The 46,871-nt window shown below is 65.5% G+C and carries 38 protein-coding genes, 1 tRNA gene and 1 pseudogene; 11 read left to right on the forward strand and 29 right to left on the reverse strand.

What is annotated here, in order from left to right; all coding sequences use genetic code 11:
• The 3 genes from lpdA to ACYP5B_RS35735 all read right to left on the reverse strand — a co-directional run.
• The coding region (gene lpdA, locus ACYP5B_RS35725) for a dihydrolipoyl dehydrogenase (RefSeq protein ID WP_459572800.1) at positions 1 to 1,398 on the reverse strand (1,398 nt) is incomplete at its 3' end.
• 142 nt (positions 1,399 to 1,540) lie between these two features.
• A complete protein-coding gene (odhB, locus tag ACYP5B_RS35730) occupies positions 1,541 to 2,797 on the reverse strand; it encodes a 2-oxoglutarate dehydrogenase complex dihydrolipoyllysine-residue succinyltransferase (protein WP_318231069.1) in 1,257 nt (418 codons plus the stop codon).
• Positions 2,798 to 2,894: 97 nt separating this feature from the next.
• A complete protein-coding gene (locus ACYP5B_RS35735; RefSeq protein WP_318231070.1) occupies positions 2,895 to 5,750 on the reverse strand; it encodes a 2-oxoglutarate dehydrogenase E1 component in 2,856 nt (951 codons plus the stop codon).
• A gap of 422 nt (positions 5,751 to 6,172) precedes the next feature.
• Here ACYP5B_RS35735 and ACYP5B_RS35740 point away from each other — a divergent pair, with 422 nt between their 5' ends.
• Positions 6,173 to 7,834 carry a SulP family inorganic anion transporter gene (locus ACYP5B_RS35740; protein ID WP_459572801.1) on the forward strand — a complete coding sequence of 554 codons (1,662 nt, stop codon included), beginning with the start codon at positions 6,173 to 6,175 and terminating at the stop codon, positions 7,832 to 7,834.
• A gap of 77 nt (positions 7,835 to 7,911) precedes the next feature.
• On the opposite strand, the gene ugpQ is transcribed toward ACYP5B_RS35740, so the two are convergent.
• The 5 genes from ugpQ to ugpB all read right to left on the reverse strand — a co-directional run bounded on the left by ugpQ (position 7,912) and on the right by ugpB (position 13,008).
• Positions 7,912 to 8,658, reverse strand: coding sequence for a glycerophosphodiester phosphodiesterase (gene ugpQ / locus ACYP5B_RS35745; protein WP_318231072.1), 747 nt, complete (start codon positions 8,656 to 8,658; stop codon positions 7,912 to 7,914).
• A gap of 1 nt (position 8,659) precedes the next feature.
• Positions 8,660 to 9,763 carry a sn-glycerol-3-phosphate import ATP-binding protein UgpC gene (locus ACYP5B_RS35750; protein ID WP_459572802.1) on the reverse strand — a complete coding sequence of 368 codons (1,104 nt, stop codon included), beginning with the start codon at positions 9,761 to 9,763 and terminating at the stop codon, positions 8,660 to 8,662.
• 60 nt (positions 9,764 to 9,823) lie between these two features.
• Positions 9,824 to 10,672 (reverse strand): sn-glycerol-3-phosphate ABC transporter permease UgpE, encoded by an 849-nt coding sequence (gene ugpE / locus ACYP5B_RS35755; protein ID WP_400100899.1) that lies wholly within the window; start codon positions 10,670 to 10,672, stop codon positions 9,824 to 9,826.
• 12 nt (positions 10,673 to 10,684) lie between these two features.
• Positions 10,685 to 11,566 carry a sn-glycerol-3-phosphate ABC transporter permease UgpA gene (gene ugpA / locus ACYP5B_RS35760; RefSeq protein WP_267603584.1) on the reverse strand — a complete coding sequence of 294 codons (882 nt, stop codon included), beginning with the start codon at positions 11,564 to 11,566 and terminating at the stop codon, positions 10,685 to 10,687.
• A gap of 125 nt (positions 11,567 to 11,691) precedes the next feature.
• Positions 11,692 to 13,008, reverse strand: a complete 1,317-nt coding sequence (gene ugpB / locus ACYP5B_RS35765; protein ID WP_267603585.1) for a sn-glycerol-3-phosphate ABC transporter substrate-binding protein UgpB — start codon at positions 13,006 to 13,008, stop codon at positions 11,692 to 11,694.
• A 179-nt stretch (positions 13,009 to 13,187) separates the two neighbouring features.
• On the opposite strand from ugpB, the gene ACYP5B_RS35770 reads away from it, so the two are divergent.
• Positions 13,188 to 13,979: an HAD-IIB family hydrolase gene (locus ACYP5B_RS35770; protein WP_459572803.1), complete on the forward strand. Its 792-nt coding sequence runs from the start codon at positions 13,188 to 13,190 to the stop codon at positions 13,977 to 13,979.
• An 86-nt stretch (positions 13,980 to 14,065) separates the two neighbouring features.
• Here the strand turns inward: ACYP5B_RS35770 and ntrC are convergent, their stop codons facing one another.
• The 4 genes from ntrC to ACYP5B_RS35790 all read right to left on the reverse strand — a co-directional run bounded on the left by ntrC (position 14,066) and on the right by ACYP5B_RS35790 (position 18,994).
• Entirely contained in the window at positions 14,066 to 15,610 is a 1,545-nt protein-coding gene (ntrC, locus tag ACYP5B_RS35775; protein WP_400100905.1) for a nitrogen regulation protein NR(I), read from the reverse strand.
• A 115-nt stretch (positions 15,611 to 15,725) separates the two neighbouring features.
• A complete protein-coding gene (gene glnL / locus ACYP5B_RS35780) occupies positions 15,726 to 16,877 on the reverse strand; it encodes a nitrogen regulation protein NR(II) (protein WP_400100907.1) in 1,152 nt (383 codons plus the stop codon).
• A 4-nt stretch (positions 16,878 to 16,881) separates the two neighbouring features.
• Positions 16,882 to 17,358 (reverse strand): DUF4124 domain-containing protein, encoded by a 477-nt coding sequence (locus ACYP5B_RS35785; RefSeq protein WP_459572901.1) that lies wholly within the window; start codon positions 17,356 to 17,358, stop codon positions 16,882 to 16,884.
• Between the two features lie 220 nt (positions 17,359 to 17,578).
• On the reverse strand, positions 17,579 to 18,994 hold the full coding sequence (locus ACYP5B_RS35790) for a 3-hydroxylaminophenol mutase (protein ID WP_035867014.1): 1,416 nt from the start codon (positions 18,992 to 18,994) through the stop codon (positions 17,579 to 17,581).
• Between the two features lie 575 nt (positions 18,995 to 19,569).
• On the opposite strand from ACYP5B_RS35790, the gene ACYP5B_RS35795 reads away from it, so the two are divergent.
• Positions 19,570 to 20,034, forward strand: coding sequence for a rhodanese-like domain-containing protein (locus ACYP5B_RS35795; protein WP_400100910.1), 465 nt, complete (start codon positions 19,570 to 19,572; stop codon positions 20,032 to 20,034).
• Positions 20,035 to 20,119: 85 nt separating this feature from the next.
• On the opposite strand, the gene ACYP5B_RS35800 is transcribed toward ACYP5B_RS35795, so the two are convergent.
• From ACYP5B_RS35800 to hrpA, 6 genes are all read right to left on the reverse strand, one after another.
• Positions 20,120 to 20,953: a competence/damage-inducible protein A gene (locus tag ACYP5B_RS35800; protein WP_400100911.1), complete on the reverse strand. Its 834-nt coding sequence runs from the start codon at positions 20,951 to 20,953 to the stop codon at positions 20,120 to 20,122.
• A 12-nt stretch (positions 20,954 to 20,965) separates the two neighbouring features.
• On the reverse strand, positions 20,966 to 21,841 hold the full coding sequence (locus ACYP5B_RS35805) for an EI24 domain-containing protein (RefSeq protein WP_459572804.1): 876 nt from the start codon (positions 21,839 to 21,841) through the stop codon (positions 20,966 to 20,968).
• A gap of 124 nt (positions 21,842 to 21,965) precedes the next feature.
• A complete protein-coding gene (locus ACYP5B_RS35810; RefSeq protein WP_400100914.1) occupies positions 21,966 to 22,940 on the reverse strand; it encodes a sterol desaturase family protein in 975 nt (324 codons plus the stop codon).
• Positions 22,940 to 23,809, reverse strand: coding sequence for a polysaccharide deacetylase family protein (locus tag ACYP5B_RS35815; RefSeq protein WP_459572805.1), 870 nt, complete (start codon positions 23,807 to 23,809; stop codon positions 22,940 to 22,942). The genes ACYP5B_RS35810 and ACYP5B_RS35815 overlap by 1 nt, the downstream gene beginning before the upstream one ends.
• A 106-nt stretch (positions 23,810 to 23,915) precedes the next feature.
• Entirely contained in the window at positions 23,916 to 24,842 is a 927-nt protein-coding gene (locus ACYP5B_RS35820) for a YVTN family beta-propeller repeat protein (protein ID WP_459572902.1), read from the reverse strand.
• Between the two features lie 197 nt (positions 24,843 to 25,039).
• A complete protein-coding gene (hrpA, locus tag ACYP5B_RS35825; RefSeq protein ID WP_459572806.1) occupies positions 25,040 to 29,296 on the reverse strand; it encodes an ATP-dependent RNA helicase HrpA in 4,257 nt (1,418 codons plus the stop codon).
• A 23-nt stretch (positions 29,297 to 29,319) separates the two neighbouring features.
• On the opposite strand from hrpA, the gene argA reads away from it, so the two are divergent.
• Both argA and ACYP5B_RS35835 read left to right on the forward strand, forming a co-directional pair.
• Entirely contained in the window at positions 29,320 to 30,756 is a 1,437-nt protein-coding gene (gene argA / locus ACYP5B_RS35830; protein ID WP_400097553.1) for an amino-acid N-acetyltransferase, read from the forward strand.
• A gap of 110 nt (positions 30,757 to 30,866) precedes the next feature.
• Positions 30,867 to 31,142 (forward strand): oxidative damage protection protein, encoded by a 276-nt coding sequence (locus ACYP5B_RS35835; protein ID WP_006157784.1) that lies wholly within the window; start codon positions 30,867 to 30,869, stop codon positions 31,140 to 31,142.
• Between the two features lie 105 nt (positions 31,143 to 31,247).
• Here the strand turns inward: ACYP5B_RS35835 and rpiA are convergent, their stop codons facing one another.
• A complete protein-coding gene (gene rpiA, locus ACYP5B_RS35840; protein ID WP_267603601.1) occupies positions 31,248 to 31,934 on the reverse strand; it encodes a ribose-5-phosphate isomerase RpiA in 687 nt (228 codons plus the stop codon).
• A 174-nt stretch (positions 31,935 to 32,108) separates the two neighbouring features.
• Between rpiA and tal the strand changes: the two genes are divergently transcribed.
• From tal to ACYP5B_RS35855, 3 genes are read left to right on the forward strand one after another with little or no spacing between them, the layout of a single operon-like run.
• On the forward strand, positions 32,109 to 33,047 hold the full coding sequence (tal, locus tag ACYP5B_RS35845) for a transaldolase (RefSeq protein WP_459572807.1): 939 nt from the start codon (positions 32,109 to 32,111) through the stop codon (positions 33,045 to 33,047).
• A gap of 18 nt (positions 33,048 to 33,065) precedes the next feature.
• Positions 33,066 to 33,353 carry a FitA-like ribbon-helix-helix domain-containing protein gene (locus ACYP5B_RS35850; RefSeq protein ID WP_459572808.1) on the forward strand — a complete coding sequence of 96 codons (288 nt, stop codon included), beginning with the start codon at positions 33,066 to 33,068 and terminating at the stop codon, positions 33,351 to 33,353.
• Complete coding sequence (locus ACYP5B_RS35855) at positions 33,350 to 33,784, forward strand: PIN domain-containing protein (RefSeq protein ID WP_459572809.1); 435 nt, start codon at positions 33,350 to 33,352, stop codon at positions 33,782 to 33,784. Before ACYP5B_RS35850 ends, ACYP5B_RS35855 begins: the two co-directional genes overlap by 4 nt.
• A gap of 93 nt (positions 33,785 to 33,877) precedes the next feature.
• Here the strand turns inward: ACYP5B_RS35855 and ACYP5B_RS35860 are convergent, their stop codons facing one another.
• The 3 genes from ACYP5B_RS35860 to rnr form a co-directional block, all read right to left on the reverse strand.
• Positions 33,878 to 34,636: an SIR2 family NAD-dependent protein deacylase gene (locus ACYP5B_RS35860; protein ID WP_459572810.1), complete on the reverse strand. Its 759-nt coding sequence runs from the start codon at positions 34,634 to 34,636 to the stop codon at positions 33,878 to 33,880.
• A gap of 17 nt (positions 34,637 to 34,653) precedes the next feature.
• Positions 34,654 to 35,397 (reverse strand): 23S rRNA (guanosine(2251)-2'-O)-methyltransferase RlmB, encoded by a 744-nt coding sequence (gene rlmB, locus ACYP5B_RS35865; RefSeq protein WP_459572811.1) that lies wholly within the window; start codon positions 35,395 to 35,397, stop codon positions 34,654 to 34,656.
• A gap of 88 nt (positions 35,398 to 35,485) precedes the next feature.
• Positions 35,486 to 38,077 carry a ribonuclease R gene (gene rnr, locus ACYP5B_RS35870; RefSeq protein ID WP_267603607.1) on the reverse strand — a complete coding sequence of 864 codons (2,592 nt, stop codon included), beginning with the start codon at positions 38,075 to 38,077 and terminating at the stop codon, positions 35,486 to 35,488.
• A 69-nt stretch (positions 38,078 to 38,146) separates the two neighbouring features.
• Here rnr and ACYP5B_RS35875 point away from each other — a divergent pair.
• The 3 genes from ACYP5B_RS35875 (at position 38,147) to ACYP5B_RS35885 (ending at position 39,833) form a co-directional block, all read left to right on the forward strand.
• Positions 38,147 to 38,233, forward strand: a tRNA-Leu gene (locus tag ACYP5B_RS35875).
• Between the two features lie 482 nt (positions 38,234 to 38,715).
• Positions 38,716 to 39,150 carry an Rrf2 family transcriptional regulator gene (locus ACYP5B_RS35880; protein ID WP_459572812.1) on the forward strand — a complete coding sequence of 145 codons (435 nt, stop codon included), beginning with the start codon at positions 38,716 to 38,718 and terminating at the stop codon, positions 39,148 to 39,150.
• A gap of 71 nt (positions 39,151 to 39,221) precedes the next feature.
• A complete protein-coding gene (locus ACYP5B_RS35885; protein ID WP_400097540.1) occupies positions 39,222 to 39,833 on the forward strand; it encodes an NAD(P)-dependent oxidoreductase in 612 nt (203 codons plus the stop codon).
• A gap of 139 nt (positions 39,834 to 39,972) precedes the next feature.
• Here ACYP5B_RS35885 and ACYP5B_RS35890 read toward each other — a convergent pair.
• From ACYP5B_RS35890 to hflX, 7 genes and pseudogenes are all read right to left on the reverse strand, one after another.
• Positions 39,973 to 40,176, reverse strand: a pseudogene (locus ACYP5B_RS35890) (GntR family transcriptional regulator); the annotation flags it as partial.
• A gap of 20 nt (positions 40,177 to 40,196) precedes the next feature.
• Entirely contained in the window at positions 40,197 to 40,757 is a 561-nt protein-coding gene (locus ACYP5B_RS35895) for a phosphoribosyltransferase (protein ID WP_400097538.1), read from the reverse strand.
• A 152-nt stretch (positions 40,758 to 40,909) separates the two neighbouring features.
• The gene (locus ACYP5B_RS35900; protein WP_400097536.1) at positions 40,910 to 42,250 is read right to left on the reverse strand and encodes an adenylosuccinate synthase; all 1,341 of its coding nucleotides are present in this window, start codon (positions 42,248 to 42,250) and stop codon (positions 40,910 to 40,912) included.
• A 114-nt stretch (positions 42,251 to 42,364) separates the two neighbouring features.
• A complete protein-coding gene (locus ACYP5B_RS35905) occupies positions 42,365 to 43,528 on the reverse strand; it encodes an ATP phosphoribosyltransferase regulatory subunit (RefSeq protein ID WP_267603614.1) in 1,164 nt (387 codons plus the stop codon).
• A 236-nt stretch (positions 43,529 to 43,764) separates the two neighbouring features.
• On the reverse strand, positions 43,765 to 44,673 hold the full coding sequence (gene hflC, locus ACYP5B_RS35910) for a protease modulator HflC (RefSeq protein ID WP_267603615.1): 909 nt from the start codon (positions 44,671 to 44,673) through the stop codon (positions 43,765 to 43,767).
• Between the two features lie 11 nt (positions 44,674 to 44,684).
• Positions 44,685 to 46,091, reverse strand: coding sequence for an FtsH protease activity modulator HflK (gene hflK, locus ACYP5B_RS35915; protein WP_459572813.1), 1,407 nt, complete (start codon positions 46,089 to 46,091; stop codon positions 44,685 to 44,687).
• Positions 46,092 to 46,195: 104 nt separating this feature from the next.
• Positions 46,196 to 46,871, reverse strand: a 676-nt coding sequence (gene hflX / locus ACYP5B_RS35920) for a GTPase HflX (protein ID WP_459572815.1), incomplete at its 5' end; no start/stop codon positions are given.

Here is a 46,871-nt window from a genome sequence, read left to right on the forward strand (position 1 = left end):
TTCGCGCATGACTTCCGACATCGACGGATGCGGATGGCAGGTGCGGCCGATGTCTTCGCTGGCGGCCTTGAACTCCATCGCCACCACGGCTTCGGCGATCAGGTCGGACGCATTCGCAGCAACCACGTGCACGCCCAGGATCTCATCGGTCTTGGCATCGGCCAGCATCTTGACGAAGCCGTCCGAATGCCCCATGCCCAGCGCGCGGCCGTTGGCCATGAACGGGAACTGGCCGGACTTGTACTCGCGGCCTTCGGCCTTGAGCTGCTGCTCGGTCTTGCCCACCCATGCGATTTCCGGGAAGGTGTAGATCACCCACGGAATGCAGTTGTAGTCGATGTGCGGCTTCTGGCCGGCGATGCGCTCGGCAACGGCCACGCCTTCGTCCTCGGCCTTGTGGGCCAGCATCGGGCCACGCACCACATCGCCGATGGCCCACAGGCCCGGCACCTTGGTGGCGCAGTGATCGTCCACCTCGATAAAGCCGCGCTGGTCGGCAGCCATGCCGATGGCGTCGAGGCCGAGGTTGTCGGTGTTGGGCACGCGGCCAACCGACACGATCAGGCGATCCACTTCCAGGGTCTGGGCAGCGCCGTCCTTGTCGGTGTAGCTGACCGTGACGTTGTCCTTGCCGGTCTTGACTTCGTTGACCGTCACGCCCAGGCTGAACTTCAGGCCTTGCTTGGTCAGCAGCTTCTGCGCTTCCTTGGCCACGCCTTCGTCGGCGGCGCCCAGGAACGCGGGCAGCGCTTCCAGCACGGTCACTTCGGCGCCCAGGCGGCGCCACACGGAGCCCAGCTCGAGGCCGATCACGCCGGCGCCGATCACGCCCAGCTTCTTCGGCACGCTGGCGAACTTGAGCGCGCCTTCGTTATCGCTGACCAGCACGTTATCGACGGGAACGCCCGGCAGGTGACGCGCCTTGGAGCCGGTGGCGATGATGACCTGCTTGGCCGTCACGACTTCGGTGCCGGCCTTGCCGGCGACTTCGACCTGGAAGCCCTCGGCGGTCTTGCCGACGAACTTGCCGTAGCCCTTGAGCAGCGTGACCTTGTTCTTGCGGAACAGGAACTCGATGCCCTTGGTCATCTTGCCGACGATATCGTCCTTGCGCTTGAGCATCTTGGCCACGTCGACCTTGACGTCGCCAACGGTGATGCCGTGGTCAGCGATGTGATGCTGCACGTTCTCGAACTCTTCCGAGGAGGCCAGCATTGCCTTGGAGGGGATGCAACCCACGTTCAGGCAGGTGCCGCCCAGGCGCGGTTCGTCCTTGGGATCGTCGTAGGCATTGCCTTCGCAGCAGGCCACGTTCAGGCCGAGCTGGCCGGCACGGATGGCGGCGATGTAGCCGCCGGGGCCGGCACCGATCACCAGCACGTCGAATTGTTTACTCATGGAGATTCCTTTTGCAGCCACGGCGGGGCAACGTCGCCCGCCAGGCCGCTTTCAACTCTTCGGTCCGTCATGCCCGAGCGCGCCGCGCCCGTTGACGGGCATGGCGGGAAAACGCGGGCAAGACCTCAGGCTTTGCAGATGATTACAGGTCCAGCAGCAGGCGTGCCGGATCTTCCAGCGCGTCCTTCATGGCAACCAGGCCCAGGACGGCTTCGCGGCCGTCGATGATGCGGTGGTCGTAGGACATGGCGAGGTAGTTCATCGGACGGATCACGATCTGGCCGTCTTCCACCACCGGGCGGTCCTTGGTGGCGTGCACGCCCAGGATCGCGGATTGCGGCGGGTTGATGATCGGGGTCGACAGCATCGAGCCGAAGGTGCCGCCGTTGGAGATCGAGAACGTACCGCCGGTCAGCTCTTCCAGCGACAGCTTGCCGTCGCGGGCCTTGGCGCCGAACTCAGCGATCTTCTTCTCGATCTCGGCCAGGCTCATCTGGTCGGCGTTGCGCAGGATAGGCACCACCAGGCCACGCGGCGAGCCCACCGCGATACCGATGTCGAAGTAGCCGTGGTAGACGATGTCGTTGCCGTCGATCGATGCGTTGATCAGCGGGAACTTCTTCAGCGCGTGGACCGCGGCCTTGACGAAGAAGGACATGAAGCCCAGCTTCACGCCGTGTTCCTTCTCGAAGCGGTCCTTGTACTTGCTGCGCAGGTCCATCACCGGCTTCATGTTCACTTCATTGAAGGTGGTGAGGATGGCATTGGTGCTTTGCGATTGCAGCAGGCGCTCGGCGATACGGGCGCGCAGGCGGCTCATCGGCACGCGTTCTTCCGGGCGGTCGCCCAGGGCGGCGAAATCCACCGGGGCGGAAACCTGCTGCAGCGCCGGCTTGGCGGCGGCCGGAGCCGGAGCTGCCTTGGCGGCCGGTGCGGGAGCGGGAGCAGCGGTCGCGGCCAGCACGTCGCCCTTGGTGATGCGGCCATCCTTGCCCGTGCCAGCAACCTGGCCGGCGGACAGGCCGCCTTCGGCCATCAGCTTGGCGGCCGAAGGCATGGCCACGGCGCCGGCTGCTGCCGGTGCGGCGGCGGCGGCCGGAGCGGCGGCAGCGGCAGGCGCCGGTGCGGCGGCGGCAGGAGCGACGGCGCCAGCAGTGGCTTCGGTGTCGATCTTGGCGATCACTTCGTCGGCAACCACGGTGTCGCCGTCGTTGCGGATGATCTGCGACAGCACGCCAGCCGACGGGGCCGGCACTTCGAGCACGACTTTGTCGGTCTCGATTTCAATCAGGATTTCGTCTTGGGCAACAGCTTCGCCCGGCTTCTTCTTCCAGTTCAGCATGGTTGCTTCGGCAACCGATTCAGAGAGTTGCGGAACCTTGACGTCAACAATAGCCATGGTTAGGTATTTCCTCGATGTATTCGTATGTGCTTCAGGCAGCGGCAAAAAGCATGGCGGTGCGCGCTCTTCGCGCGCGCCGCCATGCTGGCCACGATCATTTGGTCAGGACAAAGCCCTTGAGCTTGGAGAACGCCGCATCCAGCAGCGCCTTTTGTTGCTCGTTGTGCTTGGCGTAGTAGCCCACCGCCGGCGATGCCGAGGCGGGACGACCCGCGTAACCGAGCTTCTGGCCTTCCGCCATGTTCTCCATGATGAAGTGCTGGACGAAGAACCAGGCACCCTGGTTCTGCGGCTCGTCCTGGCACCACACGATTTCGTTGGCGTTCGGGTACTTCTTCAGCTCGGCTGCCACTGCCTTGTGCGGGAACGGATACAGCTGTTCCATGCGGATGACGGCCGTGTCGGTAGCGCCGCGTTCCTTGCGGGTGTTGACCAGGTCGTAGTAGACCTTGCCCGAGCACATGATCACGCGCTTGACCTTGCTGGCGTTCAGTTCTTCGTGATCGGGGATGACCGTCTCGAAGTGACCCTTGGCCAGGTCGGACAGCGGCGAGACCGCGTCCTTGTTACGCAGCAGCGACTTCGGCGTCATGATCACCAGCGGCTTGCGGAACAGACGGATCATCTGGCGACGCAGCAGGTGGAAGATCTGGGCCGGGGTGGTCGGCTGGCAGACTTGCATGTTGTGGTCCGCGCACAGCTGCAGGAAGCGCTCGATGCGCGCCGAGCTGTGTTCCGGACCCTGGCCTTCATAGCCGTGCGGCAGCATCAGGGTCAGGCCCGAGGCGCGGCCCCACTTCACTTCGCCGGAGGAGATGAACTGGTCGATCACCACCTGGGCGCCGTTGACGAAGTCGCCGAACTGGGCTTCCCAGATCACGAGTGCGTTCGGCTCAGCGGTGGAGAAGCCGTATTCGAAGCCGAGCACGGCCTCTTCCGACAGCACCGAGTCGATCACCGTGAACGGTGCCTGGTTCTCGGACACGTTCTGCAGGGGCACGTAGCTGCCTGCATCCCAGCGCTCGCGGTTCTGGTCGTGCAGCACCGAGTGGCGGTGGGTAAACGTGCCACGCCCGGCGTCCTGGCCGGTGATGCGCACCGGGTAGCCCGAAGCCACCAGCGAGGCGAAGGCCAGATGCTCGCCCATGCCCCAGTCCAGCGGCTGGTCGCCGCGGCCCATGTTGGCGCGATCCTTCACCACCTTCTCGACCAGCGGGTGCAGCTTGAGGTGTTCGGGGATGGTGGTGATGCGTTCGGCCAGGCGCTTGAGCTCGGTCACCGGCACGGCGGTGTCGGCGGCGTCGGTCCACTTGCGGTTCAGGAACGGCATCCAGTCCACGGCGAACTTGTTCTTGAAGTTCGACAGGACGGGGTCGACCGTGTGCTTGCCCGCGTCCATCGCGGCACGGTACTCCTTGACCAGCTGGTCGCCGAAGTCGGCCGGCACCAGGTTCTGCGCGACCAGCTTGTCAACGTACAGCTTGCGCGTGCCCGGGTGCTGGGCGATCTTCTTGTACATCAGCGGCTGGGTAACGGCCGGCGTGTCCTGCTCGTTGTGGCCCAGCTTGCGGAAGCAGATGATGTCGACCACGACATCCTTCTTGAACTCCATGCGGAAGTCCACAGCCAGCTGCATGGCGAACACCACGGCTTCGGGATCGTCGCCGTTCACGTGCAGCACCGGTGCCTCGATCATCTTGACGACGTCGGTGCAATACAGCGTGGAGCGCGAGTCGCGCGGGTCCGAGGTGGTGAAGCCGATCTGGTTGTTGATCACGATGTGCATCGTGCCGCCCGTGCCGTAGCCGCGGGTCTGTGCCAGGTTCAGCGTTTCCATCACCACGCCCTGGCCTGCGAATGCCGCGTCGCCGTGCACTTGCACGGGCAGCACTTCCGCATGGCCCGCGGGCTCGCCGCGGCGTTCCTGGCGGGCCTTGACCGAGCCTTCGACGACCGGGTTGACGATTTCCAGGTGGGACGGGTTGAAGGCGAGCGACAGGTGGACCGGGCCGCCTTCGGTGGAGACGTCGCTAGAGAAGCCCTTGTGGTACTTCACGTCGCCGGCCGGCAGGTCATCGACGTGCTTGCCTTCGAACTCGGCGAACAGGTCCGCCGGCATCTTGCCTAGCGTATTGACCAGCACATTCAGGCGGCCGCGGTGGGCCATGCCGATCACGATTTCCTGCACGCCCTTGCTGCCGCTGTGCTGGATCAGCTCGTCCATGGCGGCGATGAAGCTCTCGCCGCCTTCCAGCGAGAAGCGCTTCTGGCCAACGTACTTGGTGTGGAGGAAGCGCTCCAGGCCTTCAGCCGCGGTCAGGCGGTCGAGGACGTGCTTCTTCTTCTCCAGAGTGAACACCGGCTTGGAACGCGTGGTTTCCAGGCGCTCTTGCCACCAGCGCTTTTGCGCCTGGTCGCTGATGTACATGAACTCGGCGCCGATGCTGCTGCAGTAGGTTTCGCGCAGGTTGTTGAGCAGCTCGCGCAGGCTCATCGATTCCTTGCCGAAATACGTATTGCTGGCGTTGAAGACGATATCGAGATCGCTTTCGGAGAAGCCGTAGAACGCGGGGTCGAGGTCCGGCAGGGGCGGACGCTCCTGGCGCTTGAGCGGATCCAGGTCTGCCCAGTGCGAACCGATGTTGCGGTAAGCGGCGATCAGCTGCGTGGCAGCGACGCGCTTGCGCCCCATATCGGAGTCGGCCGAGGCAACAATGGTCTTGATCGGGCCCGCCTTGGCACGCTCTGCGAACGAGGCGACGATGGGAGCGTGGGCGATATCGCGGGCGTTCGAGCCATCGACAGCCGGCACGTTCTGCATCGCGTCGAAGTACGCGCGCCAGTTATCGGGAACCGAGGAGGGATTTTCGAGGTAGGCCTCGTACAGCTCTTCTACATAGGGGGCATTGCCGCCGAAGAGGTACGAATTGCTCTGATACTGCTGCATCATGGGGCGCTCACTATTATCCGGGAATGCCGGAATAAAGCGGGTTCATCAACCTTCCGCGACACGGCTTGACCGGTTAGCGGATTGCAAACAACTCTTTCTGGACAACAACTGAAACACATTAAATGCATCATTATGCAAACGGCACCGCAACGGGTGCCGATCTGTTCAGTCGCCCTGAAAGGGTCAGTTGTGCGTGGAAGGACCTAAGTCTTCACTCGCATAAGAATAGCACGTTTGCCGCTTGAGCCGAGGGAATTTTGCCGTCAGCCGCGCGGGCCCATTCGCAGTGTTGCGAAGCGGCCAAGCCCCTTGCCGACGGGGATGATGAAGCCAGCCGGTCCGATAGCATGGAGCCGGAAACCAAAGGAGCGATCGGTGCACCTCTTGCCATACCCCCCGCGGGCCAGCGCCCGGCCCCGCCAATGATGCCCGCACCCACCGCCGACGCCACGGCACCAGGAGCTGCTCCCGTCACATGGCGGGCCGACTTGGTGGCCGGGCTTGCCATCGCCGGGCTGTTGCTGCCCGAGGCCGTGGCCTATTCCGGCATTGCCGGGCTGCCGCCGCAAGCCGGCGTGATCGCGCTGTTCGCGGGCCTGCTGGTCTACGGCCTGCTTGGCAGCAGCCGCTTTGCGATCGTTTCGGCCACCTCGTCGTCCGCCGCGGTGCTGCTGGCGGCCACCACGGCTGTCAGCGACGGCGATGCCGGCGTGCGCGCCGCCCTCGGCGCGGCGGTCATGCTCCTCGCGGGAGGGCTGTTCCTGCTGGCCGCGGCGTTGCGCCTGGGGGCGATCTCCAACCTGATCGCCAAGCCCGTGCTACGCGGCTTTGCACTGGGGCTCGCGCTGACTATCGTGCTCAAGCAATGCCCGAAGGTCCTGGACATGCATCCGGCGCATGGCGACTTCCTGCGCCTGGCGTGGGAACTGCTCGCCGGCTGGCGCCAATGGAACCTGGCAGGCGCGGCGGTGGCACTGGTGGCGCTGACGCTGCTGCATCTGTTCGCGCGCTGGCGCGCCATGCCGGGCGCGCTGCTGGTCATCGCCGCCGGCATCGCGCTTGACCTCAGCGGCTGGACCCAGGCACATGGCGTGGCGGCCGTCGGCAATATCGCCTTGCAGTTCTCGGCGCCGCGCGTGCCGAGCCTGGCATCGGCCGACTGGATGCGGATGGGCGGACTGGCTGCCGCGCTGGCGCTGATCCTGTACGCCGAAAGCTACGGCTCGATCCGCACCTTCGCCATGCGCCACGGCGATATCGTCTCGCCCAACCGGGACCTGGCGGCACTAGGACTGGCCAACCTCGCCTCGGGCCTGTTCCAGGGCATGCCGGTAGGCGCGGGCTTTTCCGCTACGTCGGCCAACGAATCGGCCGGCGCGCAAAGCCGCCGCGCCGGGCTGATTGCCGGCGCCGTGGTATTCGCCGCAGTGTGCACCCTGCTCCCCTGGATCTCGCACACGCCTGAGCCGGTGCTCGCAGCTATCGTGATCCGCGCGGTTGGACACAGCCTCAACCCGGGCAGCCTCAAGCCTTATTTCGACTGGCGGCGCGACCGCGTGGTGGCGGTGACCGCCTTTGCCGGCGTGCTGTTGCTTGGCGTGCTGCATGGGCTGCTGCTGGCGATTGGGGTCAGCCTGGCGATGCTGCTGCAGCGCCTGTCCCGCCCGCAGGTGAGCTGGCTGGGGCGCTGGGCCGATAGTCACGACTTCGTCGACACGGCGCGCCATCCCGAGGCCACCGCGCCCGAGGGACTACTGATCGCGCGCCCGGAAGAGCCGTTGTTCTTCGGCAATATCGACAGCGTGCTGGGCACCGTGCGCCAGGCGCTGGCGCGCGAGCACCCCCGGTACGGCCTGGTGCTAAGCCTGGAAGAATCGTCCGACCTCGACGGCACCGTCCTTGAAGCCTTGGGCGAACTGGCGGTGTTCGCGAAGGCCCACGGCATGCCGCTGCGGCTCGCCCGGGTCAAGGACGAGGTGCGCGACCTGCTGACGCATGCGCGCAACCCCGCCCTGCCAGAGGAAATGTGGCGCGGCTGGAGCGTGGACGACGCGGTGCGTGACGCGCTGGCACAACCGGCATGAAACCGCTTGAACCCACTTGCACCCGCTTGAACCCGCTTGAACACGCAACGCCGGGCCTGCCGGGCGTAATGGCCTGATTAATCCTGGCGCGGCGCGATCAGGTCGACCGCATCCGTGATCAGCGCATCCAGCCCCCAGCCGAGCAACTGCGCTGCCCGTGCAGGATCGTTGACGGTATAGCAGGCCACCTTGAAGCCGGCGGCATGCGCGGCCTGGATGATCTCCGCGCTGAGCTCGCGATGATTGGCATCGAGTGCCACGCAGTCCAGCCGGCGCAGCCGCTCCAGCCAGTCGGCCGGCAGCTTGTCCAGCAGCAGCGCCCGCGGCAGGCCCGGCGCAGCCTTGCGGGCCGCCTCCAGCGATTCCTCCGAGAACGACGACAGCAGCGGCGGCACGTCGCAGCCGGCCCACAATGCCTGCGCGTCGAGCGCCACCGCGGCGCCGGTACGCCATTCCGCACCCGGCACCGGCTTGATCTCGATATTCACCATGAAGCCGTTGGCGCGCGTGTAGCGGGCAATGGCCGCCAGCGTGGGCACCGGCTCGCCGGCATAGGCCGGGCTATGCCAGCTGCCCGCGTCCAGCATGGCGATCTCGCCCAGGGTCAGCGCGTCGGCGCGGCCCTGGCCGCTGGTGGTGCGGTCGAGCGTGGCGTCATGCAGCAGCACCGGCCGCCCGTCGCCCGACAGCTTCACATCGAATTCGAACATGCGATAGCCGAACGACGCGCCATGGCGGAATGCTGCCAGCGTGTTCTCGGGTGCCAGCTTGCCTGCGCCCCGATGGGCGATATGGCGCGGATAAGGCCAGGCGGCTTGGGTCATGTCAGGCCTCGATGCGTTTGCCGGAATCGGTGTCGAAGAAATGCAGGTGCTCGGCCGATGTGGTGATCGGCAGACGGTCGCCGCCGCGCACTGGCATATTGCTGTCCAGCCGCACCACGACCGGCTGCCCGCCCAGCGTGCCGTAGGCGAAGGAATCGGCACCGAGCGCCTCGACCAGCCGCACGTCGATCTCGGCGATGGCTTCGTGCGCCGCGCACGGCTCGATATGCTCGGGACGCAGGCCAAGCAGCGCCCGCTCGGGCAAATGCAGGCCCATCGGCAGGTGGCCGAGGGTGGCGGCTTGCCCTTGCGCGCCCTCCTTCTGCTCCACGCGCATCTGCGCTTCGCCCTGCCCGCCATTGGTCCGCGCGACCGGGACCAGGTTCATCGGCGGCGAGCCGATAAAGCTGGCCACGAAGGTACTGGCCGGACGCGCATAGACTTCCAGCGGCGTGCCGATCTGCTCCACGCGCCCGCCGTTGAGCACCATCATGCGGTCCGCCAGCGTCATGGCCTCGACCTGGTCGTGGGTCACGTACATGCTGGTGGTGCGCAGGCGGCGATGCAGCTCCTTCAACTCTAGGCGCATCTGTACGCGCAGCTTGGCGTCCAGGTTGGACAGCGGCTCGTCGAACAGGAACACGGCAGGCTCGCGCACGATCGCGCGGCCCATGGCCACGCGCTGGCGCTGCCCGCCCGACAACGCGCGCGGCTTGCGCTCCAGCAGCGGCGCCAGTTCGAGTATGCCGGCGGCATGCCGCACACGCTGCTCGATCTCGCTCTTGGCCATGCCGCGAATCTTCAACCCGTAGGCCATATTGTCGTACACGCTCATATGCGGATAGAGCGCGTAGTTCTGGAACACCATGGCGATGTCACGCTCGGCGGGTTCGAGGTTGTTGACGATCTTCTCGCCAATATGTACCTCGCCGCCGCTGATGGCCTCGAGCCCGGCCACCATGCGCAGCAGCGTGGATTTGCCGCAGCCCGACGGGCCCACGATGACGACGAACTCGCCGTCGTTGATTTCCATATCGATGCCGTGCACAACCTTGACGTTGCCGGCGTAGGTCTTCTGTACGTTGCGAAGCGACAGTTTTGCCATTGCTATTCTTTCTCGCTGGGCAAGCGTGGCGGGCGCATCGTCGCGCCCCGCCATGCCCGCTTATTTTTCGGTTTCGACCAGGCCCTTGACGAACCACTTCTGCATCAGCACGACCACGATCGCGGGCGGGACCATGGCCAGCATCACCGTGGCCATCACCAGGTTCCAGTCGGTCGCTGCGTCCCCGGAGCGGGAGATCATCTGCGTCACGCCCACCACAACCGGCGTCATCGACTTCTGCGTGGTGATCAGGAGCGGCCAAAGGTACTGGTTCCAGCCGTAGATGAACTGGATCACGAACAATGCCGCGATGCTGGTCTTGGACAGCGGCAGCACCACGTCCCTGAAGAAGCGCAGCGGCCCGGCGCCGTCGATGCGCGCGGCCTCGGCCAGCTCGTCCGGGATGGTCAGGAAAAACTGGCGGAACAGAAAAGTTGCCGTAGCCGAAGCAATGATCGGGATGGTCAGGCCGAAGTAGCTATCCAGCATGCCGAGGTCCGACACCACCTTGTAGGTTGGCAGGATCCGCACTTCCACCGGCAGCATCAGCGTGATGAAGATCATCCAGAAGAAGGTCTTGCGCAGCGGGAACTTGAAGTACACCACCGCGAAGGCCGAGAGGATGGAGATCGTGATCTTGCCCAGCGCAATGCCGAGCGCCATGATCAGGCTGTTCAGCATCATCGTGGACACCGGCGAGGCGGCATTGCCCACCCCCTGCGCCAGCACCGTGCGATAGTTCTCCAGGAAATGGCTGCCCGGCAGCAGCGTCATCGGCGCCTGCAGCACCTCGTCGGCGGTCAGCGTCGAGGCGACAAACGTCACATAGACGGGGAAAGCCACCACCGCCACGCCCAGCACCAGCATCAGGTGCGAGAGAAAATCAAGAAAGGGTCGTCGTTCTACCATGTTGCCTATCCTTCAGTACTGCACCTTGCGTTCCACGTAGCGGAACTGCACCACTGTGAGAACGATCACGATCCCCATCAGCACAACCGACTGCGCAGCCGAGCCGCCGATGTCGAGCCCGCGGAAGCCATCCTGGTAGACCTTGTAGACCAGCGTATTGGTGGCATTGACGGGGCCGCCGTGGGTCACCGCGTCGATAATGGCAAAGGTATCGAAGAAGGCGTACACCACGTTGATCACCATCAGGAAGAAAGTGGTCGGCGACAGCAACGGGAAGATGATCGACCAGAACCGCCGCCATGGCCCTGCGCCATCGATGGCGGCGGCCTCGATCAGCGACTTCGGAATGCTCTGCAGGCCGGCCAGGAAGAACAGGAAGTTGTAGCTGATCTGCTTCCACGCAGCGATCAACACCACGAGCAACATCGCCTGGTTGCTATTGAGCAGGAAGTTCCAGTCCACCCCGAACGCATGCAGCGCATAGGACACCACGCCCAGCGTCGGGTTGAACAGGAACATCCATAGCACGCCGGCCACGGCAGGAGCCACCGCGTACGGCCAGATCAGCAGCATCTTGTAGCCACTGGCGCCGCGCACCACGCGATCGGCGAAATAGGCCAGCAGCAGCGAGATCGAAAGCCCGACCAGCGTCACCCCGACGGCGAACACCGCCGTCACGCGGAACGCATTCAGGTACTGCGCATCGTTGAACAGATCGTGGAAGTTCTCCAGGCCAACGAACTGGAGATCGATGCCGAAGGCATCCTGCCGCAACACAGACTGGTACAGAGCCTGCCCGGCCGGCCAGAAAAAGAAGATCAGCGTCACCGCCATCTGCGGCAGCACCAGCAGATAGGGCAACCATGAAGATCGGAATACGACCCGTTTTTCCATCACGCATCCAAGCCACCGCTACGAGCGGCGCGTCATCAATCATAGCCAGCGCGGGCCAGGCGCCCGCACAAACCAAAGACGGAGGCACAGCCTCCGCCTTCCTCACACGCAAGAACTTGCGGGGCTCACTCGCGGACCGTCTTCTGGAAGCGCTCGAGCAATTCATTGCCGCGCGCCACCGCCGAATCCAGCGCCTCCTTAGGCTGCTTCTTGCCAGTCCACACCGCTTCGAGCTCCTCGTCGATCACGGTACGGATCTGCGGGAAATTGCCCAGGCGGATGCCTCGCGACTTGTCGGTGGTCTTGACGATCATCTGCTTGACCGCCACGTCGGCACCGGGGTTCTTGTCATAGAAGCCCGACTTCTTGGTCAGCTCGTAGGCCGCCATGGTCACTGGCAGGTAGCCGGTCGACTGGTGCCAGTCGGCCTGCACCTCGGGGCGCGACAGGTAGGTGAAGAACTTCGCCACGCCCTTGTATTCCTCGGCCTTCTTGCCGCCCATCACCCACAGCGAAGCGCCGCCGATGATGGTGTTCTGCGGGGCGCCCGGCACGCCTTGCTCGTAGGGCAGCTGCGCCACGGTGAAATCGAACTTGGCGTTCTTGCGGATATTCGCCAACGCCGCCGAAGACCCGGTCAGCATCGCGCACTGGCCGGCGATGAACTTCGCCTTCGGCTCGTCCTTGCGGCCGCCGTAGACGAAGTAGCCCTTCTGCTGCATGTCGAGCAGGTTGGCGATATGCTTGACGTGCAGCGGCGAATTGAACACCAGGCGCGCGCCCGTGCCACCAAAGCCATTGTTCTCGGTGGCGAACAGGACGTTGTGCCAGGCCGAGAAGCTTTCCAGCTGCACCCACGACTGCCAGTCAGTGGTGTAGCCGCAGGAGACACCGGCAGCCTTGAGCTTGGCGGAGTCGGTCGCCACCTCCTGCCAGGTCACGGGTGGCTTGTTCGGATCGAGCCCCGCTTTCTTGAAAGCATCCTTGTTGTAGTACATCACCGTGGTCGAGCTGTTGAACGGGAACGACAGCATTTCGCCCTTGTTCGACGTGTAGTATCCAGCCACCGCCGGGATGTACATCTTGGCGTCGAACTTCTCGCCGGCGTCCTTCATGACCGCCGCCACCGGCTTGATGGCGCCCTTGGCGCTCATCATGGTGGCCGTGCCCACCTCGAATACCTGCAGGATCGCCGGCGCGTTGCCCGAACGGTAGGCCGCGATGCCCGCCGCCAGCGACTCGTCATACTGGCCTTTGTAGATCGGTACGATCTTGTAGTCGGACTGGCTGCTGTTGAACTGCGTGGCGATCGCGTTCACCTTATCGTTGAGCGCACCTTCCATCGAATGCCACCACTGGATCTCGACGGCGGCATTGGCCGATCCTGCGCCGACCAGCATGGCGAAGGCGGCGAGGGTCAAGGCGGTACGTTTAACGGTCATGAGAAACTCTCCTGTTCTTTGTCGCGGCATGGGAGGATAAAAATCGTCCGACTGTATGCAGTTTTTGTGACAGGCGGATGTTACCCCGCCTTGTTGGATTGGAAAACCGGGCCTTTCCACTAAATTACAATAATATGACAACGATTTATCGTCAGCTTGACAGGGTAAGATCTCGCGCTATGCAAGCCATACAAACCCTTCCCGCCCCGGCGCTGCGCCGGATTCGCGGCGTGCTGACCGATATCGACGGCACCATTACCACCGACGGCAGGCTGCCGGCGGCCACCTATCTGGCGCTCGACCGCCTCAAGGCAGCCGGCCTGCACGTGATCCCGGTCACGGGCCGCTGCATCGCCTGGGCCGAGATCCTGACGCGGTTATGGCCGGTGGACGCCATCATCGGCGAGAACGGTGCCTTCTACTCCCACCTGCGCGCGGGCAAGCTGGTGACCCGTTACCTGGACGATGCCGCCACCCGGGCCGACAACCTGGCGCGCATCCACGCCCTTGGCGAGCACATCTTGCAAGAGGTACCGGGCTGCGCGCTGGCCTCGGACCAGGCCTGGCACGCCGCCGACCTCGCCATCGACCACGCTGAGGACGTCGTGCCCCTGCCGCCCGCCGCGGTCGAGCGCATTGCCGGGCTGATGCGGGAAGCCGGCATGACCGCCACGGTCTCGTCCATCCACGTCAACGGCTGGTTCGGGGATCACGACAAGCTCAGCATGAGCCGTTTGTGCGCTGCGGAGTTGCTGGGCGCGGACCTGGATGCCGAGCGGGAGGAATGGTTGTTCATCGGCGACTCGGCGAACGACGCCAGCATGTTTGCCCATTTCCCGCTGTCGGTCGGCGTGGCCAATATCCGCGACATCCTGCCGCAGTTGCCCGCCAAGCCGGCCTATATCACCGAGGCGGCCTGCGGCGAGGGCTTTGCGGAAATGGCTGAGCTGCTGCTGGCCGCGCGCGGCTGACCGGCCACAGGCACGCCGTCAATAAAAAAACAGCCGGGCTTGCCCGGCTGTTTTTTTGTGCGCTGCAACTACGGCAATGACCCGATTCAATCGAAGCCCAGCTCCTGCAGCTTGCGGGTGATGGTATTGCGGCCGATGCCCAGGCGCGTGGCTGCCTCGACGCGGCGCCCGCGGGTGACGCCCAGCGCAGCCTCCAGTACCGCCTTCTCGAAACGCCGCGTAAGCGCGTCCATGACTTCCGGCTGGCCGGACTCCAGCATGGCGCGGGCTTCCCCCGCCAGCAGGTGTTCCCAGCCGGCCAGCGCGCTGGCCGCGGCCGAGCGGCCGGCGTAAGCCAGCGCGGTGTCCGGCTCCCCACCCAGGGTGGAAGGCGCGGCGCCGTAATCGACAGCGTCATGGCCGTCGGCATCGTCCGCCCTGCCCTCTGCCCGGAACTCCGCCTGGCGCGCCGCACCGGCACCGCCGCCCTGCGGCGTGCCGGTGCCGATCATCTCAACCGGCATGTCCTTGACCTCGATGGTCTGCGCGGGCGCCATCACGGTCAGCCAGTTGCACAGGTTCTCCAACTGGCGCACGTTGCCGGGGAACGGCAACGTGCTGACATAGGCCAGGGCCTCGTCCGACATGCGCTTGGGTTCCACGCCCAGTTCCTTGGCACTCTTCTGCAGGAAATGACGCGCCAGCAGCGTGATGTCTTCCGGCCGTTCGCGCAGCGGCGGCAGGCGCAGGCGGATCACGTTGAGGCGGTGGAACAAGTCCTCGCGGAACAGCCCTTCCTTGACGCGCGTTTCCAGGTTCTGGTGGGTGGCGGCAATCACGCGCACATTGGCGCGCAGCGGATTGTGGCCGCCCACGCGGTAGAAGTTGCCATCCGACAGCACGCGCAGCAAGCGCGTTTGCAGGTCGAACGGCATGTCGCCGATTTCGTCAAGGAACAGCGTGCCGCCCTCGGCCTGCTCGAAGCGGCCGCGGCGCATGGTCTGCGCGCCGGTAAAGGCGCCGCGCTCATGGCCGAACAGCTCCGACTCCAGCAAGTCCTTCGGAATAGCCGCGGTATTGAGGGCGATAAAGGGCCCGTTGGCGCGCGGGCTGTGCTTGTGCAGCGCCTGTGCCACCAGCTCCTTGCCGGTACCGGACTCGCCGGTGATCAGCACCGTCACGTTCGATTGCGACAGGCGGCCGATGGCGCGGAACACGTCCTGCATGGCCGGCGCCTGGCCGAGGATTTCGGGCGCGTCGACCAGGCGGTCTTCGAGCTCCTCCTCGCGCAGGCTTTCCTGCAGCGCACGGCGGATCAGCTCGACCGCCTTATCCACGTCGAACGGCTTGGCCAGGTACTCGAAGGCGCCGCCCTGGAAGGCCGCTACCGCGCTATCCAGGTCGGAGTACGCCGTCATCACGATGACAGGCAGCCCCGGGTGGCGCGCCTTGAGCGCTTGCAGCAGGTCCAGGCCCGAGCCACCCGGCATGCGGATATCGGAGATCAGGACTTGCGGTTCGTCGTCTTCCAGCGCGGCCAGTACGTCGCGCACGTTGGTAAAGCTGCGTGAGAGCAGGCTTTCGCGGGCGAGTGCCTTCTCAAGAACCCAGCGGATTGATTGATCGTCGTCGACTATCCAGATCGGCTTCATGTGCGTCGCTTGTCTGCTCGGTGTCATTTGGTCTTCCGTGAACCTGGCCGCACACCGCCGGCAAGCCGGTCGGCAGCAATCATTGGGGCAGTTCCAATTGCTGTCGCCGATGCGATCAATGCAGGGGCAGCAGGATACGGAAGTCGGTACAGCCAGGCCGGCTCTCGCATTCGATCAAGCCCTCGTGCTGCTGCACGAAGGTTTGAGCGAGTGTGAGACCGAGGCCGCTACCGCCGTCCCTGCCCGACACCAGCGGGTAGAAGATGCGTTCGCGAATATCCTCGGGGATGCCCGGACCGTTATCAATGACATGCAAGTCCAATGCCAGCTTGAATAATCGCTTCGCAATGGTTACCTGGCGGGCCACCCGGGTACGCAGGATGATCTGCGCATCGCCCCGCGCCACGCGCTCCGAGAGTGCCTGGGCGGCGTTGTGGACGATGTTGAGCACGGCCTGGATCAACTGCTCCATGTCGCCGCGCAGGTCGGGCAGGCTCGCGTCGTAGTCGCGCACGATATCCAGCCCGGAGGGGAATTCGGCCAGCACCACCGAGCGCACGCGCTCCAGCACCTCGTGGATATTGAGGTCGGACACGATGTGCGGATGGCGATGCGGCTCCAGCAGGCGGTCCACCAGCGTTTGCAGGCGGTCCGACTCCTTGATGATGACCTGGGTGTACTCCCGCAGCGAACGGTCTGGCAACTCGAACTCAAGCAATTGCGCCGCGCCGCGGATGCCGCCCAGCGGATTCTTGATCTCATGCGCAAGATTGCGGATGAGCTCCTTGTTGGCCGAGGTCAGGTCTAGGATGCGCTCCTCGCGCTCGCTGCGGACCTTTTGCTCGTTGGGCAGCACCTCCACCAGCACCGTGTCGGCCGTGGCATCCAGCGCGCCGATCACCACGTGCGCGTGCATCGGCTCCTGCAGGGGCGGGTGCAGCACCACATCCTGCCGGCGCGCATCGAACTGCCGCGAAATCACGGTCTCGATCATGTTGCCGAGTTCATCCGAGGCGCCGAACAGGTCCGCCAGCGACAGCTCCACCATGGCCTTGCGCGACACCGCGAAGCTGGCCTCGGCGGCGGGATTGGCGTAGACGATGCGCAGGCCGGGCTGGCGCACCAGCAGCACGGGGTTGGCGACCACGTCCAGCCCCTGGTGGTAGGACACATCGCCCAATGGCAGCACCACGGCTCCATCCTCGGCCGGCGTGCCAGCCCCGGCCGAAGCTACCTTGCGCGAGACGCTGCGAATCAGGCGACGCATAGTGCTAGTCCTTCAAATTGGAGAGTTCGCGCCGCAGCGAAGCGGCATTGGCCTCGCCACGCGCGATGTCGTCGCGCAGCGTAGCGGTGCGGTCGAGGTACTTCTGGTAGTTACGTTCATTGCCCTGGCGCTCGGGCTGGCCGTTGTTGAACTCGGCGCGCAGCGCGGCCAGCTTGGCCTCCTCGCTTTGCAGCTCCTGCTCAAGCACGGCGCGGCGCTCGCCATCGCGGCTTTTCTGGGTCGCGCTGTCCACGCGCGGAAACGCGGTGGGCGCGACCGCGGGCGCGCCACCCTTGCCTGCCGACGGGGCGCTCACGCGCCCGCCCGGCACCGTCGTGACTTCCGGCAGGCTGAGCCGCTTGCAGCCCTTGCCCCCGTTGCCGTTGCGGTATTCAGGCACGCCGTTGGGGCCAGCGCAGACAAAGATATCCGACTGCGCCGGGGCCGGCCGGCTCCAGCACAGCAGCACAAGCGCCAGCATGGCGCAGGCGGCCGCCGATACGTGCATGGTGGCACCGAACCGGTGCATTGGTCCAAGCGAGGAAAGCGGGAATTCGAGCGCGTCCATTGACATCAGCAGGGATGGTGGGAAAGGAGCCCCATTCTAGCGATCAAACCAGCGATCAAAACAAAAAGGGACAGCCGAAGCCGCCCCTTCCTGGTGCAACTGTTGCCCGGTCACAACCTGGCAACGCCTCGCCTTACAGCGAGTAGTACATGTCGAACTCGATCGGGTGCGTGGTCATGCGGAAGCGGGTGACTTCTTCCATCTTCAGCTCGATGTAGGCATCGATCATGGAGTTGGAGAAGACGCCGCCGCGCGTCAGGAACTCGCGGTCGTTGTCCAGGTATTCCAGGGCCTGGTCGAGGCTGGAGCACACGGTCGGGATCTTTGCATCCTCTTCCGGCGGCAGGTCGTACAGGTTCTTGTCGGCAGCTTCGCCCGGGTGGATCTTGTTCTGCACGCCGTCCAGGCCAGCCATCAGCAGCGCCGAGAAGCCCAGGTACGGGTTCATCAGCGGATCCGGGAAGCGGGTCTCAATGCGGCGGCCCTTCGGGTTGGCAACGTACGGAATACGGATCGAAGCCGAACGGTTGCGAGCCGAGTAGGCCAGCTTGACCGGCGCTTCGAAGCCCGGCACCAGACGCTTGTACGAGTTCGTGCCCGGGTTGGTCAGGGCATTCAGCGCGCGAGCATGCTTGATGATGCCGCCGATGTAGTACAGCGCGAATTCCGACAGGCCAGCGTAGCCGTTGCCTGCGAACAGGTTCTGGCCATCCTTCCATACGGACTGGTGCACGTGCATGCCCGAACCGTTGTCGCCAACGACCGGCTTCGGCATGAAGGTGGCGGTCTTGCCGTAGGTGTGGGCAACGTTCTGGATCACGTACTTTTGCAGTTGCGTCCAGTCGGCGCGCTGCACCAGCGTGCTGAACTTGGTGCCGATTTCGTTCTGGCCCTGGCCGGCCACTTCGTGGTGGTGGACTTCCACGGGGATGCCCAGCGATTCCAGGATCAGGCACATTTCCGAACGGATGTCCTGGAACGTGTCGATCGGGGCGACGGGGAAGTAGCCGCCCTTCTTGCCCGGACGGTGGCCGCTGTTGCCGTGCTCGAATTCCTTGCCCGACGACCACGGTGCTTCTTCCGACTGGATCTTGACGGAGCAACCCTGCATGTCAATGTTCCAGGTCACACCGTCGAAGATGAAGAACTCGGGTTCCGGGCCAAAGAAGGCGGTGTCGCCCAGGCCGGTGCTCTTCAGGTAAGCCTCGGCGCGCTTGGCGATGGAACGCGGGTCGCGGTCGTAGCCCTTGCCATCCGACGGCTCAACCACGTCGCAGGTCAGGATCAGGGTCGGTTCTTCGTAAAACGGATCGACGTTAGCGGTATTCGGATCCGGCATCAGCAGCATGTCCGAAGCCTCGATACCCTTCCAGCCGGCGATCGACGAGCCGTCGAAAGCGTGGCCGCTTTCAAACTTGTCTTCATCGAAGTGCGACACGGGTACCGACACGTGCTGCTCTTTGCCTTTGGTATCGGTGAAACGGAAATCGACGAACTTGACGTCGTTTTCCTTCACAAGCTTCATCACATCTGCAACGCTGTGGGCCATGCCTATCTCCTGGAAATTCGGCTGAATCTAGAAAAGCCATTCTTGCGTCGATCTCTGCGGTGCAACGCCTCAAAGGCATTTGCGACAACACAAAGATCGGCCACGAAAGGGACGAGGAATGTTAGCAGAAAGCATGCCAAGGCAACCCCCTAGTTACCCCTGCGTTCCCGAAAAAAGTGCAGCCATGCGGCGCGATACGGGGGGCCAGGCGCGTTTCGGGTGCCGCATATGGCATACGCATAAATCCGTTCGGCTTGCGCCTCATTCCGGGGACGCCGGCTGCCCTCCCCGCTCACCGGGAAAATCACCAAAATCGTGCATTGGTGCGTCCTATTGCACTATTTTTGTGCTAACGCACCAGATTAGAACATTTTGGCGAGGACCGAGCGGCATTGCCTGCTTGCGGTGCAGGATTTTGCTCTCAGCATGCCCGCGGCGCGGCCAGGCCGGCGCATCCGATGCCGTTCGCTGCCTGCCGCTCGCTGCCAAACGCGCCGGCGAGCACGCCCGGCGCGCTAGAATATCTCTAGCAGGCTCTGCCAGATGCCATTTCACCCACCGATTTTGTCACCCAGATGACCACCCGAGACGATCTACTCCAAGCGGCGCGCGAGCGCCAGCAGCAAAACCAACTGCCGTACTTCGGCGCCCTCTCCCCGCAGGAAGCCTTTGCCCTGCTGCTGGGCGACCCGGCCGCCGTGATGGTGGACGTGCGCACGCAGGCCGAACTCGACTGGATCGGCGGGCCAGACCTGCCGGAAGCGCAATCGGCGCATGTGGAATGGAGCAGCTATCCGGGCGGCGCGCAAAATGCCGCTTTTATCGCGCAGCTCAAGGCGCGCGTACCCGCCGATGTGCCCGTGCTGTTCCTGTGCCGCAGTGCGGCGCGCTCCAAGCATGCTGCCCGCGTTGCCACGGAAGCCGGCTATCAGTTCGCAATGGACGTGCTGGAAGGCTTCGAAGGCGCTCGCGATGAGCAGCACCACCGCAAGACGGTGGAAGGCTGGTGCTTCCGCGGCCTGCCCTGGCACGGCGCCTGAACCTCGGGAACGTGAAAATCAAAACGGGACAGCCATGCTGTCCCGTTTTTCATTGCGCCGGCCACATCGGGCCCGCTCCCCCGGCTCAGTCCCCTGCCGGATCTCCCGGGCGCCGCGCCGCAACCTCCACCAGCTCGAAGCCCATCGCCTGCACGCCTTCGCGCAGCATGGCATAGGCCGGCTCGACCTGGTCGGCCAGGCCCTTCACGCCCAGGTCGATGTGGCGACGCGCATAGAGCTCGCCGCGCTTGGCGTCACCCACCGACGGCAGGCTGAACACGCGGATGCCTTCGAAGACGGCCTCGACCCGCTCCATCAACGGCGTCAGCGTGGATTCCGGCGCCTCGAACACCAGGAACGACCGTTCCACCTGCACCGCCTGATGAAACAGGTCGGGATAGTAGGTATCCAGCACCCACTCCATCATGGGCCATGCCATGACCGGGAAGCCCGGCATGAAATGATGGTCGGCCACGGAAAAGCCCGGTATGCGGTTGTAGCTGTTCGGGATGATGCGCGCCCCGGCGGGGAATTCGCCCATCTTGAAGCGATGCTGGTTTTCCGGCAGGTTCAGGTCGGCCTTGGCCGGATCGCCCGCCGCGGTCTCCGCGATCCGCAAGGCGATCTGTTCGCGGGCATCCGGATGCAGCTCCAGCGGCACGCCGAGCGCGGCCGCGGCGCACTGCCGGGTGTGGTCATCGGGCGTGGCGCCGATGCCGCCGGTGCAGAACACCACATCGTTGCCCGCGAACGTGCGGCGCAGCGTGGCGGTGATGCGCGCGCGCTCATCGCCCACGTACTCCGCCCAGTCCAGCGCCAGCCCGCGCGCCGCCAGCAGCTCGATGGCACGGCGCATATGCTTGTCTTCGCGCCGCCCCGACAGAATCTCGTCACCAATGACGATCAGGCCGAAACCCATGATGCCCTCGCTTCAGGATTGTTCAATGCGCCGCACGTCGGACGGCGCCAGATCGATAACGTCCACCACCGGCGCCGCCGCGGCTGCCGCGGCAGCGCGTTCGGCGCGCAATTGCTCCAGCGCGCGCAGGCAGAAATGGCCGAACCACAGCGCCGAGAAAATAAAGATCAGCACGTACAGCCACAGCGTGCCGGCTAGCACGAACGGGAACAGGAAAATCAGCGCCGCCGAAGCCACCCAGATCAGCGTCGGCGCCGATCCCAGCAGGCCCACCGCCACCCCGATGGAGAGCAAGGCCATGCGATGGCGCTTCATCAGCGTCTTGCGCTCCTCCGGCGTGGCATGCTGCGCCAGCGCGTCGTAGGTCATCACGCGATAGGTCAGCCAGCCCCACAGCAAGGGCGGGATCAAGGCAAAGAAAGGCGGGATCAGCCACAGCGGCAACGTCACCAGCGCCAGCAGCAGGAACACCATGGTGCTGCCCAGCGCCTGGAACACGCTGCCCACCATGCTGCCACCCTTGGCCTTGACCAGGTCCGGATAGCTGCGCTCCAGGTGCCGCACCGCGGCCGGCACCGAGAACAAGCTGATGAACACCAGCATGGAGGCGATCACCAGCGGGATCATCAGCGCGATCACGAACAGCGGCGCCACCACCGTGCGCAGGGACTGCAGGCCGAACCAGTCGAGCGCGCCATAGATCCAGCTGGTCAGCACCGACGTTTCGAGCACGCCGCGCGCCGCCGCCATGATCGGCTCCCATCCCCACAGCAGCAAGCCACCCCACAGCCCGGTAGCGAGCAGGAAAGGAAGGACGGTAAGCATCAGCATGCGCGGATGCAACTGGCTGATCAGGGCACGGCCTAGTGCGCGAAAAATGTCGTTCATGCAGTAAGTTTGGCTTCCACGAAAGCGGGGACGGATAGACTAGCACACGTCACCCGCCGTGGCGGGGGATGCATTCGAGGGAGCGATGACAGGCCTGGCGCCGGCGACCGGCAGCAGGGCCGCCTCAGCCGAGCCGCAGCAAGCGCTTGATCCCGTACCACTGCTGGGACAGGAAGCCGGCGCCATAATCGCGCCCCTTGCCTGCCGGCGGCGGCATCTGGTCGCGCACGCCGGTGGGGGAATAGACGTCGGTGAACACGGCGGTGCGAAACAGCATGTCCCACCAGGGGAAGATCACGCCGTAGTTGCACCCGCCCAGCTTGGCCGGCCGGCCGATCGCCTCGTGCCCGAGCCCCACCGCATGGTGCGTGCGGTGAAAGCGCGGCGAGACCAGCAGCCGCTCGCCCAAGGCGCCGAAGTGCAGGCGCAGGTTGGCATGCTGCAGGCTCTGCAGCAACTGCGACAGCGCCACCAGCAGCACGTACTGGGAAGGCTCCACGCCCACCGCCAGCGCCGCCACCGCGAACACCACGTCGCGCAGCATGTCATCGAGCAGGTGGTTGCGGTTGTCGCTCCACAGCGTCATCTGGCGCTGGCTGTGATGCAGCGAATGCAGGCTCCACCACCAGCGGTAGGTATGCGAGAGCCGGTGGTACCAGTAATCGAGCAGGTCGAACAGCAACAGGTAGATAAAGAAGCTGACCAGCGGGATCGACGTCACAGCCGGCCACCAGTCTTCCACATTGACCCGCTGCCAGCCGAGCAGGCGCAGATGCCCTTCCAGCCCATCCATCAGCGGACCGAGCAGGAAGAACATGGCAAGCCGGAACAGGCCGAGGCGATGCACGACGGTGTAGAGGATGTCGGTGCGAATGGCGGCGCGGTCGGTCACGGCCTCGACCGGGCGCAGCTTTTCCAGCGGCCCGAGAATCAGTACCATCACCACGATCTGCACCAGCCCGACCAGCAGCCATTCGGTACCCGTGAAGGCGTCCTCGGCATAGCCGCCCAGGCCAAGCTGGTAGACCACAGGCAGGATCACGTCCTGGAACAGCGTGGCTTCGATCTGGCCGATCCAGCCGTTGAGCAGGTCGAGCATCAGCGGCTCCCGGCTACGGTGGCTGACTGGCTGCGCAGCCAGTCACGATAGGCAGGATGCTCGCGCAACGTGGCAAAGCAGAAGCCCTTGTGCTCCAGGCCGCTGATCAGCGGCTCCAGCACGCCGGGCGCCCAGGGATCCTTGCGCGACCAGATGCCGAGGTGGGCCATGGCGATGTCGCCATCGCGCAGGTCGCGCAATGCGCGGTCCAGCAGCGCCTTGTTCGAGAACCGCTCGGAGGATAGCTCGTCGCCCAGGAAGCCGGCCGGCGCCCAGGCCACGTGCTTGAATCCGCACTGCTCGGCCCATTGCAGCGTCTGCGGCGCGGTATGGCCTCCCGGCGCCCGCCACAGCGGCGACATGGTTGCGCCGCTGAGGCTCTTCAGTGCCTGCGCGCTGCGGCTCAGCTCGCTGCAAAAGCTTTGCTGGTCCATGACTACGTCCTGGCCCGCATGCGCGCCGAACTGCGGCCGCATGGTGACCTTGCCGTCGCGCACGCCGCGCAGGTAGACGTGGTCGAACGTATGGCTGCCAAAGACATGGCCGTCGGCAGCCAGCGTCTTCCAGTACGCAGCCCAGCCTGGATCGAGCGAGCTGTCCTTGTTGATGGTGGGTTCGTTGGCGAGGAAGAACGTCGCCTTGATATGGTGCCGGCGCAGCGTGTCGGCGATCAGCGCCGCCTGGCTCATGCTGCCGGTATCGAAGGTCAGGTAGAGCGTGCCGGCGCGGCAGGCCTGGGGCGCGGCGGCGGGCAACGGGCCCGCCGAACTGGCCGGCCCGGCGGCTAGCGCCAGTCCGGTGGCTGCAAGCCCGGCAGCCACCGCGCGGACCAAAGCGCGGGGCAACCGGGACTGCGAATGCTTGCTCATGATGCCTGTCCTGATTTCCTGTGACTGCATTGGAGTGGCGGCGGCCCTACTAGTTCGATGCCGCGCCCGCCACAGTGTTCCCGGCCGCGCGGCCGGGCGCCCCCGCTCAATAAAGCGGTGCGCGGGTACGGAAATAAATGCCGTGCGGCGAGCGGCCCACACGGATGGTCTTGACCAGCTTGCGGCTGGCCACGTCGATCAGGCCCACCGCACGCGCCCAGCGGAAGCTCACCCACAAGGTCTTGCCGTCGGCGGTCAGCTCCATGTCGTCCGGGCCGGCCGGCAGGCCGGTGATGTCGCCGACCTTGGTCAGGGTCTGCTGGTCGACGATGCTGATGGTGCCGGAGACCCGGTTGGACAGGAACAGGTGGCGCTTGTCGCCCACCGCGCGGAAATTGTGCGCGCCCTTGCCGGTCTGGATCTGCTTGACCACGGTGCGGGTGTGCCAGTCGATCACGGCCACGTAGTCGGCGCCGGTCATGCCCACCAGCAGGTATTTCTGGTCCGGCGTAACCCACACGCCCGCCGGCGCCGAGCCGGCATTCATGCGCCACATCACGGTCTGCGTGGGCAGGTCGATGGCGACCACCTCGTTGGAATCCTGCAGCGTGACGAAGGCAACGCGGCTGTCGGCGGTAAAGGCGATATGGCTCGGCGTCTTGGCCAGCGGCAGTTGCTTGGCGATCTTGAGCGCCTTGCCGTCCCAACGATACACGTCAACGCGATCAAGGCGGTTGCCCGTGGTCAGGAACCACTTCTGGTCGGGCGAGAAGCCGATCTGGTAGGGATCGTCGATATTGGGCACGCGCTGCTGGACCTTGCCGGTAACCGGGTCGAGGAACACGAGGTCATTGCCGACCGCATTGGCGACGATCAGCGATTTGTCGTCGGGGGTGGCGATCAGGTGGTGCGGCTCCTTCCCGACCGGGAACGTCTCCAGCACCTTCTGGGTGTCCTTATCGATCAAGGTGACGGTAGCATCACCCGAATTGAGCACCACCACCACTTCCGCCAACGCCGGCGCCGCTACCATCCCCAAGGCCAGGGTGCCGATGGCGGCAAACCCGGAAACTACACGACGCAATGCAAGCATAAGACCGTTAAACAATGACTTAATCGAGCATTCTAACGTTTCCGGACTGCGATCCGATGACGTAGCGCAACAAACTAACATTTGGTCACAATCTCCGCGCGGGCTAGCGCTCGCGCGAAAGCCGGGCAACCCTGACCTCAGCGCTGCATCGCCTCCCACACCTTCTGCAGCCGCTTGACCGACATCGGCACCGGCGTGCGCAACTCCTGCGCGAACAGCGCCACCCGAAGCTCCTCCAGCATCCAGCGGAACTCGTCCAGGCGCGCGTCTTCCACGCCCCGGCCCTGCTGCCGCAACTGCGTTTGCGCGCGCTGCCATTGCTGCAGCAGTGGCGTGATTTCCTGCAGCCGCTGGGTGTCGCGCGCCGGATCGCCCTTGATCTTGTCGATGCGCATGGCGATGCCCTTCAGGTAGCGCGGGAAATGCACCAGCTGCAGGTAAGGCGTATCGGCCACGAAATGCTTGCCCATCAGCTGCGTCAGCTGCGCCTGCATATCGGCGTGCGCCGCGGCGAACGGCTTGGCCTGGATCAGCTTGCGCGGCAGCGTCGCATACTCGGCGAGCACCGCTCCCACCAGCCGGGCGATCTCCTGCGCCAGCAAGCTCAGGCGCGAGCGCCCTTCTTCCTTGCGGGCGGCAAACTCAGCCTCGTTGCGCGGCAGCGGCGCCTGCAGGCAGGCCCGCTCCAGCGCCAGCATCACGATCTGGTCGCGCAACATCTCCTGCGTGCCCAGCGTCATGTACTGCATCGCCATCTGCTGCATGCCTGGAATGTTCTTCTCCAGGAACTTCACCTGCTCGCGCAACTGCAACGCAAACAGGCGGCGCAGCCCGGCTTGATGGATGCGCGCGGCTTCCTGCGGATCGTCGAACACCTCCACGTCGCAATGCGTGGCGTGGTCGACCAGCGCCGGATAGCCGTACAGCGTCTGGTTGCCCTTACGGACCTCCAGCAGCTCAGGCAGTTCGCCGAAGGACCAGCTGGTCAGGTTTTCGTATTGCCCCGCCTCGGCCGCAGGCACGTCGCGCGCGGCGATGCTCTGGAACGACTGCTGCGCCTGCCCGCCAAATTCGGCGCGCAACTGCGCCAGGTTGCGGCCCATGTCCAGTTGCCGGCCATGCTCGTCCACCACCTTGAAGTTCATGGCGTGGTGGGCGGGCAAGGTTTCCAGCTTGAAGTCGGCGCGCTTGACCATGGTGCCGGTCTGCTCGCGGATGTCGGCGATCAGCACATCCAGCAACTCGCCCTCGCCAAAGGCATTGCGATCGACGAAGCCCGCCGCGTAGTCCGGCAGCGGCACGCAATGGCGCCGCAGCTTCTGTGGCAGCGACTTGAGCAGCAGGTGCACCTTCTCCTTGACCATGCCGGGCACCAGCCAGTCGGCTCGCTCCGGGCGCACCTGGTTGAGCGCGTACAGCGGCACCGTCAGCGTCACGCCATCGCGATGGCTGCCGGGCTCGAAGTGGTACGTCAGCGACATATCCACGCCCGCCACCGGCATCAGCTTGGGAAACAGGTCGGTGGTGATGCCGGCCGCTTCGTGCCGCATCAGCTCTTCGCGGTTCAGGTAGAGCAGCTTGCGGTCGCGCGCGCTCTCGGCCTGGTACCACTGCTCGAAGGTAGTCTGCTGGTGAATCTCGGCGGGGACCAGGCGATCGTAGAACGCGAAGATCAGCTCATCGTCGACCAGCACGTCCTGGCGGCGCGCCTTGTGCTCCAGGTTTTCGATCTCGCGCGTCAGGCGCTGGTTGTGGGCGAAGAAGGGCAGCTTGGTATCGAACTCGCCCTCCACCAGCCCACGGCGGATAAACAGCTCGCGCGCCTGCGCCGGGTTCATCGGCCCGTAGTGCACGCGCCGGTGCTGGTAGACCACCAGCCCATACAGCGTGGCGCGCTCCATCGCCATCACCTGGCCGGACTTCTTCTCCCAGTGCGGATCGCTCCAGCTAACGCGCAGCAGATGCCGGCCAACCTGCTCCAGCCACTCGGGCTCGATCTTGGCCAGCGTGCGCGCGAACAGCCGGCTGGTCTCGATCAGTTCGGCGCCGATGATCCAGCGGCCGACCTTGCGCGCGATCAGCGAGCCGGGCCACAGGTGGAACTTGATGCCGCGCGCGCCCAGGTACTCGCGCCCGCGGCCGTCGGCGTCTTCAATCTTGCAACCTACGTTGCCGAGCAAACCCGTGAGCAGCGCCTTGTGCACCTGCTCATAGGTGGGCTCGCTCTCGTTGAGCTTCCAGCCCTGCTCGGTCACGGTGGTCAGCAGCTGCGAATGCACGTCGCGCCATTCGCGCAGGCGCACATGCGAGAGGAAACTGGCGCGGCACTGGTCCTGCAGCTGGCGGTTGGTCTTCTTGTGGGCCACCGCGTCCTCGAACCACTTCCACATCTTGACCCAGCCCAGGAACTCGGAGCGCTCGTCCATGAACTTGCGGTGGGCCTGGTCGGCGGCTTCCTGCGCCTCCTGCGGACGGTCGCGCGGATCCTGCACCGACAACGCGCTGGCGATGATCAGCACCTCGCGCAGGCAATGGTGCTCGCGTGCGGCGAGCGTCATGCGGGCCACGCGCGGGTCCAGCGGCAGGCGGGCCAGCTGGCGGCCGACCTGGGTCAGCGCGTTGGCGTCGTCGCCCACGCTTTCCACCGCGCCCAGCTCCTGCAGCAACTGGTAGCCGTCGGCAATGGCGCGGCCCAGCGGCGGCTCGATAAAGGGGAACTCCTCGATCGCGGTCAGCTTGAGCGCCTTCATGCGCAAGATCACCGCAGCCAGCGATGAACGCAGGATCTCCGGATCGGTAAAGCGCGCGCGGCCGATGAAATCGGCTTCCTCGTACAGCCGGATGCACACGCCGTCGGCCACCCGGCCGCAACGCCCTGCGCGCTGGTTGGCGGCGGCCTGCGAGATCGCCTCGATCTGCAGTTGCTCGACCTTGTTGCGGTAGGAATAGCGCTTGACCCGCGCCATCCCGGTATCCACCACATAGCGGATGCCGGGCACGGTCAGCGAGGTTTCGGCCACGTTGGTGGCCAGCACGATGCGCCGCGCGTTGGACGGCCGGAACACGCGTTCCTGCTCCTGCACCGACAAGCGCGCGAACAGCGGCAGGATCTCGGTATGCGGCGGATGGTGCTTGCGCAGCGCCTCGGCGGCCTCGCGGATCTCGCGCTCGCCGGGCAGGAACACCAGCACATCGCCTAGGCCGAGCCGGCACAACTCGTCCACGGCCTCGACGATGCCGTCGAACAGGTCGCGATCCTTCGATTGCGCGGACTTGGGCGCGCCCTCGCCCGGCGCCGGCTTGTCCTTCTCGATCGGCCGGTAACGGATCTCCACCGGATACAGGCGCCCGCTGACCTCGATCACCGGCGCGGGCTTGCCGCCCTGCGCAAAGTGCTCGGCGAAGCGGTTGGCGTCGATGGTGGCCGACGTGATGACCAGCTTTAGGTCCGGCCGCTTGGGCAGGATCTCCTTCAGGTAGCCGATCAGGAAATCGATATTGAGGCTGCGTTCGTGCGCCTCGTCGATGATGATGGTGTCGTAGGCGCGCAGCAGCGGATCGTTCTGCGTCTCGGCCAGCAAGATGCCGTCGGTCATCAGCTTGACCGACGCGCCCGCCGACATGGTGTCGTTGAAACGCACCTGGTAGCCCACGTGCTCGCCGAGCGGCGTGCCGATCTCCTGCGCGATGCGCTTGGCCGTGGAGGTGGCGGCAATCCGGCGCGGCTGCGTGTGGCCGATCAGGCCGCCGCTGCCGTCCGCGCCCGGGCCGCGCCCGATCGACAGGCAGATCTTGGGCAGTTGGGTGGTTTTGCCGGAACCGGTCTCGCCGGAGACGATCACCACCTGATTGTTCAGCAGCGCCTGCGCGATCTCCTCGCGGCGGCCGGATACCGGCAGCGCCTCGGGGAAGGTGATGGGCGGGAGCGGGTTGGCCTGGCGCACTGGGCGCCTCGCCTCGCGGGGCGGGCGTTCGGTGCGTTCGGTCCGATCCAGGTGCTCCGGGCGCGGCGGCCGGGGCGTGCCATCCGCCGGCTGCGGCCTGGCCTGCCGGGCCTGGCCCGGCTGACCGGGCTGGCGTTCGGCCGGCGGGCCGGAGCGACCTGCTGCACCGCTTGCCCCCTGAGGCGGGCGGCGCCCGTCCTGCCGTCCTGGCGGGCGTTGATCCTGGCGGTCTTGCTGGCGGTCTTGCTGGCGGCCTTGCTGGCGGCCTTGCTGGCGGCCGTCCGGGCGCTGGCCGGCCGCCGGCGCAGCGGCCAGGGCATGTGCGCGCGCCGGCCTGGCGACGGGCTGGACAGCGGGCTGGGCTGGCGAGGGGGCGGCCTTGGGCGCGGGGCGGCCGGCATCGGTTTTCCGATCCGGCGACAAAGGTTTGGCGGGGCGTTGTGCTGACATTGGCCGGGATTATAATCCGCGGCATGAATGCAAGAACCGACACGCCAGCCGACGCGCCCGCGCCCTCCGAATTGGACGAGCCCCTGCCCGTCACCGACCCTTGCGCGCTCCCCGCGCCTGCCACCAGCGCCGACCCCGTCGAGCGCGGCGCCCCCGACCACCAGCAGTTCGTCGACTGGCTGCGCGCGGTCGCGCCCTATATCCACGCCTTCCGCGGCAAGACCTTCGTGATCGCCTTCGGCGGTGAGCTGGTCAAGGCCAACATCCTCAACGCCCTGGTCAATGACGTGGCCCTGCTGCACGCCATGGGCATGCAGATCGTGCTGGTGCACGGCTCGCGCCCGCAGGTGGAGGAGCAACTGGCGCTGCGCCATGTCGAGTCGCAATTCGCCGACGGCGTGCGCGTGACCGACAACGCGGCGCTGGAGTGCGCCAAGGAAGCCGCCGGCGAACTGCGCCTGGATATCGAGGCCGCCTTCAGCCAGGGCCTGCCCAACACGCCCATGGCGGGCGCGCAGCTGTCGGTGATCTCCGGCAACTTCGTCACCGCCCGCCCGCTCGGGATTGTCGACGGCGTGGATTACCAGCACACCGGGCTGGTGCGCAAGATCGACGGCGAGTCGGTTCGTATGTCGCTGTCGCACGGCAAGATCGTGCTGCTCTCGCCGCTTGGTTTCTCGCCCACCGGCCAGGCCTTCAACCTGTCGATGGAAGACGTGGCCAGCGCCACCGCCATCGCGCTGAAGGCCGACAAGCTGGTATTCATCACCGAGGTCCCCGGCGTGCAGGACCCGGTCGGCAAGCTGATGCCGGAAATGTCGCTGCGCACCGCCATCGAGCGGCTGCAGAACAACCACCTGCCGCCCGACGTCTCCTATTACCTGGAACACCTGGTCAAGGCGCTCAAGGGCGGCGTGCCGCGCGCCCACCTGATCCCCTTCCACCTGGACGGCTCGGTGCTGCTGGAACTGTTCCTGCACGACGGCGTCGGCACCATGATCTCCGACACCGACCTGGAAAGCCTGCGCGAAGCCACGCTGGACGACGTCGGCGGCATCCTGCAGTTGATCGCCCCGCTGGAGCAGGACGGCACGCTGGTGCCACGTGGACGCCACCTGATCGAGCGCGACATCGCCAACTTCTCGGTGATCGAGCACGATGGCGTGCTGTTCGGCTGCGCCGCGCTCTACCCCTACCCGCGCGAAGGCATGGCCGAGATGGCCTGCCTGACGGTGTCGTCCGAAGCGCAGGGCACCGGCGACGGCGAGCGCCTGCTCAAGCGTATCGAGCGCCGCGCCCGCAGCCTCGGCCTTGACCGCCTGTTCGTGCTCACCACCCGCACGGAACACTGGTTCCTCAAGCGCGGCTTTGTCCACGCCACCGTGGACGACCTGCCGGAAGACAAGCGCAAGCTCTACAACTGGCAGCGCAAGTCGATGGTGCTGATGAAGAAACTGTGACGGCGGTGGGGGTAGCCTGAAGGCTGGCCCCCGCTTCGTTACAATAGCGGCATCGCAACGGCCGGCCGCCTCGCCTGCCGGCTACCTCACACGAAAACAAGGAGTTCCCCATGGCCCGCATGGTTCAATGCGTCAAGCTCAACAAAGAAGCCGAAGGGCTTGACCTGCCGCCGCTGCCGGGCGAACTCGGCAAGAAGATCTGGCAAAGCGTGTCGAAGGAAGCCTGGGCCGGCTGGCTCAAGCACCAGACCATGCTGATCAACGAAAACCGCCTGAACATGGCCGACACCCGGGCCCGCCAGTACCTGCTCAAGCAAACCGAGAAGTACTTCTTCGGCGAAGGCGCCGACCAGGCACAGGGCTACGTGCCGCCGCCGGCTGCCTGATCTGGCTGAGCGCGGTTTCGCGCCGCGCGATGGAAAACAAAAAGGGTGCCTGTTACGGCACCCTTTTTCATGCATCTACGGTCCTCCAGCGGGACCGGCAGATACTCAATAATCGCTGCGCTTCACGCCATCCGGCGTGCCCAGCAGCAACACATCGGCGCCGCGCAGGGCAAACAGCCCCACCGTGACCACGCCCGGCATGTGATTGATGGCTTCTTCCATCGACTTCGGATTGCTGATCTTCAGGCCAGCCACATCCAGGATCACATTGCCGTTGTCAGTCTTGAAGATGCCGCCTTCCTTGGTCATGCGCAGGCGCGGCTGGCCGCCGAATGCAGCCAGCTGGCGGGCGACCGCAGCGCGTGCCATCGGAATCACTTCCACCGGCAGGGGGAATGCACCCATCACATCCACCAGCTTGCTGCCGTCGGCGATGCAGACAAAGCGCTTCGCCACCGAGGCCACGATCTTCTCGCGCGTCAGCGCGCCGCCGCCGCCTTTGATCATGGCGCCGCTGGCGTCGATCTCGTCCGCGCCGTCGACATACACGGGGATCTCGTCGACCTCGTTCAGGTCCAAGACCTTGAAGCCGTGCTGCTGCAGGCGGCGCGTGGAAGCCTCCGAACTGGAGACCGCGCCGGCAAAGCGTTCCTTGAACGCCGCCACCGCATCGATAAAGAGGTTGGCCGTGGAGCCCGTGCCCACGCCCAGCACCGAGCCCGCCGGCACTACCTCTTTGACATAGTCGGCCGCGGCTTGCGCCACCAGCGCCTTGAGTTCATCCTGTGTCATGACAACAGCCCATCTGCTTTGGGGGAAACCGTATAGTGTACCGGAATGCCGTGACATCCCCGGCGTGGGCGCGAGCCGACGGTACAATGGCCCGAGGCAAGCATCAGCGCGGCGCCCGGGGCCTGCCGTTTTGGTCCTGCGCCATCACCAACCCTTAATAGCAACTCACTGACCATGAACCAGCTCGATCAGCTCAAGCAGTTCACCACCGTGGTGGCGGACACCGGCGATTTCCAGGTGATGAAGCAGTACATGCCGCAGGACGCCACCACCAATCCCTCCCTGATTCTCAAGGCCGTCCAGAAGGCCGAGTACCGTCCCCTGCTGGAAAAGGCCGTGCGCGCCAATGACGGCATCGACGCCGTGATGGACGCCCTGCTGATCGCCTTCGGCTGCGAGATCCTGGCCATCGTGCCGGGCCGCGTGTCGACCGAGGTCGACGCGCGCCTGTCCTTCAACACCGAAGCCACGGTGGCCAAGGCCCGCCACCTGATCTCGCTGTACGAGCAGCGTGGCGTGGCGCGCGAGCGCGTGCTGATCAAGATCGCCTCCACCTGGGAAGGCATCCGCGCCGCCGAAGTGCTGCAGCGCGAAGGCATCAGCTGCAACATGACGCTGCTGTTCTCGCTGGCACAGGCCGTTACCTGCGCCGAGGCCGGCGCGCAACTGATCTCGCCCTTCGTCGGCCGCATCCTGGACTGGCACAAGAAGCAAGCCGGCGACAAATGGGACGCCGCCGCTAATGCCGGCGACAACGATCCCGGCGTACGTTCGGTGCGCCAGATCTATGACTACTACAAGAAGTTCGGCTACACGACCGAGGTGATGGGCGCCAGCTTCCGCAGCACCGAGCAGATCCTGGCGCTGGCCGGCTGCGACCTGCTGACCATCAGCCCGGACCTGCTGGAAAAGCTGGCCGCCAGCGAAGGCACGGTCGCGCGCAAGCTGTCGGTCGACCAGGCGCAGGCCGGCAATATCGCCCGCATCGAATGCGATGAGGCGGCCTTCCGCTGGCAGTTGAATGAAGACGCAATGGCGACGGAAAAGCTGGCTGAGGGGATTCGCGCGTTTGCGGCGGATGCCGTGAAGCTGGAGGCGTTGATTACGGCTTGAGGGGGGCGGCACCGGACGGTGCCGCTAAGACAGGACGACATCTCCCTCGAAGCAAGACGCCAGCCGCCAGCCGCCTCAAACCTGGATGAACAACTCAAGGCTCGATTGCGCGTGCGTGCCGCTCAACACGGCAGGTCCATGGAAGACGAAGCTCGGGCCATCCTGCGCAGCGCACTTTCGACTGAGCCAGTGCGCGTGCCAACACTGGTCGAGGCCATCCGTAGCCGGATTGCGCCACTAGGCGAAATCGATCTGGACCTCCCTCACCGCGAAGCCATCCGCGAACCGCAGGAACTCGGCAAATGATTCTCCTGGACACCGATGTCCTGTCGGAACTGCTGAGGCCGGCACCAGAAGGCAGGGTGCTGACATGGATGGCCGCCCAGCCGCGCGCGACGCTCTTCACCACATCGGTGACACGTGCCGAGATGCTTCATGGCATCAAAGTCCTGCCCGACGGTCGACGCCAGCAGGGGTTGCTGGCAGCCATCCTCGCCATATTCAACGAGGAACTGGCAGGACAAGTGCTGAACTTCGACAGCGACGCTGCCAACGCCTACGCCTACGCCTACGCCTACGCCTACGCCTACGCCTACGCCTACGCCTACGCCTACGCCTACGCCTACGCAGAGATCACAGCACTACGCAGGAACCTGGGCAAGCCCATCAGCCAGTTCGATGCCATGATCGCCGCGATAGCCCGTTCGCGAGGGCTCACCTCGCGACGCGAAACGTGAAGGACTTTGTGGAATGCGGAATCGATATCGTCGATCCATGGGGGTGAGAAGACAGATCGGCAAGCCGCCCTGGAATCCAGGCGGCGAGCGGGTTCAGGCTGGCGTCGCAGGCGCGCCGTCCCACAGCAAGGGCAAGATCACGCCGGCCGGGCCGCGCAGCACGATGTCGGCGGTCTGATCCAGCGCCGAGGGCTCGGGATTGACCACGATGACATGCGCGCCATGGTCCTTGGCGGCGCCGGGCAGGCCCGCAGCCGGATAGACCAGGCCGGAGGTGCCCACCACGATGCAGAGGTCGCACTGCTCGGCCGCGTGCTCGGCGCGATAGCGCGCCACCCGCGGCAGTTCCTCGCCAAACCACACCACGCCGGGGCGCATCATGGCATTGCAGAGGGAACAGCGCGGCGGCACGCCGGCCACGGCGGTCGCCGGGTCGCAACGGCCGCAGCCGTCCAGCCATTTGTTGGCGAAGAGGTTGCCGTGCAACTCGATCACATCGGGGCTGCCGGCACGCTGGTGCAGACCATCCACGTTTTGCGTGACCAGGGTGACGGTTTTCTGTGCCGCGAGCGCCACCAGGGCGATGTGCGCCGGGTTGGGATGCGTGGCCGCCACCAGTTCGCGCCGGTGCAGGTACCACTCCCATACCAGCGCGGGCTGGCGCCGGTAGGCGTCCTCCTGCGCCAGTTCCTCGGGATTGAAGCGCGACCACAGGCCGGTCATGGCGTCGCGGAACGTGGGCACGCCGGACTCGGCCGATACGCCCGCGCCGGTGAGCACCATGATGTTGGTGGCTTCGCCGATCAGGCGGCGCGATGCCGCAAGCGCCTGTGCGTCGATGTCCGCCTTCATGGATTCCGCCCCAGCGCTCAGCGCTTCAGGCGGCGCTGGCGCACCGCCTCATACAGGCACACGCCGCTGGCCACGGAGACGTTCAGACTTTCCACGCCGCCGGCCATCGGGATGCCGACCAGCTCGTCGCAGGTTTCGCGGGTGAGGCGGCGCATGCCCTCGCCTTCGGCGCCCATCACCAGGGCAATCGGGCCCTTGAAATCGACGTCGTAAAGCGTTTTTTCCGTGCCGTCGGCAGTGCCGATCACCCAGATGCCGCGTTCCTGCAACTCGCGCAGCGTGCGCGCCAGGTTGGTGACGGTGATGTAGGGAATGGTTTCCGCCGCGCCGCTGGCCACCTTGGCCACCGTGGTGTTCAAACCCACGCTGCGGTCCTTCGGGGCGATCACGGCGTGCGCGCCGGCGCCATCGGCCACGCGCAGGCAGGCGCCCAGGTTGTGCGGATCGGTGACGCCGTCGAGCACCAGCAGCAAGGGCGTGCCCTCGATGCCGTCGAGCAGTTCGTCAAGATTGAGGGCCAGCGCCACATCTTCGGCGCGGGCGACCACGCCCTGGTGGCGGTCGGTGCCGGCCATGCCGCGCAGGCGCTCGGCGTCCACCGGGTGCAGGCGGACGTTGAGGCTTTCGGCAAGGCGGATGAAGTCCTGCATGCGGCGGTCACGCCGCGCGGATTCTACGTAGACATCGGTGACGCCAGCGGCGTCCTGGCGCAGGCGCGCGGTGACGGCGTGAAAGCCGATCAGGAGTTTTTGTTTAGCCATGGCGAGATTGTACATTCCCGCCGGGGCTTGCCCCGTGTCCGGAGCCAGGGAGCCGGAGCCGGACAAGCCGGCGCCGGCCCCCTGGCCGTCAGGTGCGTTTGCGCGAGGCGCGGCTGCTCTTGCCGGCCGGCTTGGCGCCACCCTTGTGCGTCGAGCCGAGATGCTGCGGCTTGGGCTTGGCGGCGCGCTTGGCCGGTTTGCCGCCGGCCTTGGCGCCCTGCCCCACGTGCGGCTTGACCGGCGTCATGACAGCCTCGAACACCGGCTGCTCTTCGATCACGCGGTCCAGCGTTTCGTCGAACGACTCTTCCGGCTTGGAGCTGCCACCCAGCAGCGCGGCCAGCTGACGGCCCTTCTTGCGCGCGGGCACGGCATGCGCGGCGGGCACGCGCGGCGCGGCGTCGGCGGTCGGGGCGCGGCCACGCAGGCTCTTGGCCGACGGCTCCTGCACCAGGCGGAAGTCAATCTTGCGTGCATCGAGATCCACGCGCGAAACCTGCACGCGGACACGGTCGGTCAGGCGGTAGCGGATGCCGGTACGCTCGCCGCGCAGTTCGTTGCGCGCTTCGTCATACTGGAAATAATCGCTGCCCAGCTCGGTGACATGGACCAGGCCTTCGACGTAGAGCTCATCGAGCTGCACGAAGATGCCGAACGAGGTAACCGAGCTGATGGTGCCCGAATACTCGCTGCCGAGCTTGTCGCGCATGAAGTAGCATTTGAGCCAGGCTTCCACATCGCGCGAGGCCTCATCGGCACGGCGCTCGTTGGCCGAGCAGTGCAGGCCGAGCTCGTCCCAGATGGCCTCGTTGCGCTGGGCGCGCGCGGCGCTGCGCTCGGCCTTCTCGGCGGCGTCCTTGGCCTGCATGCGGCGCGCCTTGGGCGCGATCGCGGTATTCAGCGCAGTGCCCGGGGCAAACGCCGGCCTGTACTTCGTATGCGCCAGCACGGCCTTGATGGCGCGGTGCGTCAGCAAGTCCGGGTAACGGCGGATCGGGCTGGTGAAGTGGGCGTAAGCCTCGTACGACAAGCCGAAGTGGCCGATGTTGTCCGGGCTGTAGACCGCCTGCTGCATCGAGCGCAGCAGCATGGTCTGCAGCATCGGCGCGTCGGGACGGCTCTTGATCTTGTCCATCACATCGGCGTAGTCGCCTGCCTGCGGCTTGTCGCCACCGGCCAGCGAAAGCCCGACGGTGCGCAGGAACTCGCGCAGGTTCTTCAGCTTTTCCTCGCCCGGGCCGGCGTGGATCCGGTACAGCGTGGGATGCTTGAAGCGCTCGAGGAAGTCGGCGGCGCACACGTTGGCGGCCAGCATGCACTCCTCGATCAGGCGGTGGGCGTCGTTGCGGGTGCGCGGCAGGATCTGCTCGATCTTGCCTTGCGCATTGCAGACGATATAGGTCTCGGTGGTGTCGAAGTCGATCGCGCCACGTTCGCGCCGCGCCTTGAGCAGGACCTGGAACAACTCGTACAGGTTCTGCAGGTGCGGCACCAGGTCGGCGCGCTTGTGCGCCTCCGGGCCCTTGGTGTTGGACAGCACCGACCAGACCTCGTTATAGGTCAGGCGCGCCGCCGAATGCATCACGGCGGGATAGAACTGATAGCCCTTGAGCTCGCCCTTGGCGGTGATCACGGCGTCGCACACCATGCACAGGCGGTCGACTTGCGGGTTCAGCGAGCACAGGCCGTTGGAGAGCTTTTCCGGCAGCATCGGGATGACGCGGCGCGGGAAGTACACCGAGGTGGCGCGATCCAGCGCATCGGCGTCCAGCGCCGTGCCAGGCCGCACGTAGTGCGATACGTCCGCAATGGCCACCACCAGGCGCCAGCCCTTCGAGCGGCCGATCTTGACGGGCTCGCAGTAAACGGCGTCGTCGAAGTCGCGCGCGTCTTCGCCGTCGATGGTCACCAGCGGCACATCGCGCAGGTCGATGCGGTGCTCAAGGTCGGACTCGCGCACCTCGTCGGGCAGGTCGGCGGCTTCCTTGGCGCAGGCATCCGAGAATTCATGCGGCACGCCGTACTTGCGCACGGCGATTTCGATTTCCATGCCGGGATCATCAAAGTCGCCCAGCACTTCCACCACGCGGCCCACGGGCTGCACGTAGCGATCGGGGTAGTCGATGATCTCGACGCTGACCACCTGGCCGACTTGCGCCTTGCCTTGTGCCTTGGGCGGGATCAGGATGTCCTGGCTGATGCGCTTGTCTTCGGGCGCCACCACCAGCACGCCGCCTTCGCTCAGCAGGCGGCCGATCACGTAGCGGTTGGCGCGCTCGAGGATCTCGACGATCTGGCCTTCGGGCCGGCCGCGCCGGTCGTAGCCGATCACGCGCACCTGGGCGCGGTCGTTGTGCATGGCCTTCTGCAGCTCGCGCTCCGGCAGGAAGATGTCGTCATCGCCATCGTCGCGGATCAGGAAGCCGAAGCCATCGCGATGGCCCTGCACACGGCCGACCACGAAGTTGGGCTGGTTGGCCAGCTCGTAGCGGCCCTTGCGGTTGAGTTCGATCTGGCCGTCGCGCTCCATGGCGGCGAGGCGTTTCTGGAAGCCGTCGTGTTCTTTGCGCGTGACGGCGAGCGCCTTGGCGATATCGCCGCCCGACAAGGGCGACCCCGACGTCCTCAGGACGCCAAGGATTTCTTCCCGACTAGGGATCGGATAGTTATTCTGATTCAATTTTTTCTAGAATTATTTGACAAACGATTTGCGGTCGCTATAATGAGCGCTTCGGTTGTTTCGACGCCCGCCCAGGTGGCGAAATTGGTAGACGCACTAGGTTCAGGTCCTAGCGGTGGCAACACTGTGGAGGTTCGAGTCCTCTCCTGGGCACCAGATCAAACGGAAAACCCGCAGCGCTTTCGAGCCCTGCGGGTTTTTTGTTTTCCGGCGTCTGATCTTGCAACTTTGCACTCCCGATTCGATATTGGCGCGACTGCGCGACTTAACTAATTAATAAATACCAGTCGCAGCAACGACCGCTCCGGGGGTGGAGTCCGCTCTTGCCTGCTGGGTTGCCTGCTGAGGCACCCGCTGAGACAGATTCATCCACACGGCCTGACGCTCACACGAACTGCCAGGGCGCGGCCGGAGCAGCAGCCGACTGCTGCGCTGCGGGTGAGTGTATCAGTTTCAGTGGCGCTCCCGGCATTCTTCCGCCATTCGCACGCCGGAATGTCGCGTTTTCCGACGTTTTCCGGCGCAAACCACCCTGTTGCTGCAGGCGCGTACCACGTTGGCGCGCCAGCGTGGCGCGCCCGCCGCTTGACAGCGCCCGCCATCTGTAACTAAGATAGTTTCACATTGCCTCGCCAACCATGACCACCAGCAGCCGCTTCGCCGTCGCCGTCCATATCCTGACCTTGCTGGCCAGCGCCACCGAGCCCTTGCCGTCGTCGCTGATCGCGGGTAGCGTGGGCACCAACCCCGCCTTGATCCGCCGCCTGGTCAGCCAGTTGGCCGAGGCGGGACTGGTGAGCACCATGATGGGCAGCAACGGCGGCGCCTCGCTGGCGCGCGCGGCAGCATCGATCACGCTGCTCGACGTGTTCCGCGCGGTGGAGTCGGCCACGCTGATCGCGCCGCATCACAGCGTGCCCAACCCGGCCTGCATGGTGGGACGGGAAATCACCGGCGCGCTGAAGCACGCAGTGGACCGCGCCCAGGCCGCGATGGATGGCGCGCTGGCGCAGATCACGATTGCCGGCATGCTCGCCGACGTGGAGCGCGCGGCGCGGCAACGCAAGACGTAAAAATTTTTATCCCGATGTGTAACCGCCGTGGTTTCATATCGTTATTCAACAGAGCAACAAAGGAGTTCAGCATGAAGATCGCAATCATCGGCGCCACCGGCCGTGTCGGTACCCGCCTCATCGACGAAGCCCTGAGCCGCGGCCACACGGTCACCGCCATCGCGCGCCAGGCCGACAAGCTGCCCGCGCGGCCGGGCCTCGCCACCGTCAATGCGGATGTCGCCAACACCAAGGCCCTGGCAGCCGCCCTTGCCGGCCATGACGTGGCAATCAGCACCGTACGCTTCCTGCAGGCCACGACCGAGCAGATCATCGGCGCGGTCAAGGCCGCCGCCGTGCCCCGCCTGCTGGTAGTGGGCGGCGCAGGCAGCCTCTACGTGGCACCGGAAGTGCAACTGGTAGACACGCCGCAGTTCCCGGAAATCTACAAGGCCGAGGCCCTGGCCGGACGCGACTTCCTCAATGCCCTGCGCAAGGAAACCGCGATCGACTGGACCTTCCTGTCCCCCGCCGCCCTGTTCGAGCCGGGCACGCGCACCGGCAAGTTCCGCGTGGGCGAGGAGACGCTGCTCACCGACGCCAGCGGCAAAAGCTGGATCTCGATGGAGGACTACGCCATCGCCATGCTCGATGAAGTGGAAAAGCCGGCGCACTCGCGCCAGCGCTACACGGTCGCTTACTAAGCAGGAAACGGACGGCAACGGCGGGGGCCGCGGCAAGCCGCCCCCCGCCTTTTCTGTCGGTCAGCGTGGACGGAAAGAGCGGGAAGATTTCGCCCCACCCCAGGAACACCACGCCCGACAGCAACACGAACAGCACCGCGACCAGGCCGTCGCCCTGCAGACGTTGCAGGGCCTCGCGCACCGGGGCGCGCGAGATGCCGAGCCGCTCGGCAACGTCGCTCGCGGTAAAGCGGTCGCCGGGCAGCAGGCGAAAGGCAAAGATATCGTCGCGCAGGCTGTGATAGGCCACCTGTGAACGCGATGCCCGCGCGGCAGCACCCCGCCCGCTCGATTGCGCGCTCATCTGCCCGGGCGGCCCGTGGATCAGGCCTGCGAGCCGCCGGCGGCGTGCTTGCCGCGCTTGAGCCAGGCCGCCAGGTTGTGCGGGCGCAGCGTGTCGTACTCTTCGAACGGCTGGTGAATCCAGGGGTTCGTCGGCAGGAAGGTCACGTGATAGTCCGGCTTGACCTTGGAGCAGGCCTTGTACCACAGCACGGACGAGCGCACTTCCGTCACGGCGGGATAGCGCTCCTGCAGATGGCGGCCCACGCGTTCCAGCGTGACGCCGGAATCCACCAGGTCATCGACCAGCAGGATCTTGCCGGTGAGGTCGCCCTTGGTCATGGTGATGTACTGCGCGATATCGAGGTCGCCCTGCTGGGTGCCCGCCGCCTCGCGATAGCTGCTGGTGGCCAGGATGGCGAGAGGCACGTCGAAGATGCGGGACATCTGGTCGCCAACGCGCAGGCCACCGCGGGCCAGGCAGAGGATCTTGTCGAACTTCCAGCCCGACTCGTGGACGTTAAGCGCCAGGCGCGCGATCAGGCTATGGTAGTCGTCCCACGAGATCCACAGGTTCTCGTCGTCGTTCGATGGCAGGGTCATGATTGTTTTAGCTCTTCGGCTTTAGGCTTATGGTCTGTTGACCGATAAAGTTTCGGCCCGCTTGCGCGGGCCGATTTGCTCTTGTGCTTTTGCGGTCTTTTACCGGCGCGGCATCTTTCAGCCGCGCGGCGCCCTTGCGGGCCAAGACAACATCAGGCCACGTACGGGTGACGCAGCAGGATGGTTTCGTCGCGATCCGGACCGGTCGAGATCATGTCGATCGGGATGCCGACCACTTCCTCGACGCGCTTCAGGTAGGTGCGAGCCTGTTCCGGCAGCGCATCCCAGGCCTTCACGCCAAAGGTGGATTCGTTCCAGCCCGGGAATTCCTCGTACACCGGCACGCAGCGCGCCACGGCATCCGAGCCACGCGGCAGGATGTCGACGGTCTTGCCGTCCAGCTCGTAGCCCACGCAAAGCTTGAGGGTTTCGAGGCCATCCAGCACGTCGAGCTTGGTCATGCAAAGACCAGACACGCCGTTGATCTGCACCGAGCGCTTAAGCGCGGCCGCGTCCAGCCAGCCGGTGCGGCGCGGACGCCCGGTCACCGAGCCGAATTCCTTGCCGACGTTGGCCAGGCGCACGCCCACCGGGTCCTGGCGCTTGGGGTTGTCGTTGTCGTACAGCTCGCTGGGGAACGGGCCTGCGCCCACGCGGGTGCAGTAGGCCTTGGTGATGCCCAGGATGTAGTTCAGGCGGCCCGGGCCAACACCGGCGCCGGCGGCGGCCGCACCGGCCACGCAGTTGCTGGAGGTGACGAAGGGATAGGTGCCGTGGTCGACGTCAAGCAGCGTGCCTTGCGCGCCTTCGAACATCAGATTGCCGCCGGCAGCGTTGACCGCGTACAGCTCGGCCGACACGTCGGCCACCATCGGGGCCAGGCGCGGCGCGTAGGCCAGCATTTCGTCCAGGGTCTTCTGGTAATCGACGGCTTCCGCGCCCAGGTACTGGGTCAGCATGAAGTTATGCAGGTCGAGGTTCTCGCGCAGCTTCTCGGCGAAGCACTTGGGATCGAACAGGTCCTGCACGCGCAGCGCGCGGCGGGCCACCTTGTCTTCGTAGGCCGGGCCGATGCCGCGGCCGGTGGTGCCGATCTTGTCGGCGCCACGGCGCACTTCACGGGCCTTGTCGATGGCAACGTGGTACGGCAGGATCAGCGTGGTCGCTTCGGAAATGCGCAGGCGGTTCTGCACTTGCAGGCCGGCGGCTTCCAGTTCCTCGATCTCACGGAACAGCGCCTCCGGCGACAGCACGACGCCGTTGCCGATGTAGCAGATCGTGCCTTCGCGCATGATGCCCGAGGGGATCAGGCGCAGGATGGTCTTCTTGCCGCCGATGATGAGCGTATGGCCAGCGTTGTGGCCGCCCTGGAACCGCACCACGCCCTTTGCATGATCGGTAAGCCAATCGACGATTTTTCCCTTGCCTTCGTCACCCCATTGGGTGCCGATCACGACGACATTGCGTCCCTGGCTTACTGCAGAAGCGGACATGTTGATTTTGGTCAGTGGGTTAAAAACGTATTTTACTCTCGTTGCTGGTCAACTCCCCGATTTTGGGGAGATCGGCCTGCAACGCGGGGGAATTCCGCGGCCTGGCGCTTGCGCTCAGGCCCCGGCGCTGCGCGGAATCACCGTCCAGCCGCCATCCTGGCGGACCAGTTGGCGGTCGCAGTTGAACTCGTCGAGCTGGTGCGTATGGCCCGGCAGCGACTGGATGACGATCTCGCCGGCGGCGCGCAGCGCGGTAATCGCGGCACGCAGGGCGGGATCCGCATCCCACGGCGCGAAAATGGCAAACGCGCGTACTTCCAGCGGCGAAAGCGAGGCAACCTCGCGCAAATCCAGCGAGAAGCCGGTTGCAGGCCGCGCGCGGCCAAAGGCCTCGCCGACCTTGTCGTAGCGGCCACCACGCGCCACATAGTTGGGCAAGCCAGCCACATAGGCCGTGAACATCACGCCGCTGTGATAGTGATAGCCGCGCAGGTCGGACAGATCGATGTTGACGCTCGCCCCGCTCACCTCGGCGGCCAGCGCGGCGAGTTCGTCCAGCGCGCGGCCGATCATCGGGCTCGCCGGCAGGGTCGCGCGGGCGCGCTCGATCACTTCCACACCGCCGTACAGCGTCGGCAGCGCCAGCAGCGCATCGCGCTCGGCCTGCGGCATGCCTTCGGTCAACTCGCGCAGCGCCGAGACATCCTTGGTTTCCAGGGCCGCGAACAGCGCATCCTCGATCTTGCGGCTGGATGGCAGTCCGTCCAGCAAGGCTTCCAGGATGCCCGCATGGCACAGGTCGAGACGAATCTCGGTCAGGCCGGCAACCTGCAACGTGGCCAGCATCAGGGCCTGGATCTCGACATCTGCTTCCAGGCCGGCATGGCCGTAGATCTCCGCGCCAACCTGGATCGGCTCGCGGGTTGCGCGAAAGCCCGCCGGGCGGGCGTGCAGCACATTGCCGGCGTAGCACAGCCGGGTCACGCCGGAGCGGTTCAGCAAGTGGGCATCGATGCGGGCTACCTGTGGCGTGATGTCGGCGCGCAGGCCCATGGTGCGCCCGGAGAGCTGGTCGACCAGCTTGAGGGTGCGAAGGTCGAGGTCGTGCCCGGTCCCGGTGAGCAGCGATTCCAGATATTCCAGCATCGGCGGCATGACCAGCTCATAGCCGTAGGTGCGGAACAAGTCCAGCATGCGGCGGCGCAATTCTTCGATCTTGCGGGCCTCCGACGGCAGCACGTCGGCGATGTTTTCAGGCAGGAGCCAGTGATTGGACATGGTAAATCTCTTCACTTCACACAGTTGCCGGGCGGCCTTGAGCCACCCGTTGAAATTCGATCCCGCCGCGCGCCGTGCCGGGGGCGCCGGCCGCAAGCGGGGAACCAGTCACCTGGCAGGGCGGATGAGACGGCAGCGGCGCCCCTGGATCAGCTTCCGCTGCCACCCCTCCAGCCGGACAAAACCCCGGCAAGCCGGGGTTTTGTCGAAGCGCCTAGCGGACGGAGCCGCCTAGCTTAGCGACGGCTCGCCGGAGGCGCTGCCGCCGGCGCCGCCGCGCCGCCCGACGACCGCATGTAGCGGAAGAAGTCGGAATTGGGTTCCAGCACCAGCACGTCGCGCTTGTCGCGGAACGTATTGCGGTAGGCCTCCATACTGCGCCAGAACTGCGCGAACTGGGGATCGCGGCCAAACGATTCGGCGTAGATCTGCGACGCGCGGGCATCGCCCTCGCCCTTGATCTTCTGCGCATCGCGATAGGCCTCGGCCAGCACGACTTCACGCTGACGGTCCGCATCGGCGCGGATCTTCTCGCCTTCGGCCGCGCCGGTGGAGCGCAGCTCGTTGGCCACGCGCTTGCGCTCGGCTTCCATGCGGCGATACACCGACTCGCTGATCGCGGGCAGCAGGTCGACACGCTTGAGGCGCACGTCGATGATCTCGACGCCCACGGACTGCGCGTAGTCGGCCATCGCGGAGCGGATATTCTGCATCACCTTCTCACGCTCGCCGGCCACCAGCTCCGCCACCGTGCGCTTGCCGAATTCCTCGCGGGCGACGGAGTCGATACGCTGGGTCATGCGGTCCTGTGCGCCGCGGATGTTGCCATTGAAGGCCACGAAGAACTTGCGCGGATCGGTGATGCGCCATTTGACGAACCAGTCCACCACCATGCTCTTCTTCTCGGCCGTCAGGAAGCGCTCCGAAGCGGCCACGTCGATGGTCAGCAGGCGGCGATCCATGAAGATCACGTTCTGCAGCGGGGGCGGCAGCTTGAAGTGCAGGCCGGGCTCACGCACCACCTGCTTGATCTCGCCAAAGGCGAACACCACGGCGTACTGCCGCTGGTCCACCACGAACACCATCGAGGAGCCGATCGCCAGCACGATGAAGAGGCCGATTACTACGGAAATCAGTCGGTTCATGTCGGGGCTCCTCAGCGCGAATCGCGGTCACGGTTGCGCAACAGCTCGCGCGACCGGTTATCGCTGCTGGCATCGGGCGCGGGAGACGTGCCGCCGCCCGCGGCAGGGGCCTGCCCAGCGCCGGCAGCCGGCGCGCGGGCATCCACCTGGGATTGCGACATCAGCTTGTCCAGCGGCAGATAGAGGAGATTGTTGCCCTGGCGTGAATCCACCAGCACCTTGGTCGAATTGGTATAGATCTGCTGCATGGTCTCGATATAGATGCGATCGCGCGTCACCTGCGGGGCCTTGGCATACTCGGCCTGGACCTGGCGGAAACGCGAGGCATCGCCTTCGGCCTGGGCTGTTACCCGCGCCTTGTAGGCTTCGGCTTCTTCGTTCAGGCGCGCGGAGGTACCCTTGGCGCGCGGAATCACGTCATTGGCGTAGGCCTGGCCTTCGCTGATGGCACGTTCACGGTCCTGGCTGGCCTTGTTGACATCGTCAAAGGCGGCCTGCACCTGCTCGGGCGGCTGCACGCTCTGCACGTTGACCGAAATCACGCGGATGCCGGTCTTGTACGCGGTCAGGATCGACTGGATCGACGTGGCCAGGTTCTGGGCAATCTGCTCGCGGTTCTCGTAGAGCACCGCGTCCATCTTGTTGCGCCCGACGATCTCGCGCACCGAGGTCTCGGCAGCCTGGGTCACCAGTTCCTCGTCGCCGCCGCGGTCGGTCTTGTTGTAGAACAGGAATTCGCTCGCGTCCTGGATGTCGTATTGCACCGTGAAGCGGACGTCGATGATGTTCTCGTCCTGCGTCAGCATCGACGCGTCCTTCAGGTTGCTGTCCTTGATCGAGGTGGCACGGCCCACTTCAACCGAGCGCACGCCCGACAGGTTGACGATCTCGGCGGACTGGATCGGGTACGGCAGGCGCCAGTTGATACCCGGGCCCGTGGTGTACTTGAACTTGCCGAACTGGAGGATGACGGCGGTCTGGCCTTCCTGCACCATGAAGAAACCGCTGGCCAGCCAGATGCCGATCGCCGCGATCACCACCACGCCGGCGCCGATCCCCGAGCCCTTTCCCGGCGTGCGCGCACCGCCGCCGAAGCCCTGGTTGCCGCCACTGCCGTTCTCCTTGCGGCCGAGCAGGCCGTTCAGGCGACGGTTGAAATCGCGCCAGAGCTCATCGAGATCGGGGGGACCATCCTGGGGCGGACGCTGGTTTTGCTGGCGATTGTTGTCGCGGCTATCCTTGTCCTTGTCTTTGTCTTCGTCATCCGGGCCGCCCCGACCCCAACGTGGATCGTTCAACGACAGGATCGCGCGCAAACGCTGCCAGGCCGTTCGCGACGGTGCATGGCCGCCGTTGCGGCCACCTGCGCGGCTGCCAAAGGCATGGCTCGATTCAGAATTCCGGGGAAACAGGGGCATGAAGTGCACGGGTCCGGGATAGTTGGAACAAGGGGATTCTAACAGTCATCGACGCCACTTTTGCCCATTTGGGGCAATCTGGCCGCGATTTCCGTCGAACTGGCTCACTGCGTGTCGGGTTCTTCCGGATCCACCCGGGTGTCCTCGCCATCGAAATCGCCGAAGGCATCGCCATCGGCGTCTGCGTCGGGGTAGGACTGCGCATCCGCCAGGCGCGGGTCCAGCGGGGGGCGTTCGGGCGGGCGCTCGGCCAGCCAGCGCGCCACTTCCACCAACGCCTCGCGCAAGGTATCCAGACCAATGCCGTCGCGCGCGCTGACGAACACGCGGGTCGGCACGCCCTCCTCGTTGCACTCCACCCGGGGGCCCTGCTCGAGCAGTTCCGGCGATGCGTCGATCTTGTTCATCACCACGATCTGCGGGATGTCGTCAGCATTGATTTCGGCCAGCACGCGGTTGACCTGCTCGACCTGCTCATGGCGCACGGGGCTGGAGGCGTCGACCACGTGCAGCAGCAGGTCCGCATGCACGGTTTCCTCCAGCGTGGCGCGGAATGCGGCCACCAGCTGGGTCGGCAGGTCGCGGATGAAGCCCACGGTATCCGACAGGACCACGTTGCCCACGCCGTCCAGGTACAGCCGGCGCGAAGTGGTATCCAGCGTGGCGAACAGCTGGTCGGCGGCATAGGCGCGCGCCTTGGTCAGGGCGTTGAACAGCGTCGACTTGCCGGCGTTGGTATAGCCGACCAGCGAGATGCTCAGGGTGTCGTTGCGCGCGCGC

It is taken from the genome of Cupriavidus sp. 8B (genome assembly GCF_054589115.1).

Bases quoted from the DNA above. Each gene is read 5' to 3' on its own strand.
- odhB (WP_318231069.1), bottom strand. From the start codon at position 2,797: ATGGCTATTGTTGACGTCAAGGTTCCGCAACTCTCTGAATCGGTTGCC.
- ACYP5B_RS35735 (WP_318231070.1), bottom strand. From the start codon at position 5,750: ATGATGCAGCAGTATCAGAGCAATTCGTACCTCTTCGGCGGCAATGCC.
- ACYP5B_RS35740 (WP_459572801.1), top strand. From the start codon at position 6,173: ATGATGCCCGCACCCACCGCCGACGCCACGGCACCAGGAGCTGCTCCC.
- ugpQ (WP_318231072.1), bottom strand. From the start codon at position 8,658: ATGACCCAAGCCGCCTGGCCTTATCCGCGCCATATCGCCCATCGGGGC.
- ACYP5B_RS35750 (WP_459572802.1), bottom strand. From the start codon at position 9,763: ATGGCAAAACTGTCGCTTCGCAACGTACAGAAGACCTACGCCGGCAAC.
- ugpE (WP_400100899.1), bottom strand. From the start codon at position 10,672: ATGGTAGAACGACGACCCTTTCTTGATTTTCTCTCGCACCTGATGCTG.
- ugpA (WP_267603584.1), bottom strand. From the start codon at position 11,566: ATGGAAAAACGGGTCGTATTCCGATCTTCATGGTTGCCCTATCTGCTG.
- ugpB (WP_267603585.1), bottom strand. From the start codon at position 13,008: ATGACCGTTAAACGTACCGCCTTGACCCTCGCCGCCTTCGCCATGCTG.
- ACYP5B_RS35770 (WP_459572803.1), top strand. From the start codon at position 13,188: ATGCAAGCCATACAAACCCTTCCCGCCCCGGCGCTGCGCCGGATTCGC.
- ntrC (WP_400100905.1), bottom strand. From the start codon at position 15,610: ATGAAGCCGATCTGGATAGTCGACGACGATCAATCAATCCGCTGGGTT.
- glnL (WP_400100907.1), bottom strand. From the start codon at position 16,877: ATGCGTCGCCTGATTCGCAGCGTCTCGCGCAAGGTAGCTTCGGCCGGG.
- ACYP5B_RS35785 (WP_459572901.1), bottom strand. From the start codon at position 17,358: ATGCTGGCGCTTGTGCTGCTGTGCTGGAGCCGGCCGGCCCCGGCGCAG.
- ACYP5B_RS35790 (WP_035867014.1), bottom strand. From the start codon at position 18,994: ATGGCCCACAGCGTTGCAGATGTGATGAAGCTTGTGAAGGAAAACGAC.
- ACYP5B_RS35795 (WP_400100910.1), top strand. From the start codon at position 19,570: ATGACCACCCGAGACGATCTACTCCAAGCGGCGCGCGAGCGCCAGCAG.
- ACYP5B_RS35800 (WP_400100911.1), bottom strand. From the start codon at position 20,953: ATGGGTTTCGGCCTGATCGTCATTGGTGACGAGATTCTGTCGGGGCGG.
- ACYP5B_RS35805 (WP_459572804.1), bottom strand. From the start codon at position 21,841: ATGAACGACATTTTTCGCGCACTAGGCCGTGCCCTGATCAGCCAGTTG.
- ACYP5B_RS35810 (WP_400100914.1), bottom strand. From the start codon at position 22,940: ATGCTCGACCTGCTCAACGGCTGGATCGGCCAGATCGAAGCCACGCTG.
- ACYP5B_RS35815 (WP_459572805.1), bottom strand. From the start codon at position 23,809: ATGAGCAAGCATTCGCAGTCCCGGTTGCCCCGCGCTTTGGTCCGCGCG.
- ACYP5B_RS35820 (WP_459572902.1), bottom strand. From the start codon at position 24,842: ATGGTAGCGGCGCCGGCGTTGGCGGAAGTGGTGGTGGTGCTCAATTCG.
- hrpA (WP_459572806.1), bottom strand. From the start codon at position 29,296: ATGTCAGCACAACGCCCCGCCAAACCTTTGTCGCCGGATCGGAAAACC.
- argA (WP_400097553.1), top strand. From the start codon at position 29,320: ATGAATGCAAGAACCGACACGCCAGCCGACGCGCCCGCGCCCTCCGAA.
- ACYP5B_RS35835 (WP_006157784.1), top strand. From the start codon at position 30,867: ATGGCCCGCATGGTTCAATGCGTCAAGCTCAACAAAGAAGCCGAAGGG.
- rpiA (WP_267603601.1), bottom strand. From the start codon at position 31,934: ATGACACAGGATGAACTCAAGGCGCTGGTGGCGCAAGCCGCGGCCGAC.
- tal (WP_459572807.1), top strand. From the start codon at position 32,109: ATGAACCAGCTCGATCAGCTCAAGCAGTTCACCACCGTGGTGGCGGAC.
- ACYP5B_RS35855 (WP_459572809.1), top strand. From the start codon at position 33,350: ATGATTCTCCTGGACACCGATGTCCTGTCGGAACTGCTGAGGCCGGCA.
- ACYP5B_RS35860 (WP_459572810.1), bottom strand. From the start codon at position 34,636: ATGAAGGCGGACATCGACGCACAGGCGCTTGCGGCATCGCGCCGCCTG.
- rlmB (WP_459572811.1), bottom strand. From the start codon at position 35,397: ATGGCTAAACAAAAACTCCTGATCGGCTTTCACGCCGTCACCGCGCGC.
- ACYP5B_RS35880 (WP_459572812.1), top strand. From the start codon at position 38,716: ATGACCACCAGCAGCCGCTTCGCCGTCGCCGTCCATATCCTGACCTTG.
- ACYP5B_RS35885 (WP_400097540.1), top strand. From the start codon at position 39,222: ATGAAGATCGCAATCATCGGCGCCACCGGCCGTGTCGGTACCCGCCTC.
- ACYP5B_RS35895 (WP_400097538.1), bottom strand. From the start codon at position 40,757: ATGACCCTGCCATCGAACGACGACGAGAACCTGTGGATCTCGTGGGAC.
- ACYP5B_RS35900 (WP_400097536.1), bottom strand. From the start codon at position 42,250: ATGTCCGCTTCTGCAGTAAGCCAGGGACGCAATGTCGTCGTGATCGGC.
- ACYP5B_RS35905 (WP_267603614.1), bottom strand. From the start codon at position 43,528: ATGTCCAATCACTGGCTCCTGCCTGAAAACATCGCCGACGTGCTGCCG.
- hflC (WP_267603615.1), bottom strand. From the start codon at position 44,673: ATGAACCGACTGATTTCCGTAGTAATCGGCCTCTTCATCGTGCTGGCG.
- hflK (WP_459572813.1), bottom strand. From the start codon at position 46,091: ATGCCCCTGTTTCCCCGGAATTCTGAATCGAGCCATGCCTTTGGCAGC.